Source organism: Collinsella sp. AM33-4BH (assembly GCF_003469205.1).
GTDB lineage: Bacteria > Actinomycetota > Coriobacteriia > Coriobacteriales > Coriobacteriaceae > Collinsella.
In genome coordinates, this window is the sequence record NZ_QSIN01000004.1 from 1 (window position 1) to 57,671 (window position 57,671).

Genomic DNA, 57,671 nt, shown 5'->3' on the forward strand with positions numbered 1-57,671 from the left:
CTTGTGGCGCCGAGCACGAGTATCGACGAGAGAAGGAAGGGAATGAAGGGAAGGAAAGACGGCGCCGCGGCAACGGCGTAAGGCAGGAAGGAAAGGAACGGCAGGTCGTTTGCGGAGGCCGGGATATCCGCGATGCCGGAGCTGCTCAGGGCACGGCAATATGCGAGCGCCGCGTCATTGGTCTCCTGGTCCCCCACGATGGACCCGGATTGGAAGCCCTCGTCCATGAGCGCGTAGTAGCTCTCGGCAGAATCGAGAAAGGCGGCGTCGGTTTGAGCGGCAAGGGCGGCGTTCGCGTATCTTGCAAGCTCCGCGTCATCTTGCTGCTCTGGAGATAGGTCTGTGCCGCTGGCCCGGGGCGCGCGCGTATTGAATGCGTCGACAAAGCCCTGCATGCCCTGCTTCATAAAGAAGGGGCCGTAGATGGGTGAATTGAACGCAATGGGGACGGAAAAGGCTGCAGCGAGAACGAGCGTACAAATCCATACGGCCCTGTCTCTTAGGATTAGTTTGAGAAGAAGTCGACAGTACATTTAGAAGCACCTACGTTCCTCAAAGCATCGTTAGATTAAAAGTAACAGACCGGATGAAGATGCGTGCGATGGGGGCAAGGCGAATGGCTGAGCGGTATCGATATGCGGGTTCAACGGTATCACATTGGCCACATAGATTTTTAACTTGCATTTCTACCCGCCCTTTTCGTAGAGTCGCCGATACGTGCTTAGCGCACCCTCGGCGCGTCCGGCAGGCTTTGCGAAATGGGATCCAGGAGACTTCGGCGCAGCATCATCTTGCGGAATGCTTCTAATGAGCCTCCCATCCTTCAAAAACAGAATCTCATCGCACAGCCTATCGACCGAATCCAAGATGTGGGATGACATGATGATGCACGTACCAGAATCGGCCAGCTTCCTGAGAATCTCGGAATGCAAGTCCACCCTGCTGGGGTCGAGCGCGTTCATGGGCTCATCTAATAGAAGGTACCGCGCGCCCGTCGCATACGCAATCGCCAGGGTAAGCTGCTGCTTCATGCCCTGGCTCAGAGTGCGGATCCTCATCTTCGCGAACTCGCCTATCTGCGTTTGTTCCACTATCTCTTCGATATCGCGAGCGTGCGGCCACATATCGCAAACCATCTTGAGGTGATCTTCCGCACGCAATCCGGGATACAGCAGCGTCCCCTCACCAGGTGCATAGAAGATCATAGAACGGACCTCTCTCGCACCCGTACCCTGCACCTCATCCAGAACGATGCTCCCGTCCACGCGAGGACCCGGCAAACCTGCCATCGCACGCAGCAACGTCGTCTTTCCATGCCCGTTCGGAGCGACGAGACCGTAGACCGTACCCGGGGCAAACTCAGCGTTCACCGAATCTACGAGCACCTTCTTTCCATAAGAGATCGTCAGCGTTTGAAGGTCAATCATCGAGATCATCCCCTTTCGATCTTTGGAACACTCAGGCGCACCATCAACGGAGATACGGCGCCCAAGACCACCAGCAGAGCGCCCGATGCGCCGACGACCTCTCCAAAAGGCATCGCGTTCGTCCCTCGCCCAAGGAACCCAATCGTCCCCACCTGGGAAGCGGGATCAAACGAGGCGAATGGAGCCAGCAGCGCGACGCCCATGCCCACGCTTTCAACATGAGCGCTCAACGAACCCAACACCAAGAGAACCGCGCAAACCATTCCGGTGACAACGGGGTTGCGGCTAATCGCTGCTGTCAACGCAGCGACGACGGAAATCACGCCGTATGCCATGACCAGCAACGGAATACTGCACAACACCGCCTCCCCCACCGTGGACGTTGTCGAAGCTCCCGCCCGAATGAGAGCGACGGGATACTCCGATCCACCCGCACCGTTCTTAATCACGGACACAACGACAGCGGGAACCATCGACACCAAAAGCAGCACCAAGCCAAGCAGGAGAGCCAGCGCAACAGCCGTCAGAAAACGCACATGCGCTGTTGCGGGGATCTGGAGAACCAGAAGGGAACGACACTGCAGGTGGGTGCACGCGAGCGATGTGACAACCACGGGCAACAGCAAAAATAAGGAGGGAAGCGCTGCCTGGAGATACGAAAGGAGGATTAATGGGGGCATCTTCGTACTTAACTCGTAAACCTTGGGGTCCGGCAAGCTCGCGATCGACTCAAGCAGAAGGGCGCGCGCCTCCGCACGAGAAGGAGTCTCCGGCTCGATTCCGATCGATTGCAGGAGAGTCGCATCTGCCGCGCCCAGCTCACCTCGAGCGCGCTCGTACGTCGCAAGGCTTCGAAACCCCTCCGCAGGCATAGGCGCGTACACGAAACCCGAAAGAGCATCCCGCATGTCTTCCAGGGCCGCTTTGCCCTCGACGTCCATATTCGCAGCGTTCTGCTCTAGATACCGATCTATTGAACGGAGCTCCCCATCCCTATACCGAACAGCGGAAACGTTATCAGCGTCAGGAAACATCTCGATCAGAGCCGGGGCCAGCATCGTCGTCGACATTGCAATCGCGCATACGGCGAGGGTAGGAGAACGCAGGAGCAGTTTCCCCATCGTTCTTACGTATGCAACGGCGGAGGCACAAGCGCTCGAACGAGTTGCCGTTCTCGATGCAGTGAAGGAACCTCTCTCAAGACAAATCGGGGATATCGGGCACGCGCAGCCGCTCTTTCCAGCAACGCAAAGCAGGCTAATTGCCAGCACCTCGATCCCGATTGCGCATACGAGGGCAATCGCGCCACGCTCGAAGCAAAGTCCAGGCAGATTCACTATCTGCGTTGTCGGGTACGGGCTATAGGCGCCGACGGTCAACTCAGTGTTCGCATACGTAAGGGGATTCAACAGGGCGAACTCACGTAAAGCGATGGATCTTCCGTAATACCCGGGAACCATCGTCACCCCCATCAGGGCACATACGAACACGATTCCAAGCGTAGGGTTATTGGCAATCTTCACGGCAAGGTGAACGACAAGCGAGATGAACGCTGCCACCAAGAATTGCAAGATGGCCGTCTGCGCGAACACCAGCCAAGCCGGTTTGATAACCGGAGTCGCATATTGAATGTAGCCTATCGGATAGAACGGCGAGCCCGGGCCATTCTTCACAAGCGCGGCGATTATCCCTGGAAGATTGATGGCGAGGACGGCAAGCATTGCAAAAACACTCGCCCATACGCTCGATGCAACAAGTCTACCCAGCTCGCCCATCGGTGCCTGGATGATGAGCTTTTCACGTTTGTTAAGACGCGCGGCAAGGAACGAGACGGCAACGGCCGTTGCGACCCATAGCAAGTACTCCTTCGATCCGTCATAATAGGTGTACTCTCCATCCGATATCTGCAGAAACGGAAGTAGGGGAGAGAGCGGTGCCAAGATAAGACGTCCCGCGGCAAGAGGGTACAGAAGCGCGGGCATGCTTGATGAAGAGGTATAGACACCGTCCTCCCCCGCATTCACAAGCGCATCCGCATAGGATGCTGACAATTCCTGCTCAACACGGGTTATTCCCGACTCGAGGTATTCGACCCGTCCGTCGATGCCAGCCGCGCTCCTGAAGACGGGCAGAGCACAAAGAACCATCAACGCAACAACGACAACACAGAGCGACCTGGAGGAGAGAAGCGACCTAAAGATCGCCTTCGAGATTTTGAGCATATTCATCGCCAACCTTAACCTCATCCAGTCGGAACAGAGGGGCCGAACAAAATGCTCGGCCCTTCCTCGCATCTAGTAGGTGCTATAGACAAATTGCCATTTATCAGTTGTGCCAAGAACACCACAGGAGCACATTGCAGCGAGGCGGGATTCCCTATGATGCGCGGATCGGCGATAGCCATTTCGGTAGGAGATCGTCTTGTAAGAGATGTTGAACATCGAGATGCTGTGCCCGCTTACGCCGCGAGGACAGCTGTAGCTCCAGTAGGTATCGACGACGTCGTCCGTATACCCGAGGGGCTCAACGAGGGCACACTGGCTGCTCTCCTGGGAAGGAGGCATCGGGGTATCCGCAAAAGCGGGGGCTCCCGGCAGCAACAGACAAAGAGCGAGGCCGAGGAAAACCAAGAGCTTACACGACTTAACAGTACTGAACATAATCCTCTCCAATCTAGAGGGATTTCGGTTGCAGCATGCTGTGATTACTTGCCGGCAAAGTCAATTTAACATAAACTGTTAAAAAGTAACCTGAGTTTTTTAAATTCTTCGGAGGTTATTATGAGTTCCGACAATCGCACTCCCCGGCTTCATTCCTTCCGCATCGCATGTGCGATAGCCTCTGCGGCCCTTTGCGCCACCGCCATCGCACAAGTGGCGTTCTCCTTAAAGCCAGCAATCGAAGTGCTCGACAACCCTGTAATTGCAGACTCCCCCGCGTATCCAGCCCTTGCGATCTCGACATTGGTCCCTGCCGTCATCGGTATCGCTACGACCATCCTCAGCGCCGTTCTCGTGTGGACGATCAAGAGCGGAGACCCCTTCAAGAAAGGGTCTGCGACATGCTTGAAGGTGCTCGGCATTCTCTTCGTTGTTCAAGCTGCCACCAGCCTCTACGCCGGCTCACTCAAAACCTCCGTTTCGATGTTTGGCGGCGAGGGGGCCGTCGGCGCCCAAGAGATCGCTTCATCATTCGATTGGACCTCTCTGGTTCTCGGCATCGTCCTGTTCATGCTTTCCCAGCTCTTCTTGTACGCCCGAGAGCTGTACCTCGACTCCGACGAGATTGCGTAAGGAAACGCCATGCCCGTAATTGTTCGCCTCGACAAGATCATGGCCGAGCGAAAGATTTCCTCGAACGAACTTGCCGAAAGGATTGGAACCACGCCCGTGAACCTGTCCCGTATTAAAAAAGGGCATATTCGCGGCATTCGCTTCAACACACTCGAGCAGCTATGCCTCGCCCTTCGTTGCCAACCCGGAGACCTTCTCGAAGTCATGAGCGAAGAGGATGCCCGAAAGGAGTTCGGACTCGATTGGTCCGCCGAGGATTAGAGGGCGGTCGTACTCGCCCTGCACACGGGGATGCGAATCGGCGAGGTCTGCGGCCTTCGGTGGTGCGATGTGGATTTCGAGACGGGCCTGATCTCGATCAGACACTCGGTGGCGTACGCGAAGGGAATGGGTTCGTTCATCAAGGACACCAAGACCCATGACGCCAGGGGTATCCCCATCGACCCGGTCGGCCTACTCCCCTTCCTGAAGGAGACCCACGAGATCGACTGCGGAAAGCTGCGCTTGCGCGGCCTTACCGGGGCGGTCGAGATCGGGGACTGCTACATCCTGTCGGAGCCGGGCGCGACCTTCGCGACGACAAGCTATATCCGCAGGGCGTTCAAGACGTTCTCGGAGACCAACGGCCTCATGGGTACCAACGACGAGCTGATCACGTTCCACGGCCTTCGCCACACGTTCGCAACGCAGTGGATCCGCCAAGGCGGCGATATCAAGGCGCTCCAATCGATCCTCGGCCACAAGGACGCCATGGCGACGCTCAACGTCTACGTCGACATCGAGCCCATCTCCAAAATCCATAACATGCTGCGCGCCACGCCGTGCCTTTGGCGCGGGCACCTCGAGCCGAGGGTCGATCCGGGTCCCATGTTCCAACAGAGGATCCAGGAGTCCATCGAGACGCTCCAGGCGTTCGGCTACGGCATCACCGAGCCGGACGACCGAAATATCGCCATACGCGACGTGAAGACGAACAGTTGGCTCTAGCTCACCGAGTACGCGGCAGTGCTGGGCCCATCCCAACTGAGGTCACGGTGGTCCGATAGGGGCACCGCCCGCGGCATGCGCCGCGGAGCGGTATCCCCTACCGAAGGGCGGGGATGCCCTCCGCTTCCAGTTCGGAATCAGCCGTCGGAGGCGTTCGGCTGACTGCGGGAACGGCCTGTCCGCTCAATGTGTTCGGCTGAGATCGGAAATCAACCCAACACGAGCCGGACACGCGCCAGACGGCTCTTCCCCGTACGGCCTTCCCCCTTACGCTCATGTTGCAGGCATGTAACGCCGCAGCGAGCGCGCCTTTTTTGCGCCAGACAGGTACAATGATGAACACTGTACCGTAGCGGAGCGCCCCGCGCGCGCCGCAACCACGCGAAAGGGTTTCCCATGGCCGAGATCTCGTCCTCCCGTATCGTCATCACCGTCCTTGGCAAGAACCGCCCCGGCATCGTCGCCGGCGTCACCCGTGTCCTGGGCGAGGCCAACGTCGACATCCGCGACATCACGCAGTCCATTATCGAGGACATCTTCACCATGACCATGCTGGCCGATACCGCCGAGTCCAAGCTCGACTTCGCTGAGCTGCAGAAGGCCCTGGCCGAGGCCGGTGAGCTTTCGGGCGTCAACGTGTCCATCCAGCGCGAGGACGTCTTTAACTTTATGTACCGCCTGTAGCGAACAGGCCGCTGGGGATAGCCTGACACGCGCATGCCCATGCAGGCCACCCCGATGCGGCCCGGAGAGGAGCGCGCATGGCCTACGACGCCAAGAAAATCTATTACCGCTTCGATGACCACTTGAGCCGACTGGTTCTGGATTACGAAGCAAGCCGCCAGATTTCGTCTGAGAGCGAAAGCCTCTACCACGGCCTGCCGACCGACCCTTATGACGAGGGCCTGTTTGTCGAGCACAATGTCAAGCGCGGCCTACGCAATGCCGACGGCTCGGGCGTGGTCGCGGGTCTCACTCGTATCTCGGATGTGCACGGCTACAACAAGGTCGACGGAAAGGTCGTGCCCGATCAGGGCAAGCTCACGCTTCGCGGCTACAGCATCGAGGATCTGGTCAACAATGCCCAGGCCGAGAATCGCTATGGCTACGAGGAAGTCGCCTATCTGCTTATCACGGGTTCGCTGCCCAACAAGGAAGAGCTCGACGGCTTTTGCGAGCGCCTGGGCGCCTTTAGACACCTGAGTGACGAGTACGTTAAAGAGTTCCCTATGACCACGGTGTCGTCGAGCATCATGAACGTGCTCCAGCGCGCCGTACTGTTGCTCTACGCCTTCGATGCCGAACCAGACGTGATCACGCCCGAGCACGAAATCGACGTCGCCATTTCCATGCTCGCACGTCTCCCGCGCATCGCCGCCTTCGCACACATGGCCTCGGTCGCCAAGCTTCGCGGCTCCGAGGTTCACGTGCCGCACCCCACGCCCGGTCTCTCCACCGCCGAGACCATCCTACAGGTCTTGCGCGGTGGCATGGCGTTCACCCGCGACGAAGCCATGCTGCTCGACGTGATGCTCATGCTGCATGCCGAGCACGGCGGCGGCAACAACTCCACGTTTGCCTGCCGCGTGCTGTCCTCCTCGGCCACCGACCCGTATTCCGCCTACGCCGCGGCTATCGGCTCGCTCAAGGGCCCGCGCCACGGCGGTGCCAACGCCAAGGTCGTGTCCATGCACGAGGACATCCGCGCGCATGTCTCCAACTGGGAGGACGAGGACGAGGTCGCAGCCTACCTGGGCAAGATCCTCGACAAGCAGGCCTTCGACGGCACGGGCCTCATCTACGGTATGGGCCACGCCGTCTATACGCTCAGCGACCCGCGCGCCGAGGTCTGCCGCCGTTACGCGCGCACGCTTGCCGCCAAGAAGGACCTGGGCGATGAGTTCGCGCTCATCGAGCGCATCGAGCGCTTGGCACCCCAGGTCATGCGCGACCACGGCATGACCAAGCCCATCTGCGCCAACATCGACCTGTACACGGGCTTTATCTACAAGATGCTCGGCGTGCCCGAGACGCTCTTTACGCCGCTGTTCGCCGTCGCCCGCATGGCCGGTTGGTCGGCGCACCGCATGGAAGAGCTCTTCTGCGCGCACCGCATCATCCGTCCCGCGTATCGCCCGGTTATCGAGCCGTTGGAGTACAAGCCGCTCGCTGACCGCTAGGACGCGGACCGTTATAGAACTCGAGCGTGGCCAGGGCATCGCCGCCCTCGGCCACGCTTTTTATGCCAGCAGAAAGGGCTGCATCAAATGATTGTGTTTTCCGATATGGATGGAACGCTGCTGACGAGTGATAAGCAGATGAGCGACGCCACCTGGGCGATGCTCGACGAGCTTGCGCGCCGCGATATTGAGTTTGTGCCCTGCACAGGCCGTCCACTGTCAGGCGTCTTTGAGCCCATCCTCGCCCATCCCGCCGTGCACTACGCGGTCTGCGCCAATGGTGCCAGCGTCTGGCAGCTCGGCGACGATACGCCCACCGATGCCTCACGTGCTACGCGCATTTTGAGCCGACCGCTCGACCGCGCCATCGCCCACCACGTCCATAGCATTGCCACCGGCCATGACGTCACCTTCGATATCTTCGCGGACGGGCAGTGTTTCCTCCCCCGCTCGCTCTACACGCGCCTGGACGAATTCTGCGGCGGCGATCCTCACATCGCGGCTTCGCTCAAGCGCACACGAACACCGATCGACATGGATATCGACAGCAAGATCGACGAGGTCGAGACGCTCGAACGCATCGCCATGTACTGGCACGACCCCACCGATCGCGACGCCATCGCGGCGGCGCTCGACACGCTCGGAGGCATTGAGGTCACGCGTTCGTACGCCATGAATATCGAGGTTATGGGCGAAGGCGCCACCAAGGGAACGGCCCTCACGTGGCTGTGTGAGCATCTGGGCGAGCGTCTCGCCGACGCCTGGGCGTTCGGCGACAACATCAACGACATCCCCATGCTGCAGGCAGCGGGCCATGGCATGGCCATGATCAACGCCGAGCCCGAAGATCGCGAGGCCGCCGACGCCATCACCGAATACGACAACGACCACGACGGCGTCGCCCGCACCATCATGGCCGCCCTCGCCTAGTCATTGGTCAGTCATTGGGGACGTTCTTAAACGACTAGTCACTGGGGACACTCTTCGCAAAAAGCTGCAAGGACTGTCCCCCACTGCCGGCAGAAAAGGAACGTCCCCATCTGCCGGATTAAGCGAGACTCTCCAGCACGCGACGGAGCTCCTGCTGGACGGCGTGGTCGCGATTACAACCCACCACGCGATCGGCCACCGCCTTGAGCGCGGGGCGCGCGTTTCCCATCGCACAGCCCGTACCGACAAAGCGAATGATCTCGTAGTCGTTCATCGAGTCGCCAAACGCCATGACCTCGTCGCGTTCGACGCCATAGTGCTCCATGAGCTGTGCGATGCCCGAGGCCTTCGACACACCGGGCTGCATGGCATCGATCCACGCGTTGCCCGAAGGCGCAAAAGTAAAGAGCTGACCGAGTTCACGCTGCAGTACGTAAGCGCTGTCCATAACGGCACCGTCATCGCAAAAGATACTCGCCTTGATGATATTTACGCTGGGATCGGGCAGCTCCCAAATACGCTCGGCATTGGGAAGGTCCTTATCGACCTCACGCACGAACTTGCACTCGTCATCGAGCAAGAAGGACTTGGTTCGGTCAAAAAGCGCAAGATGCAGATTGGGAAACGTCGCGACGGCTTGGGCGAGCCTTCGAATCGCCAGGTGCGAATACACCTCACGGTCTACCATCTTGCCGTCGGCGAAGACCTGGGCACCGTTAGCGGCGACAAAGTCCATCTTGTCGCGAACGGGCGCAAAGAACTCGCACAGGCGATCGTAGCGACGACCTGACGATGCGGCGAAATGCACGCCATGCTCGCGTAGCGCCAGAATCAGTTCGTAGGTCTCGGGAGGCACCTGGCCGTTTTCGTCAAGCAACGTGCCGTCCATATCGGATGCAATCAGTTTAAACATAGAAAAGCTCCCTTCGGGCTTGTTGGAATCGAACGTGTATCCGATTCCAACGTACCCAAAGGGAGCTCAAATAAGACTCCGCGGGCGTAAACGTTACAAGGACCTGGCAAATAGCTCACACATGCCAGAGGTCTCACGGTCGCGGCGTCAGGCGACACGCCAAAGAGTGTCCCCAACGACTAGTCGTTTAAGAACGTCCCCGATGACTAGTCGGCGTAGGTGAAGGTTGTAACGTCGAACATGCCCTCGGGGCGGATGCGGAGCGTCGGGATCACCGGCAGGGGCAGGAAAATGATGCCCATGATGGGGTCGAGCGGCGGCTCAATACCCATGGCGCGCGCCTTGACCATAAAGTCGTCGTGCTGCGCGGCAACGTCCTCGGCCGTACCCTCGCTCATAAGGCCACCGAGCGCCAGCGGAATGCGCGCCACGACCTCGCCGTTGCGCACCAGCACGTGGCCGCCCTGGCCCACGGCCTCAACGGCAGCCATCATATCCGCCGCATTGTCGCCCACCACGCACACGTTATGCGAATCGTGGCCGATCGTGGAGGCAATGGCACCACCGGTGATGGTGAAACCGCGCACCCAACCGCGACCGATATGCTTGCCGACCAAGCCCAGACCGGCGGGGCCGTCGCCGTCGACACCCTCGACCTGCAACGACACGCCACGGCCATGGCGCTCAATCAGCATAATGCGGCGCAAGTCCTCGTCAGTCTCGGGGCGAATCATGCCCGTGATAGCCATGCCCGGGATCACATCGATAACGGCCTCGCCCGGCTTAAAGGCATAGTCGAACACATCGAGCGAAAGCTTCGGCAGCTTAACGGAGGCACGCAGCTCATCGGCAAGGGCCGCAACCTCGGCCATCTCGGGTGCAATCTCGCCCACAAAGGTGCCGTCCTGCGCCACCAGGGCACCGGCGGCATATACGCGATGCGGAGCCGTGGCAAACGTCAGATCATTGAGCACCAGCAGGTCGGCACGCTTGCCCGGGGCAATCGCACCGCGTAGCTCGTACGGGTCGCGGCAGCCGTGATCCAGGCCAAACGCCTCGGCCGTGGAGAGGGACGCCATAGAGATGGCAACCACGGGGTCAATGCCGGCCTCGATAGCCACACGGCAGGCGTTGTCGATCATACCGGTCGAAAGCGCGTCGGAGGGAGCACGGTCGTCGGTCGCAAAGCAGCAGCGGCGGGCACGGGCGGGGTTTTCCAGCAGCATCGGCGACAAGTTGGCCAGGTCATGGCTGCACGTACCCTCGCGCAGCATCACATACATGCCGCGGGACAGCTTGTCGAGTGCCTCCTCGGGAATCGTCGACTCGTGGTCGGCGATAATGCCCGCCGCGGCATAGGCGTTGAGGTCCTTTCCGGCAACGAGCGGCGCGTGGCCGTCAACCTGCTTGGACGGCGTCTGGTTGGCAGCATCGATGCGAGCACAGGTCTCGGGGTCGCCCATAAAGACGCCCGGCAGGTTCATCATCTCACCCAGACCGAAGACATCGCCCGGATACTCGGCAAAAAACGCCTGCATATCGGCGGCGGTAATGACGGCACCGGCCTGCTCATCGGGCAGCGCGGGCACGCACGAGGGCATCATGTACTTGATGGAAATGGGCGCGCGACGGCCGTCCTCGATCATAAAGCGCAGGCCGTCCAGGCCGGAAACGTTGGCAATCTCGTGGCTGTCGGCAATGGCAGTGGTGGTGCCGCGCGTCGCCGCCATGCGCGCATACTCAGCAGGGCGGATGTTCGAAGATTCGATATGCAAGTGCCCGTCGATAAAACCGGGGGCAAGATAGCGGCCCTGGCAGTCGATGACTTCAGCCGCCTCGTAGGTGCCAGCAGCGTCATCGCGACCGTCGTAGAGCACGCCGACGATTACGCCATCCTTGACGGCAACGCTACCGGGCGCCACGCGCTGGCCATATACGTCGACAATCTGCGCATTGGTAAACAGCGTGTCGACGGGCACGCGACCCTCGGCAGCGTCGATCACAGACCTCATGACCTCAACGGACATACATACTCCTTTAACCGTAGAAAAAAGCTGCGGGGCGGACAGACCTTCACCGCAGCAAGTCAATAGCCATTGTATGCCCAAACGATGGGTCGGGAATACACCCCCTCCGCTTAACGGCACACGCCGCTTGGCGCAATGGGGACAGGTTGCTTTGTACCAATGACAAGGAGTGTCCCAAAGTGCCGGCACAAAAGGAACGTCCCCAAGTGCCGCAGAGTGGATAATCTCCCACTTTGAACCCCCAAGCAGGCCAAAAACGGAAGATTATCCACTCTCATTCTTTGGGCACTCATTTAAGTCTGTCCCCAATGAGTGCACCTAACTGCCACCTACAACAACGGAAGCGCCGATGTCTTGGCAACGACAGCGAAAACCCGCCAGAGCGAGCAAGGTGCCTTGAAACGAGGCGGCATTGACCTTCTGGTCATGCCGCCGAAGTTGAAAGGCAGATTGCCGCGCTGGCGGGTTTGCAGCGTCGACCGGTTACGCGGTTTGGTAAAACCGCGTAACTAAATAAGCTTGAAGCCCTTGCGCTTGCCCACGGAGAGGGTGTCGCCCAGCTTGAGCGCGCTGGGGTCGATGTTGTAGCTCTTGGGAGCCACGGCCTCGCCATTAATCTTGACGCCGCCGCCGTCGATATCGCGACGGGCCTGGCCGGCGCTGGCCGAAAGTCCCAGATCCTTGAGCAGGCCGGCGAGGTAGATCTGACCCTCGTCGTTGACGGTCAGCTCGACATGCTTCTCGGGGAAGTCGGCGAGCTGGCCTTCCTTGAACACGCGGTCGAACTCGGCCTGAGCCTCGTCGCCGGCACCGGCGCCGTGGTAGGTGTCGCACAGGTCGCGGCCCAGGGCACGCTTGAGCTCATAGGGGTCGGCAGAGCCATCGGCCAAAGCGGCGTCGATCTTGTCGACCTCGGCCGGGGTGAGCGAGCTGGCCAGACGATAGTACTTGCCGATCATCTCGTCGGGGATGGACATGGTCTTGCCGAACATATCCTTGGGGGCGTCGGTCAGGCCGATGTAGTTGCCATAGGACTTGGACATCTTACGAACGCCATCGGTGCCCTCGAGCAGCGGCATGGTGAGCGCGATCTGGGGCTCCATGCCCATCTTCTCCATGAGCTCGCGGCCGGCGAGCAGGTTGAAGAGCTGATCGGTGCCACCCATCTCCACGTCGGCCTTGATCTGCACAGAGTCGAAGGCCTGCATCACGGGATACAGGAACTCATGCAGGGCGATCGGCGTCTGAGACTGGTAGCGCTTGGTAAAGTCGTCGCGCTCAAGGATGCGGGCAACGGTGAACTTGGAGCACACCTGCAGCAGACCGGCCAGATCCATCGACAGAATCCAGTCACCGTTGTGCACGATGGTGGTCTTCTCGGGGTCCAGGATCTTCATGGCCTGGCTCACGTAGGTCTCGGCATTGGCCTCGATCTGCTCCTGCGAAAGCTGCGGGCGGGTGGAGTTCTTGCCCGAGGGGTCGCCGATCAGCGCGGTGCCGTTGCCGATGATAAGGGTGACGTTGTGGCCCAGGTCCTGGAACTGGCGCATCTTGCGCAGCGGCACGGCATGGCCCAGGTGCAGGTCGGGGCTGGTGGGGTCGACGCCGAGCTTGATGTTGAGGGGCTCGCCCTTCTCAAGCTTCTTACGAAGGTCGGCCTCGGGGACGATCTTCGCAGCGCCCGAGGTGATGATACGCATTTGCTCGTCAACAGACAGCATTGGGTATCCTCCTTTTGCTATAGCACCCTCACCGGATACGGCGGTGCTGGAAGTCCATAAACTCTCATATGATAACAAACTGACGCGACGCGGCACCTACGACAGGAAAATCCTCGTCCTGCCGCACGCGTCAACGGCGACCGGCAGACGTGTACCGTCACGCTCGACCAGATAGCGTACCCGCCGACGACGCAAGCAGTCGCGGCAACGGACCTGTCCCGTCGCATCGGTAGCGCAGACGCCCTCGGCGGTCAGCAGGCAGTGCTCGCACACCATAAGCTCGGGACGATCGGCGTCGACCGGACCCCAGACGCCGGGTTCAGCAGCCAGTTCGGCAATACGCTCCGCATCATTGCCGAGCAACTCGGCCGGCAAGTACACCCGCCCCGCACCGAGTTCGCGCAGCCAGGCAAGCGTGGCCCGATTCGCGCAGAACACCGGCGCCGCCACGTCAAACGTCACGCCCAGCTCGCGAGCGATCACCACCTGTCCTAGGTTGCGGCAGACGACGCGCCCGGCACGCTGTGTCAGTGAGCGGGTCCGGTCAGCGTCACCCGTGCGGCACACCTCGTCAAGCACCACAGCGGCGTCGGACAAATCGAGTTCTCCGCGCGGGTCGGCATCCATCAGCTGCCAAGCAAAAACCATGCGAGCGGGAGCCGTGCACTCCACCAACTCCGTCGACGCACCGCCATCCACCGCAACGTCCTCAAAGGGCAGTACCTCAACGGCACGTGCAACGGGCGCAATCGCATCTGCCTCGGCCCGCATGCGCTCCAACACCGTTGCCGTTTGCCCCAGCACGCCGGCACTGCGAATCAGGTACACCTCGCAGCCCGCGTCCACCTTACGCTTGCAATGCACGACGACGCGCTTCCCCGCTGCGGCATCCACCGGGCAGGGCACCTGCGGCCAGCGCTTGGGCACATCGGGACGCGCGTCGGCACCCGGATAGAACCGAATCTCGAGCGTGTCACCCGCCGCCACGGCGGCATCGAGCTCGACGGTCACTTCCTCGTGGCCAACGGCCACCAGGCGTCCCACGCGCACACCTTGGTTGATCGCACGCTCAAAGCTCATAAGCTCGGCGCCCGAACGCCCCCGCAGATACGCGTCGGTAAACCCGCGGTTGAACGACCGGCCCAGCTCGCGTTCAAGCTCTTCCACGGCACCGGGGTCCCACGCGCCGTCGCACAGCATATCGAGCGCCCGGCGCCACACCCGCACCACGTTAAAGACGTAGTCGGGATTCTTCATGCGCCCCTCGATCTTGAGCGACGCCACGCCGGCATCTACAAGCTCGGGCAGATGCGCAATACCCAGATAGTCGCGCGGGCACAGCAGGCGATCTCCCTCGACGGCGACAACGCTCTGTCCCGCCTCGTCCACCAGGTCGTACGCCAGACGGCACGGCTGTGTGCATTCCCCGCGCATCGCCGAGCGCCCGCGTCTCAGGGCTGAGAACTCACAAGCACCCGAGTAGCCAATGCAGATGGCCCCGTGGCAGAACACCTCGATAGGCACGCCCGTACCGCACAAGGAGGCAATCTCGTCGACCGTCAGCTCGCGTGCCGTCGTCACGCGTTCGACCCCCAGCTCATCGGCGGCAAGCCGCACGGCGCCTTCGCTATGAGCGCCCGCCTGCGTGGACAGGTGAATCTCGACCCCGGGAATCGCCGCGCGCAGCGCGCAGGCCAACCCGGCATCGGCGACAATCAGAGCATCGGCGCCCAGCTCTAGTGCATGAGCTCCCAACGCCACCGCGTCGGACAACTCGTCGTCAAATACGAACACGTTGAGCGTTACGTACACACGCACGCCATGGGCATGCGCCACGGCGCAGCCGCGTGCAAACTCGTCGTCGGTAAAACCGTGCGCACTCACACGGGCGTTAAAGCCGCCCAACCCCGCATAGATGGCATCGGCACCCGCGGCGATGGCCGCAAGCATCTGGTCGAGCCCGCCCGCCGGCGCCAGCAGCTCGGGCAGCGCCGCACCGGCAGCATCCAATCCAGTCTCGTATTGTCCGCTCGGCCCCATCGTCCGAATCGCCATCGACAAACTCCTTACCAAGGTATGCATTCACTCTGAAAAATGCCGTCTTCCAGCATACACGAGGCCTCGCGCGCCCCGTTTGGTTTATCGTGTAATAACTTATGTCCATCCTGCCCCGACGGCACATCCACCGTCCGGCACGACATACCTGGAGGTCAATATATGGGTCCTCGCCAACGACAGGGACGCAGCCGTTCAAAGACGCATGCTCTGCCCATAATCCTGCTCTCGTTTTTGGGCTTTTTGCTTATCGCGGGCGTGGCATTTGGCATCGGCATGGTCGGCAACGTCAACCGCTGGCTGTCCGATCTGCCCGACTACACCGACGCCAACGCGTATCTGGTGAGCGAGCCCACCGAGATCGTCGACTGCAACGGCAACAAGATTGCGAGCTTCTACACGCAAAACCGCAAGTCTATCACCAAGGACGAGGTCTCCCCCTACGTGCTGCAGGGCACCGTTGACGTCGAGGACGAGCGCTTCTACGAGCACGGCGGTATCGACCTGTGGGGTATCGCGCGCGCTGCGGTGGCAACCCTCGGCGGCGGTCACGAAGGCGCCTCGACTATCACCCAGCAGCTGGTGCGCAACACCATCCTGCAGGAGGAGCAGTTCGACTCGACCATCGAGCGTAAGGTGCGCGAGGCTTACATCGCCGTCAAGATGGAGGATATGTACTCCAAAGACGAGATCCTCATGATGTACCTCAACACCATCTATTACGGCCACGGCGCCTACGGTATCGAGGCCGCCGCCGAGACCTACCTATCCAAGAGCGCCGCCGACCTCACCCTGAGCGAAGCCGCGCTGTTGATCGGCCTTCCCAACTCGCCCTCGCAGTACGACCCCACGGTCAACCCCGACCTGGCGCTGTCCCGTCGCAACAAGGTCCTCGACAACATGTTGCGCCTGGGCCACATCACGCAGGAGGAGCACGATGCCGCACAGGCCGAGCCCATCACCCTCAACGTGACCGAGATTTCGGGCAGCGGCGTCGACGTATACTCGCAGCCCTACTTTGTCGCCTATGTTAAGCAGCTGCTGGAGCAGGAGTTCTCGACCGACGTGCTCTTTAAGGGCGGTCTGACCGTCAAGACCACCATCGATCCCACGATGCAGCAGGTGGCAGAGAATGCCGTTCGCGAGCAGCTCGACACGCTCTCGCTCGACGGCCTGGACATGGGCATGGTCGTCGTCGACCCCAAGACCGGCTACATCAAGTGCATGGTGGGCGGCTACGACTACAACGCCGACGAGAACCACGTAAACCATGCCACGGCCAAGCGTCCCGTCGGCTCCACCTTTAAGGCCTTTACGCTGGCAACTGCCATCCAAAACGGCATGAACCCCAACGTCACCCTCAACTGCAACTCGCCGCTCAAGGCCAAGGGCACCACGACCGAGGTCCAAAACTACGCCAACCATAGCTATGGCAACATCACGCTTAAGCAGGCGACGGCATACTCCTCCAACACCGGCTACATCCAGGTGGCGGAAGCCGTCGGCAACAGCAAGATCATCTCGCTCGTCAAAAAGCTCGGCATCGATCCCGCCAAGGACAACATCGAGGACGTTCCCGTCATGACGCTCGGCACCGGCTCGATCTCGCCGCTCGAGATGGCCGCCGCCTACGCAACGTTTGCCAATGGCGGCTACTATCGCCAGCCGATCGCCATCACCGAGATTGACTCTCGTACCGGCTCGGTGCTGTACCAGCACACTGACAATCCCTCACAGGTGCTTACCGAGGGCGAGGCCGCCGCGGTCACCGATGTTCTGTCCGGCGTCATGCAGGGCGGCGGTACGGGCGCTGCCGGTGCCCTAAGCGTCAACCAGCCCTATGCCGGCAAGACGGGCACCACCGACAATACCACCAACCTGTGGTTCTGCGGCTATACCCCGCAGCTGGCGTGCGCCCTGTGGACCGGCTATTCCGCGGGCGAGATCCCCATCCAAAAGTACGGCACGGACCTGCTGGGCGACAGCACCAACCTGCCTGTCTTTAAGCGGTTTATGAACACCGTTCTGACCGGTACCGAGCGCGAGGAGTTTGCGACCGGAACGGCGCCCACCTACAAGAACAACAGCGTCTGGAAGTTCTACGGCACCAACAACACCAAGAAGTCGGAGAACGACGACAAGGACAAGGACGAAGAGGAAGAGGAAACCACCACAACGACTACCACGACGACCACGACCACCGAGACCACGGGCGGCGACACCACCGGCGGCACCGGTACGACCGGTGGCTCGACGGGTGGCTCCACTGGTGGTTCGACCGGCGGCGATGGCGGCACGCCTACGCCTACGCCTACGCCTACGCCTACGCCTACGCCCACTCCCGACCCCTCGCCCACGCCTGACGATACGGTCGGCTAAGAAGTACGCGACTAAAGCCAACAAGGCCCCGAGCAGCTTATTGAACTGCTCGGGGCCTTTTAGTTTGAAGCGACCTGGTGGGCGGTCTTTATACCGGCAAACAAAAAGGGGTACCGACCAACGTCGATGCCCCTTACAAGCCACTATGTCAGCGCACACAATGCCGAGCGCACGACCCGCACACCTACTTGCGAGAATTGCTCAACTTATTGATCAGCGCCTCGAGACGCTCGCCGTCCTCGGCCGTCTGGGCAATAACCAAAATCGTATCGTTGCCGGCAAGCGAGCCAAGCACATCGGGTAACTCTGCCGCATCAACGGCGGCGGCGATGCCGGAAGCCGTGCCAGGCTGAGCCTTGATCATAACCAGATTATCAGTACGCAGAACGCCCGTTACGAGCTCGGAAACCATACGCTGCAGGTGCAGGTCCTCTGCCAGAACATAGATGCCCTCAGGGAGCTTACGCAGCCCCATATCGGCAATATCGCGAGAGACAGTCGCCTGCGTGCAATCAAAGCCCATAGCACGGAGCTCATCGACCAGCACGCGCTGCGTGCGGACATCCTTATTGCGCACAATATCTCTAATGGCATCCTGGCGCCCATTGCGTTTTTTAGCCATACAAACCCTCTCTCCAAAAGATGGCGGAGACAATCAATCAGTGATTGAATAGTTTAACGCTATTTGAAGGCTTTTGTGTATAAGAACGCATTTCGAAACAATTCTATGCAAGTTTGTTTCGTAATGAGCCGTTTAGGCGGTTTTTGCGCCCGTCCGGTTAAGAAAAGCTGCCAGATGCGTACACATCACGCAGCGCGCGGGCTTGGCGCTGGCGATCGGCCCAAACAACAGACCGAGTCCCCGATGGTTATCCTTGAGCGCGGCGACCATCTGACGGGTTCGAGGCGCCTCGAGCATATCACGCATGCGGGCGGAACGCTCGATTGACGACACCCCATGCGGGCTCAGACACAAATTCTCGATGCAGGCGACCAGTCCGGCAAAGTAGAACTTTTGGCTTGCCAGCTTGAGCCGACCACCGCTATCTGCTTCCGAGAGTGAGTCCGCAAGCTCGTCGAGCGCTCGAGTGTCATCGGATATCCTGGCATACATGGTGGGATCAAAGGCATCTGTAAGCTTAGGTGCCGCCGCGTGGAAACAAGCGTCGCCGCAGCCGGACACGAATCGTGCCTGCGAGAGCGCATAAGCCATAAACTCAACCGTACGGTACGCCTTGCCGCGCGACAGGCATGCCTCAAACAGCGGACGGCTATACATCACGCCAGAGGTCTGAGCGACTAGGCCGCCTAAAATCAACTGGGGCAGCCCGGCCACCATCGAAGACTTGTCTTCAATGACAATAGAGGCAGCATCCAAGACACGCGAATGGCGCTCTCGATGTGCATCATAGCGGTCGAGCGACACCGTGGGGAACACTATGTCTGCCGCAGTATCGCACGCGATATCGACCATCTTGGAAAGGGACTGCGGAGCAAACCACTCATCGGCGTTCATAGCGATGATTTGAGAGCCGCGCGAGGCAGCAAAACCGGCACGAAGACAAGCGCCGTGCTTCGCGTCCTCGACGTCAATCAAATCAATATGGATGTCCCTGTCGGCAGCAACTTGAAGCGAATGGCGCACACCGGGCGCAGCATCGCGGCAGACAACGACAATCTGCAAATCGTAGAGGTCTTGGTTCTGGATACTCTCGAGCGCACGCATCGCATAGCTGGGCGAGCCTTCTACCACAAGGATCACCGAAAGTCGCGGATGCGAGCCACGTCGAACCAAATTATCCGTCCTCTCGACAGCAATGAATCAAACCGTGGTTCATGGTACACCCCGGCAATAAAAGCAATGAGACACCGGTTGCATTGCACGCCAAGAACAGATGTTGCACACGCGCAGCCCACAGATGACAGGTGTCGACGCACGAGACGTCGAGCCCTCCCCTAGTCGAGCACGACAAGCTCGGCGGGATCGTAATCCACGCCCATAAACGTAAGGCCGCAGGCAGGAGCCGTGGGGCCCGCAGCGGTACGGTCGCAAGCATCGATAACCTCGCGCATCCACTCGGGTTCACGGCGATGCATGCCAATCTCGACAAGCGTGCCCACGATCGTACGGACCATCGAATGCAGAAACGCATTGCCCTCGATGGTGAACGTCAGGATGTCCTCGCCAAACGCAACCTCATGGCCAAATTCGGCACGCATCACGCAGCGATGCGTGGGCTTGCCAACGGCCGAGGCAACCTTGCAAAAGCTTTTAAAGTCCTGCTCGCCCAGCAGCGCGGGGCAGGCAGCAGACATCGCCTCAACATCCAAGGGATAGCGATGCCACCACACGGCACCGCGGGACAGCACGGGGCGCGCATCTCGATCGGCAATACGGTACGTATACGTACGTGAACGCGCGTCAAAACGCGCAGAAAAGCCTTTACGGGCCTTGTAGACCTCGTTTATGGCGATATCTTTGGGTAGCAGGGCATCCATGGCCCGCAGCCACCTACGGCGCGTACAAGCGAGCTCAGCGTCCGTTACGGGCACGCTGATGTACTGAGCCACGGCATGCACGCCGGCATCGGTACGCCCCGCACACGTCAGATCGATCGGGCGGCGAAGCAGCGTCTCGATGGCTCGACGTAGCTCACCCGCAACCGTCGTCTGTCCCGGCTGCTCGGCAAATCCGCTATACGACGAGCCATCATAGGCCACGCGAAATACGAGTGTGGCGTCAAGCTCGGAAATCGAATTGAAATCAGACGGCGCAGTCATGGACGCTCCCAACAAACAAGCAACGGTATCGCGACAAAAAAAGAGGGGTACGCGAACGTACCCCTCGAATATAGCCTATGCAGACGGAATGTCTACTCAGCGCTCTCCTCGGCAGCGGTCTCCTCGACAGCCTCGACCTTCTTGGGAGCAGCGGCCTTCTTGGGGGCCGGAGCAGCCTTCTTGGCCTTAGGCGTGCAAGGCTCGGTGACGAGCTCCATGATAACGATGGGAGCGTTGTCGCCCTTACGGTTACCGAGCTTCATGATGCGGGTGTAACCGCCGTTGCGGTCCTGCCACATGCCCTGAGCAGCCTTGTCAAAAATCTCGGCAACGAGCTGCTTATCGCCGAGCTTGGCGATAGCCAGACGACGAGAGTGCAGGTCGCCCTTCTTGGCCCAAGTGATGATCGGGTCGACGACCGAACGCAGCGCCTTAGCACGGGTCTCGGTGGTCTTGATGCGGTCGTTCTCGAAGAGGGCCTTAGCAAGGCTCTTCTTCATGGCCTTGGTGTGGCTCGCATCGGTGCCGAGCTTCAGGCCCTTCTTAACGTTGTGACGCATGGTCTAGTTTCTCCTCAAATATGCGAAGCATTAAGCCTTCAGGCTCAGGCCCATGGACTCAAGCTTGTCCTTCACTTCCTCGATCGACTTAACACCGAAGTTACGGATGTTGAGCAGATCGTTCTCCGAGAACTCAACGAGTTGACGGACCGAGTGAATGCTGGCGCGCTTAAGGCAGTTGTAGGAACGGACGGAAAGGTCCAGATCCTCGATCTGCTTGTCCAGCTCGGCGTTGTCGTTGGTGACCTCGGGAGCGAAGATCGAAGCCTCCTCCTCGACCTCGGGGGTCTCGGCAAGGTTCATAAAGGCAGCCATATGCTGGTTGATGATATTGGCAGCCTGGACCACGGCGTCGCGCGGAGCGATGGAGCCGTTGGTCTCGATCTCGAGGACAAGGCGGTCGTAGTCGGTGTGCTGACCGACACGGCAAGCCTCAACGAGCTTGGCGCAACGGGACACCGGCGAGTACAGCGAGTCGACGTGGATCACACCGATGGGATCGTTGTCGCGCTTGTTAGCCTCGCCAGAGACATAGCCGCGGCCATAGCCGATGCGCATGCTCATGGTGAGATGGCCACCCTCGGTGAGCGTAGCGATGTGCTGCTCGGGGTTGACCAGCTCAAACTCGGACGGAATAAAGAAGTCCGCACCGGTGACCTCGCAGGGGCCGTCAACAGAAATGGTGGCGGTCGCCTCGTCGGTCGTGCCGAGAGCCCTGAAGACAAGACCCTTGACATTCAGGACGATGTCGGTGACATCCTCGACCATGTTAGGGATGGTCATGAACTCGTGCTGCGCACCATCGATCTGAATAGCCTCGACGGCGGCACCCTCGAGCGAGGACAGAAGAACGCGACGAAGGGAGTTACCCAGCGTATCGCCGTAGCCACGCTCGAGCGGCTCGACGGAGACACGAGCAGACGTCTCGTTGATCTCTTCGACCTGAACCTGAGGCCTAATGAATTCTGACATGTATTACCTCCAGCCTCAGCAGCCCGGATGGACTACTTAGAGTAGAGCTCGACGATGAGCTGCTCGTTGATATCACCGCTGATCTGCTCACGCGTCGGCAGAGCGAGCACGTTACCAGACAGCTTCTCGATATCGACCTCGAGCCAGCCAGGGACCTCAAAGCGCTCGGAGGAAATCAGGGCCTCCTTGATGGGGAGGAGGTCACGGAACTTCTCGCCGACAGCGACGACGTCGCCGGCCTTGACGCGGTAGGACGGGATGTCCACGCGCTTGCCGTTCACGGTGAAGTGACCGTGACGGACGGACTGACGAGCCTCTTTGCGGGTGCGGGCGAAGCCAAGACGGAAGACGACGTTGTCGAGGCGAGACTCAAGGATGATCATGAGGTTCTCACCGGTGACGCCGTTCATCTTGCGGGCCTTGTTGAAGTAGCCGTGGAACTGCTTCTCCAGAACGCCATAGATGAACTTGACCTTCTGCTTCTCGCGCAGCTGCATGCCGTACTCAGATTCCTTGCGACGGCGCTTGGGCTGACGGATAGATTCCTTCTTGCTGCTGTAACCGAGCTCAGCGGGATCGATCCCGAGCTGACGGCAGCGCTTAAGAACAGGAGTCCTGTCGATTGCCATATTGATACGATCCTTTCAGTTACACGCGGCGACGCTTCTTGGGGCGGCAGCCGTTGTGCGGGATGGGGGTCTTGTCCTGGATGCTCGAGACCTCGAGGCCAGCAGCCTGGAGGGAGCGAATGGCGGTCTCACGACCGGAGCCGGGGCCCTTGACGAAGACGGAAACCTTCTTCATACCGTGCTCCATGGCCTGCTTGGCAGCAGCCTCGGCAGCCATCTGGGCAGCGAACGGCGTGGACTTACGGGAGCCCTTGAAGCCCACCTGGCCAGCCGACTTCCAGGAAATGACGTTGCCCTGGGGATCGGTGATCGAAACGATCGTGTTGTTGAACGTAGAACGAATGTGAGCCTGGCCCACGGAAATGTTCTTACGGTCCGCGCGCTTCAGACGGGCAGCGCGAACGTTCTTCTTAGCAGTAGCCATCTATCTAGCGCTCCTTATTTCTTCTTCTTAGCACCGATCTGACGCTTCGGGCCCTTGCGGGTACGAGCGTTAGTGTGGGTGCGCTGGCCGCGGACCGGGAGGCCCTTGCGGTGACGAAGGCCGCGGTTGCAGCCGATGTCCATAAGGCGCTTGACGTTCTGGTTGCGCTCACGGCGGAGGTCGCCCTCAACCATGATCTGGTTCTTATCGATATAATCGCGGATGGCGTTAACCTCATCCTCGGTGAGGTCCTTAACGCGCGTATCCACGTTAACGTTGCACTCGACGCAGATCTTCGTCGCAGTGGTGCGGCCGATGCCGTAAATGTAGGTCAGACCGATCTCAACGCGCTTCTCACGCGGGAGGTCGACACCATTAATACGGGCCAACGTAGTCTCCTCTCTTAACCCTGACGCTGCTTATGACGGGGGTTCTCGCAAATGACGAGGACCTTGCCATGGCGCCTAATGATTTTGCACTTATCGCACATCTTCTTGACCGAAGGACGTACCTTCATCGTTCTTCCTTTCGGTAGCGCTCAAACTACTTCCCTACTATCTACTCGCCCAGCCGCAGGCGTTTAAAACTATGGCTGGTCTTCACACACAATCCGACCGTAGGTTGAGCTAAGCCTGCAGCCGGAAATGGAGTGCGTGTATGCGTGCCGCTATTTGTAGCGATAGGTGATGCGGCCGCGGGTCAGGTCGTACGGGGAAAGCTCCACGACAACCCTGTCACCGGGGAGAATACGGATGTAATTCATTCGGATCTTGCCAGAAATGTTGCACAGAACCGAATGACCGTTCTCGAGCTCAACCTTAAACATGGCATTGGGCAACGGTTCCTTTACCGTACCCTCGAGCTCAATTGCGTCTTCCTTCTTCACAAGCAATCATCTTTCTCTAGAAAACGACAGCGATTGAGTATTCTACAATACGCATGCACGTATCGTAATATCTTCGTAATGGCTCCACAACTAAGCGGAACTTGTTACTTTTCAGAAATGTAAATGCCGACGTGTTTGAACGCGGCCCCTACATTTCACCGCCCTGCAAGGAACACCAAGCACCTTGCGCGTCGGTGGTGAGAATCACCGGACCGTCATTGGTAATGGCGACGGTGTTCTCGTAGTGCGCGGCGGGCAGGTGGTCGTTGGTCGTAACAATCCAACCGTCGGAGCCCGTGCTCACATGGTTGGAACCCATCGTAACCATCGGCTCGATGGCAATGACCATGCCGGCCTGGAGGCGAACGCCCCTCCCCTTCTTTCCATAGTTAGGAACGTTGGGGTCCTCGTGCATCACGCGGCCAATGCCATGACCCACATAGTCGCGAAGCACGCCGTAACCGTGAGACTCGGCGAGGGACTGAACGGCATAACCGACGTCCCCGATATGGTTACCGGGAACAGCCTGCTCGATGGCAGCCTTAAGGCAATCGCGCGTGACCTCGCACAAAGCCTTGGCTTCGGGCGTGGGGGTGCCGACGAAAAACGTCCATGCGTTATCGCCGACCCAACCGTCGACAACGGCTCCCGTATCGATGGAGATGATATCGCCATCGCGCAGGATCATGTCGGGGTTGGGAATACCGTGGACCACGGCATCGTTGATCGATGCGCAAATGGTCCCCGGGAACCCGCCGTAACCCTTAAAGGCAGGGGTGCCGCCATGCATGCGGATAATCTGCTCCGCGAGCTGATCGAGCTCAAAAGTCGAAACGCCGGGGCGCACCATGGCTCCAACGTGGCGGAGCGCCATCTTAGATAGCGCTCCTGCCTTCTTCATCTGCTCGATTTGCGTTGCAGACTTAATCTTGATCATAGACCGAGAGCCTCTTTGACATCCCCGTACACGGTCTCGCGAGCCTGGTCACCGTTGACCGACTTGAGCAGACCCTGGCCACGATAGTAGTCGACGAGCGGGCTCGTGGACTTCTCGTAGACGTCGAGACGGTTCTTGATGGTCTCGGGCTTGTCGTCGTCGCGCTGATACATCTCGCCACCGCACTTGGGACAGGTGGCATCGGCAGCAGTGCCGGTGTAACCGCAGGCGCGGCAGGTGCGACGCGAAGACAGACGATCGATAATGACCTCAGGGGCCACATCGACCAGAAGGGCGCAATCGATCTCGCGACCCATGGCGGAGAGCTCGGAATCGAGCGTCACAGCCTGGGCGGTGTTGCGCGGGAAGCCGTCGAGAATAAAGCCCTGCTGGGCATCGTCGGCGGCAAGGCGCTCCTTGACAAGGTCGATCACGAGCTGGTCGGGAACGAGCTCGCCAGCGTCCATGTACTTCTTAGCCTGAATACCAAGCTCGGTGCCACCCTTGACGGCAGCACGCAGCAGGTCACCCGTGGAAATGTGAGCGACGCCAAACTCGGCGACGAGCTCCTGTGCGACGGTACCCTTACCGGCACCCGGAGCTCCGAGCAATACGAGGTTCATGAGCAATCCTCCTCTAGCCTATTTAAAGAATCCATCGTAATCATACATCTTGATCTGGCCTTCGAGCTTATCGACCGTGTCGAGCACGACGCCGACCATGATGAGGATGGACGTGCCACCAAATGCCTGGATCAGATGGTTACCCGTGAAGGAGAAGATGATCGAAGGCACGATGGCGATGAGCGCCAAAAAGACAGCGCTGGGAAGCGTGATCTTGTTGAGCGCGTTCTTGATGTAGGCCGCGGTAGCCCTACCCGGACGCACGCCCGGAATAAAGCCGCCCTGCTTCTTAAGGTTGTCGGCCGTGTCATCGGGGTTGAACACCATGGAGGTGTAGAAGTACGCGAAGAACACGATGAGGACAACGTTAAGCACCCAGTTGAGCCAACCGGTCGAAAGCGCGGAGGCAACTGCCTGAATCCAACCGATGCCGGGGAAGAACACGGCAATCTGAGCCGGGAAGTACAGCAGCGCCGAAGCGAAGATGATCGGCACGACACCCGCGGTGTTGACCTTGATGGGCAGGTAGGTGGTCTGGCCACCCATCATGCGACGGCCCACGACGCGCTTAGCGTAGGAGACCGGGATGCGGCGTTGGCCGCGCTCAAGGAAAACAATCAGCGGGATAACCAGCAGGATGATGGCGCAGATGATCACCATGGTGATGATGCCACCGGCATTGCCCTCGGTGCTGGAGAAGATAGCCTGCGGCAGGCCGGCCATGATGTTCGCAAAGATGATCAGCGACATGCCATTGCCGATACCGCGCTGGGTGATGAGCTCACCAATCCACATGATCAGCATGGCGCCCGCAGTGAGCGTGCCGACAATCATGAGGTCGAAGATGATCTCGGGAGCGCCGGCGCCATTGAAGCTGATGCCGAAGCTCTTAAAGAGGAAGAGGTAACCCACGGAGTTGAGGATTGCCAGAGCCAGGGTGAGGTAACGCGAATACTGCGTGATCTTGGTCTGACCGACCTCGCCCTCGCGGGCAAGCTCATGCAGGGAAGGCACAACGGCCTGGAGCATCTGGAGGATGATCGAGCTGGTGATGTAAGGCATGATGCCCAGCGAAAACACCGACACATAGCTCAACGCGCCGCCAGAGAAAAGATTCAGGAGGGCCATAGCACCTGCGGCGACCGAATTGTTATCGGTCGAGAAAAGGCCCAGCATCCCCTGGAAGGGAATGCCGGGCACAGGAACGTGCGCACCAATGCGGTACACGACGAGCATAGCTATGGTAAAAAGAATCTTTTCGCGCAATTCTTTGATGCGGAAAGCATTCTTAAGACCATTTAGCACGGCAGCTCGACCTTTCCGCCGGCGGCCTCGATCTTGGCCTGCGCAGAAGCGCTGACCTTGTCGACCTTGACCGTGAACTTCTTGGTGAGCTCACCATTGCCGAGCACCTTGACGGGCTCGAACTCGCTCTTGGTGATGCGAGCGGCCTTAAGAGCGGCACCGTCGATCACAGCGCCGTCCTCGAACTTACGCTCGAGACGCTCAACGTTAACGGCGGTGTACTCGATACGACGGGGGTTGCGGAAGCCCGGAAGCTTGGGCAGGCGCATAGCCAGCGGAGTCTGGCCACCCTCAAAGCCGGCACCCTTGGTGCCGCCAGAGCGGGAACCCTGGCCCTTCTGGCCGCGGCCAGAAGTGGTGCCGTGACCCGAAGAATTGCCACGGCCGACGCGCTTGCGGTTCTTGGTGGAACCGGGCGCGGGAGTAAGATCGTGAAGCTGCATTTGCTACTCCTCTACAATCTCGACAAGGTGCTTGACCTTGAAGATCATGCCGCGGACGGACTCGTTGTCAGCAATCTCGCGAACCTCGCGGATCCTGTGGAGACCGAGGGCACGGACAGTACGGACCTGGTCCTGCTTGCAACCGTTGGTGCTGCGGACCTGCTTGATCTTGATGGTGTCAGCCATGCTTAGTTCTCCTTACCGACGAACATCTCGGAGACCGTCAGGCCACGGCGAGCCGCGACGTCCTCAGGGCTGGAGAGCTCCTTGAGGCCCTCGACGGCAGCCTTGATGATGTTGAGGCCGTTGTCGGTACCGAGGGACTTGGACAGGACGTTCTTGATGCCAGCAAGCTCAAAGAGGGGACGCACAGCGCCGCCGGCGATAACGCCGGTACCCTCGACAGCGGGCTTGATGATGATGCGGCCGGCACCAAAGTGGCCGAGAACCTCGTGCGGGATGGTGCCCTGCTCGGTCACCGGCACGTGGAACATGTTCTTCTTGGCATCGAGAGACGCCTTGGAGATGGCCAGGGGCACCTCAGCGGACTTGCCCATGCCAACGCCGACGTTGCCCTTGCCGTCGCCAACGACGACGAGAGCGACGAGGCTCATGCGACGACCACCCTTGACGGTCTTCGACACGCGGTTGATGTAAACGACGCGCTCCTCGAACTCGGAGGCCTCGCGCTGCTGCTTCTGATTACGAGCCATGTGCTACATACCTCCTAGAACTCGAGACCGGCGGCACGAGCACCGTCGGCGAGGGCCTTGACGCGGCCATGGTAGATACGGCCACCGCGATCGAAGGCGACCTTGGTGATGCCGGCCTCGATGGCGCGCTTGCCAACGAGCTGACCGACCTTCTCCGCAGCCTCCTTGTTCGAGGTGTGGGTGCCCTTGAACTCGGCCTCGAGGGTCGAGGCAGAGACGAGCGTCAGGCTGGAGCCCTTGCTGTCGTCGATGATCTGGGCATAGATGTTGGCGTTAGTACGGGTCACGCGAAGACGCGGACGCTCGGAGGTACCCGAGACCTTGCCGCGAACACGACGCTGACGACGCTTGAGGCCTTCCAGCTTCGCCTTATGCTTGTTCATACGTAAACTCCTAAAAAGGTTGATCTTGCCAGCACCTGACGGGGTGCTGGTCTTATGCGAGTGAGTCGGTTACGACTACTTGGCGGCCTTACCCAGCTTGCGGCGGATGTGCTCGCCAACGTAGTGGATACCCTTGCCCTTGTAAGGCTCGGGAGGACGATGGCCGCGGATCTCAGCGGCGATCTGACCGACCTGCTGCTTGTTGATACCCTTGACGTTCACGTGGGTGTTGTCGGGAACCTCGAAGGTGATGCCCTCGGGAGCCTCGACGATCACGGGGTGCGAGAAGCCCAGGGAGAACTCGAGGTTCTTGCCCTTCTGCTGCACGCGGTAACCGACGCCGGCGAGCTCGAGCTTCTTCTCGAAGCCCTCGGAAACGCCAACAACCATGTTGTGGATGAGGGCGCGGGTGAGGCCGTGGCGGGCACGGGTCTCACGCTCGTCGTCGGGACGGGAAACGGTGAGGACATTGTCCTCGACGTTGATAGCGAGCTTCTCAAAGACATCGAGCTCGAGCTGGCCCTTGGGGCCCTTGACGATAACGTTGTTGCCGTTGACTGCCACTTCGACTCCGGCGGGAATCTGGACAGGCTTATTACCGATACGAGACACGGTGATCTCCTTTCCTTCTACCTACCGAGCGAATTACCAGACGTAAGCGATGATCTCGCCGCCGACGTTGTGCTTGCGAGCATCGCGGTCGGTCATGACGCCATGGCTGGTGGAAATAATGGCGGTACCAAGGCCACCGCGGACGCGGGGCATGTCGGCAACGCCGGTGTACTTACGCAGGCCCGGCTTGGAAATGCGGCGGATGCCGTTGATGACCTTAGCCTTCTTGGGACCATACTTAAGCGTGATGTGCAGAGTCTTCTGGGGAACGGTGTCCTCGACATCGTAGCCCTCGATGTAGCCCTCCTCGTGCAGAACACGAGCGATCTCGACGAGCTTCTTGCTGCTCGGCATGGAGACCGTGGCCTTGTTCACAGAGTTAGCGTTACGGATGCGCGTAAGCATATCTGCGATCGGGTCTGTAAGGTTCATACAGATTCTCCTTCGTTCTTGATGAACACGTGCTCTTGGTTCTTCACCGCCCTTAACGGCAAAGCCTTTTTAGCGCGTTTTCCCTGTTCCAAACTGATGCTTGAAACGCTGGTAGTGACTTACCAGCTGGCCTTCTTAACGCCGGGAAGCTCGCCCTTGAGTGCAAGCTCACGGAAGCAGACACGGCACAGGCCGAACTTGCGGTACACAGAGTGCGGACGGCCGCAGCGCTGGCAGCGCGTGTACTCACGAGTAGAGAACTTCTGCTTGCGATTGCACTTGACGATCATCGATGTCTTAGCCACTTATATCCTCCTCACATAGAGTATTGTTCGCCCCAAGCGCCGCCCCCTTGTGGGAACGGCGCTTATAGGGCAGGTGAACCTATTTCTTGAACGGGAAACCGAAGGCGTCCAGAAGGGCCTTGGCCTCCTCATCGGTGTTGGCGGTGGTCACGAAAGTGATGTCCATACCACGCTGGTGATCGACGGAGTCGAAGTCAATCTCGGGGAAGATGAGCTGCTCGGTGACGCCCATGGAGAAGTTACCACGGCCGTCGAAGCTCTTGGCGGAGATGCCGCGGAAGTCGCGGATACGGGGGATCGCGACGGAGGTCAGACGATCGAAGAACTCCCACATACGGTCGCCACGCAGGGTAACCTTGCAGCCGATCGGCATACCGGCGCGCAGGCGGAAGGTAGCGATGGACTTGCGGGCACGGGTGATCATCGGCTGCTGGCCGGTGATGGCGCGCAGGTCGCGCACGGCACCGTCGATGGCCTTGGAATCGGTAGCGGCCTCGCCGACACCCATGTTCACGACGATCTTCTCAAACTTGGGGATCATCATGACGTTCTCGTACTGGAACTTGTCCTGAAGCTGCTGCTTGACCTCGTTGTTGTACTTGGTCTTCAGACGCGGCACATACTTCTCTTCTGCCATTGTTCACTCCTTCTTGGGGTTTTAAGCACGGGGCGTGGCCACGATGGGTTGTCCTCGTGCCTCCTGGCTGCATCCGCGCCGCTCATGGCATTTCGCGGTTTGGACTCGACGCAGCAGGAGCCGACAAAACAATCGGTACTATACGCGCATCGGGAGCGTATTTCCAGAAAAACCTCGTCTGCCTGCACAACTCCACAACTCCCCCGCACAAATGGGTCCCAACAAGCAGTTGCGGTGAAATAGGGACTGTTGGGCGGCCTAACAGGCTTAAACAATCCGTATTTCACCGCAACTTATTGGTGGGGATGCGATTAGCGCTTGCGGGGGACGAGCTTGGTGCGGCGCAGGTGGATCATCTCGGCGGCAATGGAGATAGCGATCTCCTCGGGATCCTCGGCCTCGATGGCAACGCCGATCGGCAGGTGCAGCTCGTCGATCTGGTCCTGCGTAAAGCCCTCCTGCTCCAGGCGGGCACGCACAAAGGCCGTCTTGCGACGCGAGCCCAAGCAGCCCAGATAGGCGGGTTTGGCACGCATGGCCTGAATCACCACGTCGATATCGGACTTGTGACCCGCCGTGGCGACGACCACCAGGTCGCGCGGGCCGATGGGGCACTGCTTGCTCAGGCTCTTGTAGTCGACCAGACGACGGTCGTAGACACCGGGCACCCAATCGGGGGTCAGCGTGCCGGGGCGGTCGTCGCACGCCACGACGGCAAAGCCCGCCGCCGTAAGCACCCGCGCCGTCGCGGCGCCCACGTGGCCGCAGCCAAAGATATAGGTCAGGCCCTCGGGGCAGAGCGTCTCGATGTGCGCCGCGGGAATCTCAGAGGCCGCGTTGGTGTAGGTGACCTTACTCCCCTCCTCCACCAGCGAAAGCCCGGGGCAGCCCGCAATGGTGCGGCGCGATTCCTCGCCATGGTACTCGGCCACATCGCCCTCGAGCGCGCTCGCGATAAACGGTTCAAAGTCGATGACGAAGTCGCCGATGCGCCGATAGGCCAAGACGTCGGCAACCGACTGGAGCAACGGTACCTTGGTCGCGTCCAGGTGCAGATAGCACAGGCAGATGGCTCCGCCGCAGATCATGCCGGTATCGGAGTTCTCGCCGCCCATGGTGTAGCGGACCAGACGCGATTGACCCCCGGCCAGCAGCTCGCGCGCCTCATCGAGCGCAAAGAGCTCGATTTTGCCGCCGCCGATGGTGCCCGCTTGGCTACCGTCGGCAAAGACGGCCATCCAGGCGCCCACGCCGCGCGGCGATGACCCTGCCGTGCCGGCCACTACCACCAGCTCGCACGTCTTACCAGCCTTCAAAGCGCCAAGCGCAGCATTCACCACATCGAGCTTTTCCATCGTCGCTTCCTATCCCCTAAAAACGTCGGTGAGCATGGCGAGCGCCTCGAGCACGCCGCCGCCGACCGATGTCGCCTTGTCCGAAATATAGTTGATGTAGCTGGTGTCGCCGCGCGGGTCGACATCGGCGCACTTAAAGCCCTCGGTAACTCGAACGCCGTCTGCCAAAAGGCCGCGCAGGCAGCCGTCAATCTGCGTGACCATGGGCGTATCGCCCGCGTAGCCAATCACGTCTCCGGCGCTCACGATATCGCCGATCGCATGGTCGGACCGAAACACGCCGGCGGCGGGGCTGTGGATAACGCGCTCCTTGCCATAGCCGGCGATGACACCCGGCACGCCCGTATTGGGCTGGGGCGAGCCCTGGGTGATGACGCGGCCGAGGAAATGACCGCGCATGGTCTCGACCACGGCGTCGCAATCGACCGGCGCGGTAAAGCCCGGCCCCACGGCGATAACGACAGGCGCCATATCGCGCGTGGTGCCCAGGTTGCGCTTAGCCAGAATTGCGTCGACCACGGCAGCGGGTTTCAGTTCGTCGAGCATCTTGGCCTGGGGGTCCACCACCACGGCGACATCCCCCGCTTGGGAAATCTCGAGCGCCTCTGCCGGCGTCTGCGCCAAGCGAGCGCGAATGCCCTCGACCTCGACCTCGCCCAAGCGAATAGCCTCGCAAAAACTGATTGTGCGGCGGATGCACGTGGGAACCGCGATATCGGCCATAACGACCGACACGCCGGCGCGCACCAAGCGAGCGGCGACGCCCGTGGCGATATCGCCGGCGCCGCGAACATAAACGAGCATTCCCGGGACACCTCCCTGTGCTACGGTTTGAGCAGAGCAAATGCGGTTCGACCGCTACTCTGATGATTATTTATTATCACAGTATTATACGGCGGTGAACAGATGGAAACGACGAGCGGAAACCTTGCCTCCGCGCTCAAGATCGAGCCGGGCATTACTGCAATTATCGGCAGTGGAGGCAAGTCGACCTTGCTGAAGACGCTCGGCCTTGAGCTTATGCGCGCTGGCGGCCGCGTGCTCCTCTGCACCACCACGCGCATGTTCCCCGTCGCCGGCGTGCCGTGGGACGGGTCGAGCCGTCGCCTGGACGCCGCGCCCTGGAAGCCAGGTGCCCCACACGCCCCAGGCTGCACCTGCGAGGCCTGCGCGGGGCTTGTGCGGGGAAGCATCTGCCAGACAGGTGTCTTGGACCCCCAGACAGGCAAGTTCTCCTCCCCTGCCGAGCCGCTCGACCAGCTGGCGCAGCGCTTTGACTACGTCCTGGCCGAGGCGGACGGCAGCAAGCGGCTCCCGCTCAAGGCGCACGCCGCCTGGGAGCCGGTGATTCCCTCTGGCACGGCCAACATCGTCTGGATCGTCGGCGCCTCGGGGTTCGGCAAGCCCATCAACGAAGCCGTCCACCGCCCCGAGCTCTTTTGCGAGCGTTGCGGCTGCGAGCTCACTGACATCGCCACGCCCGAGCGCGTCGCCATGGTGCTCAATGCCGAGATGCAGGCGCTGAAACTCAGCACCGCACGCGTCATGCTCAACCAAGTCGACACGCTCAGCGACCCCACGATGGCCGACCGCTTCGAGGCAGCTCTCGACCGCCCCGTCGTCGCCAGCAGCCTCAAGTAGCCGGCCCCATCTCCTCAGTTGCGGTGAAATACGGACTGTTTGGCCGCCCGACGGCCGCAAACAGTCCGTATTTCACCGCAACTGAGGAGGGGACACGGCATCTTTGCTGCTAGCGGGGCACGTAGCGACCGGGCTGGGCTCCGGTGGGCTCGCCGTCGCGTGCCGCCAGCACGCCGTTCACAAACACGGCCTTGGCGCGGCCATGTGCCTCAAAACCCTCGAGCGGCGTGTAGTCCACAGCCTGATGCTGTGTCGCCGCGCGAATGGTCCAGCGCGCCTGGGGATCCCACACGCACACATCGGCATCGGAGCCCTCGGCAAGACAGCCCTTGCGCGGGTACATGCCAAACACGCGCGCCGGGCTCTCGCTCATCAGGCGGCAAAGGTCCTCGGGGCCCAGCTGTCCCTCAAAGCTCGTGGCAATCGCGACGGGACGATGCTCCACGCCGGGCCCGCCGTTGGGAATCGCGCGGAAATCGTCGCGCCCGCGGTCCTTTTGCCCGTGCAGGTTAAAGCTGCAGTGGTCGGTGGCGATAGTATCGATCTCGCCGGCCACAAGCGCCTCGCGCAGCGCGGCACGGTCACCGGCATGGCGCAGCGGCGGGCTCATCACATACTTGGCGCCCGCAAAGCCGTCCTCGCCCTGCTCCAGATAACAGGTGTCGTCGAGCATCAGATACTGGGGGCAGGTCTCGACATAGATATTCTTCTGCCCGCGCGCTTTGGCAGCACGGATGGCCTCGAGCCCCAGCTTGGTCGAAAGGTGCACCACGTTGACCGGAGCGTCCCCGGCCAGGTGCGCCAGATACAGCAGGCGGCTCACGGCCTCACCCTCGCACGCGTCCGGACGGCTGAGCGCATGCCCCTCGGGCCCATGAATCCCCTGCTCGTACACGCGCTTCTGCAGCTCATTCACCAACGTACCGTTCTCGCAATGCACGCACAGTATGCCGCCAATACGCTTGAGCTCCTCGAGCACCTCGAGCGTCTCGGCATCGTCCAGGCGCAAATGATCGTAGGCAAAGTAGGTCTTAAACGACGATACGCCCGCCTCGCGCATAGCCGAAAGATCGGCGCGGTTGCGCTCATTCCACTCGGCGAGTGCCATATGAAAGGCGTAGTTGGCCGTGCAGGTTCCGTCGGCACGGCGATGCCACTCGGCCAAGGCATCGGGCATGGTCACGCCGCGATCGGCCGTCGCGTAGTCCACGATGGTCGTCGTACCGCCGCAGGCAGCCGCACGCGTGCCGGTTTCAAAGCTATCGGCTGTCCAATCCATGCCAGTCCAGCACTGCATGTGCGTGTGGCCGTCGATAAAGCCGGGGAACACCCAACAGCCCACGGCATCCTCGACGGTATCGCCCTCGACCGGCTCAATCGCCGCGGCAATCCGCACAATCTTGTCGCCCTCCATGGCAAGATCGGCGCGGCGAAGCCCCTGGGGCGTCACGAGCGCGCCGTTTTTGATGATGATCATGTTGCTCCTTATTGATTAATACAGTTGGCCACGCGATCAAAATACGAGCAGGCGGCAATATGCTCCGTTATGCGTCGCTGTCCCTTGACGGTATCGACGTCCCACAGCTCGTAGGCACGCGCCTCGACCAGCACCACGTCGGTGCGACCTTTGAGAATCGAGCCCCCGCCGTCCTTGCCCTCAAGACACATAAGTGCATCGAACAGTTCCGCCGGAAAGAGCACCGGGCTCGAAGGCTCACCGTTACACGCAAGACGCACCGGATGTTTGCGGCCACGCTCGTCAAATGCACGAACCATAGCCTCAAAAGAATCCGAACTCACGAGCGGCTGGTCGCCCGGCAAAAAGAGGCAACCTTTCCAGTTGCGTTCGACTCCCCACGAAAGGCCCGCACGGACGCTTTCGCTGCGCAGCTCGCCATCGTGCAGCACGCACGGGCAATGCTTGTCCTCGCAAATCTGGGCGACCTCGGGCCAACGCGTCGAAACCACGACGTCAAAGCCCCGGGGAACCGAATCGATGGTCCGGGCAATCAGCGGCTCGCCATAGATATCGGCAAGCATCTTGTTGGAGCCAAACCGCTTGCCCTCGCCCGAAGCCATAATGACGCCTCCAAGTTTCATGGTGATACCTCCCCTGAAACCATCGTACCCATAACTCGCGCCGCGGGCATCCACATCGAAAGCGCTTATCCCGCACGCCCACGATGCAAAAAGGGGGCACCCAGCCGGTTGGCAGAGCGCCCCCTTTACATGGCTTACCTCAGCCCGGCTTTAGGCCTGGAGCCAACGGGCGGTGTTACGCTCGTCGAGGGCCTTGAGGGTAGCGGCGGGATCGGCAACCTTCTGCAGGAACATCATGGCAGCGATGGCGTACGGCTTGTAGCTGGCCTCCTTGTACATGCCCACGCGGTGCATGTCGAAGACGTCGGCGTTAACCTCGCCGTGCTCGCAGGAGACACCGGAGATGTCGGCGGGCAGCGGGTGCATAAAGATGGTGTCCTGGCTGTTGGCGGTCTTCTCCATGAGTTCGGTCGTGGAGCACCAGTCCTGATGGGTGGCGTTCTGGGCGAGCAGCTCCTTCTCGAGCGCTGCGATGCCGGCGTCATCGCCCTCGGCGTACAGGTTGGTACGCTTCTCCATGGCGGCAAACGGAGCCCAGCTCTTGGGGATCACGATGTCGGCGCCCTCGAAGGCCTCGGCCATGGTGTTGACCTGCTTAAAGGTGGTGCCGGACTCGGCGGCGTAGCCCTTAGCGCGCTCGACGACCTCGGGCATGAGGTCGTAGCCCTCGGGGTGAGCCAGGGTGACGTCCATACCAAAGCGGGGCAGCAGGCTGATCAGCGACTGCGGGCAGGACAGCGGCTTGCCGTAAGAGGGCGAATAGGCCCAGGTGACGGCAACCTTCTTGCCCTTGAGGTTCTCGAGGCCGCCAAACTCGTTGATGAGGTAGAGCATGTCGGCAGAGGACTGCGTGGGATGATCGGAGTCGGACTGCAGGGAGATGAGCGTGGGACGGTGATCCAGAACGCCGTCCTCGTAGGCCTGCTGGACAGACTCAGAGACCTCGGCCATGTAGGCGTCGCCCTTGCCGATGTACATGTCGTCGCGGATGCCGATGACGTCGGCCATAAAGGAGATCATGGTAGCGGTCTCGCGGACGGTCTCGCCGTGAGCGATCTGGGACTTCTTCTCGTCCAGGTCCTGCAGCTCAAGACCGAGCAGGTTGGCAGCCTTAGAGAAGGAGAAGCGCGTACGGGTGGAGTTGTCGCGGAACAGGGAGACAGCCAGGCCCGAGTCGAAGATCTTGGACGAGACGTTGTTCTCGCGCAGCTCGCGCAGGGCGTCGGCGACGATGTAGAGAGCCTTGAGCTCATCGGTGGTCTTGTCCCAAGTGTGCAGGAAATCGCTGCCGTACATACCCTTAAAATCGAGGCCGTTCAGCTGCTCGACGAGCTCGGTAAACTTAGCGTCCATGGAAATGTCCTTTCTAAAGATGAAACGATCGCAATGAGTAGATGTGCTCCGGCATGCGCGTGTGGCTAGAACATGCAGAGCACCATGACGAGGACCCGCCACCGTTGAGGAAGCATGGGAGATAACGACCGCGGGCCCCAAGTCAACAGGGGGTGCCGGGGATGATGAGCGGCCCCCGGCTCAACAAAATCGAGGAATGGGACTAATCGATCTTGTTGTTGGTCAGACCGGCGCGGAATACGGTGGCATCGCCATCGGCCTGGCTCGGATCGTAGAGGTTCAGGGCAGCCACGTACATGGCGGCAGCGGTGACCAGGTCGTCCTTGTAGGTGACCTCGTTGGGAGCGTGAGCCTGAGACTCGGCACCCGGGCCAAAGCCCACGCAGGGGATGCCGTAGCGGCCCTGGATGGAAACGCAGTTCGTGGAGAAGGTCCACTTGTCGCACAGCGGGCGACCGGTGCGCTTGTCCATGCTGGGCTCGCAGCCGATGCGCTCGTCACCAAACATGGCCTTGTGGGCGTCGACGAGGGCCTTGACGTGCGGAGCGGTCTCCTTGTTGATCCACGTGGGGAAGTAAGCCTCGGTCTCGTAGACCTCGCCGGTCCAGGACGGACGGTCATACATGTACATGGAGACCTTCACGTCGTCGCCGTACTTCTTGGCGGCCGGCAGGTTGCGAATCTCGTCCAGACAGGACTCCCAGGTCTCACCGGCGGTCATGCGACGGTCGATGGAGATGGCGCAGGAGTCGGCCACGGCGCAACGGCTGGGGCTGGTGTAGAAGATCTGGCTGACGGTGCAGGTGCCGCGGCCCAGGAAGCGGGCATCTTCGTAGTGCTCGGGGTTGTACTTGGGGTCGAGCATCTTGACGAGGCCCTTGATGTCGGTCGACTCGTCGCAACCGTTGTTGTTGAGGGCGCGGACGTCGGCGATGATGTCGGCCATCTTGTAGATGGCGTTGTCGCCGCGGTCGGGAGCGGAGCCGTGGCAGGAGGTGCCGTGAACGTCGACGCGGATCTCCATGCGGCCGCGGTGACCGCGATAGATGCCGCCGTCGGTGGGCTCGGTGGAAATGACGAACTCGGGCTTAATGCCGTCCTTGTTGTAGATGTACTGCCAGCACATGCCGTCGCAGTCCTCTTCCTGGACGGTGCCGACGACCATGATTTTGTAGCCCTCGGGGATGAGGCCCATGTCCTTCATCATCTTGGCAGCGTAGGTAGCAGAAGCCATGCCACCCTCCTGGTCGGAGCCGCCGCGGCCGTAGATGATCTCGTCGGTCTCGTAGCCCTCATAGGGATCGGCGTCCCAGTTATCGATGTTGCCGATGCCGACGGTGTCGATGTGGGAGTCGATAGCGATGATCTTGTCGCCTTCGCCCATAAAGCCCATAACGTTGCCCAGGCCGTCGACCTTGACCTCGTCATAGCCAAGGCTCTCCATCTCGGCCTTGATGCAAGCGACAACCTCGCCCTCCTCGCAGGACTCAGAGGGGTGGGAGATCATAGCGCGCAGGAAGCGAGTCATATCAGCACGATGAGACTCAGCCGCAGCCTTGATAGCGTCGAAATCGAGTTCTTTAGCCATTGTTCATAACCTTTCAAACGAAGGAATCTACCTGTGAGGTGGCGGAGCGATACCTATTTACTCCGCCCAGTATTAGCAAGTGGGGTATTCGCCTTCCCAGACGATGCGACGGTACTGATCCGGATCGGTGTCGCCCTCGGTGGAGAAGCAGAGCACGGAGCTCGTCTTGTCCAGGCCGATGAGCTCCTTGAGCTCGGCGTACTCGGGATCGAGCATGATGGTCTCGACCAGGCCGGTGGTCACTGCGCCGGACTCGCCGGAGATGACGCGCGGGTCGCCCTTCTCGGGGGCGCCCAGGGTACGCATGCCGCGAGCGGTGACCCAGTCGGGGCAAGACACGAAGGCGGTGGTGTGGTTGCGCAGGATATCCCAGCCCAGGATGTTGGGCTCGCCGCAGCACAGGCCGGCCATGATGGAAGGCATGTCGCCGTCCACGATACGCGGATCGCCATCGCCGGCGGCAGCACCCTTGTACAGGCAGGCGGCAGGCGCGCACTCGACCACAACAAAGGTCGGCGGGTTATCGGGATACAGGTTGGTGAAGTAGCCCACCACGGCGCCGGCCAGCGAGCCCACGCCGGCCTGGACAAAGACGTGCGTCGGGCGGTTGATGGCCATCTCGCGCAGCTGCTCGGCAGCCTCGGAAGCCATGGTGCCGTAGCCCTCCATGATCCAAGACGGGATCTTCTCGTAGCCCTCCCAGGCGGTGTCCTGAACGATAACGCCGCGCTCGCAGGCGTCGGCCTCGGCGGCCGCCATGCGCACGCACTCGTCGTAGTTGACCTCTTCGATGGTCACCGTGGCGCCCTCGGCGGCGATGTTATCGAAGCGGGGCTTGGTGGAACCCTTGGGCATGTGCACGACAGCCTTCTGGCCCAGCTTGTTGGCAGCCCATGCCACGCCGCGGCCATGGTTGCCGTCGGTGGCGGTAAAGAAGGTAGCCTGGCCAAAGTCCTTGGCAAGCTGATCGGAAGTCAGGTAATCGAAGGTGCACTCGGCAACGTCCTTGCCGGTCTCGTCGGCAATGTAGTTGGCCATGGCAAACGAGCCGCCCAGGACCTTAAAGGCGTTGAGGCCAAAGCGATAGCTCTCGTCCTTAACGCACAGGTTGGACAGGCCCAGGCGCGCAGCCTGACCGTCCAGACGGGCAAGCGGAGTGACGGTATATTGAGGGAACGACTGGTGGAAGGCGCGGGCCTTCTTCACGTGGTCGAGACTCATGATTCCCAAGTGCTTGTCATCGCTCTTGGGCATCGTGTTGCCCGCCCACTGGATCTTATCGGCCATACGGTGAACTCCTTAAGTCCTCTCTTGCCGGCCCCCGCATACGCGTTTCAGCCCATTCCCATTCATGCGACTGAACTTTTATGTGGATGCCAAACAAAAAGTTTGTTAGCACTGTTCTATCACACTTTTTGCTTGGCAAACCTAACAAATTGTTTGTTGCCGTAATCGGTACCTTTTCGCCGACGAACGGTCACATAACGCAGTGACACTTTCGCTATTTGCGAACAGGTGTGGTTTATGGCAAAGTGTGCCCAAACTAATTTTTAGGAAGGTACCTATGACCCCCGCACAGATTGAGTTCTATAAGCGCCTTGCACACGGCCTGGCACTCCAATTTGGCCCCAACTGTGAAGTCGTCGTCCACGACCTGGAGACCGAGGACGTGGACCACTCCATCGTAGTGATCGAAAACGGCCACGTCAGCGGGCGCAAACTGGGTGACGGCCCCAGCCATATTGTGTTTGAGTCCATGCACGATGGCACCACCGACGTGCACGACCGCGAGCCATACCTCACCAAAACCACCGATGGCAAGCTGCTCAAGTCCTCGACCATCTTTATCCGCAACGACGAGGGCAAACCCGTCGGCATTTTGGGCATTAACTTTGACATTACGCTCATGAAGGCTTTTGAGCGCTCGCTCGATGCCTTTACCGGCACCGGCGCTACGGGCTACACCGAGCCCGAGCCCATTACCAAAAACATCGGCGACCTGCTCGAAGATCTGCTGCGCGAGTGCGAGCAGTTTGTGGGCAAGCCCGCGGCACTCATGACCAAAGACGAGCGCATTCGTGCCATTGGCTACCTCGACCGTCGCGGAGCCTTTCTCATTTCCAAGTCGAGCGAGCGCGCCTGCGAGTTCTTTGGCATCTCCAAGTACAGCTTCTATAGCTACCTCAATGAGGCCAAGGCGGCGGCCGGCGACAAGTAGGTACTCGCCTGGATTGCCCCTCCCCTTTTGGGCGCGAGTTCTGGAAAGCGCGAATCCAAGACCGAGCCGCTTGGGAAGTTCCATATAATCGATGTCATTAGTATTTCGAAAGGATGGAACAGAATGGCGTTGAGCAAGGCATCATGCACCGGTCGCGGATTGATTCCGGCAATTGGTGGACATGTGCACCGCATGTTCGATGAGGGTGAAGACGACCTGTTTTCGCTGAGCCTTGACGATGTGATGGATGATCGCCCGTGGACCGCCGACGAACTCATGGGCGGCGGCGGGGCTCGCCCGTCAAGCCCCAATCCCGCACTTGCGCCTAAAACCGCATCTGCGCCGACTCCTGCGCAGTCGCCTGTTTCGACGCCCGCGCCTACGCCCGCACCCACTTCGGCGCCCACGCCCGCTCCCCGCCCCGCAAGCGACCCGTCCGAGACGGCGGCATTTCTCGCTGCAGCGACGCAGGGCAAATCGGCCGACAGCACCGTTATGTACAGCGCCCAGCAGTTGCCTGTTCCTGCGGCACGCAAGCCTCCGGTCGCAAGGCTCGATGAGCCCGTTGCCCATCAGGTTGCCTACGATTCCTGGGCTGCAACCGATCTGGATGAGACCTCTACCGGCATGCCGGCGCTCGATGTTCCAGTTAACCCGCTTTTTGCCGCCAACACGAGCGCCGCGGACTATGAGGGCGGTGCGGCATATTCCGATTATTCCGATGGCTATGCTGGCACCGGCCGCATCGAGACCGAAGATTATGGCACCGCATCGAGCAATTATCTCAACGATCCGTACGCTGCCACGCCTGCACCGGAATATGACCCGGAGGCCGCGTCCGCGCCGGCGTATACCAAAAGCACGGGCGAAGAGCGCTTCGCCGATTATTACGCCGAGGAAAAGGCACTGCGTTTCTCGGAATTTCCGCAGGCAGTCAAGGTTGCCTTTATCGCCATTGTCGTTGTCCTGCTCGGCGCCATTGCGTTTGAGGGATTCCAGCTGTTCCGCGGCCCCACCCAAGCGGAGTCGGAGACCCAGCAAAAAGAGGACGATAACCAGTACCTGGACATCAACACCCTCAAGGGCGACCCCAACGACGGAGACGACGAGTAACAGATGCCGAAAACTGAGGGCCGTAAACCAAATCAAGCGACTCGCGGGATTGTGGGGGCGTAGACGGGCGAATGGGCCATCGACGATTTTGAGCTGGCAAGGGACGGGAATTAGATTCCCGGCCTTCAACCTAGCACTGCTTTATGAGATCGAGCACCGCAGGAATGTCATCGGCGTTCCGAAGCGCAACGTAAGTGGGTAAGCCCGGGCCAAATCCGCCCTGTGCGCGTTTGTCCTGACACATGTCCTCTGGATCAATTAGGTCGTCCACGCTCTTTGCCAGGCCAACGGCGATCCAACCACCGTTGCTGGTCCTGCCTTCTAACACGGCATGCAGTTTTCGCTTGCCCGACCTGAAGCCCACGTAGTACTTGGCTATATAGGACTCCCACGAAGAGTTGCCACTCAGAACGGACTCGCACACCTCATCGAAAAGCTTCTGGTTGAGTCCGCCTTCGGCAAAGGTGGGGTGGTTCTCCTGCAGAGTCCAGACAGGAGCCTCGTCAGACTCACCGCGAGAGGGACGATACTTGTCGACGACATCTGCCGGAAGGTCGGGATATTTCCATATCTCGCACGCCTCTTTCGCCAGCTCGTCCGCGCGCTGCCCAATCTCTTCCTCACCCCATTTTTCATGCGAGGCGATTGACTTGTTCAGGTGGAGCGGACTGCACCTAAGCCCCACGCCAGGAAGATTGAGCTTGTCCGAGAACGACCGGTTTGAGTACTCCTGGTTGTAGCCCGTCAGCGTTAGATTTCCCAAGTTGTTGCACAGCCTGTCGTGGATGTCTTCCCAGTTCTCGCCAAGCGATTCCTTCCAGCCGTGCACATCATCGATCGTTTGGGGCATGACATGCTCGATCTGGTAATTATCAGCCGAGATGGGCTCCTTCGGGTGGTGCCAGTTCTCCATGCGCTCCAAGTAATAGCGCTTTTTGGAGAAGCGGTTGTAACAGTCACGCGTCTTAAACTCCTCGACAAAATACTCGTCTGTCGGGAAGTACGCGGTCATACCGCCGCTATGGATAAGGAGCATAGCCGTAACGTACTCCTCTATATCGTCCTGTTGCTCGAGATTGCGATACATGCCGGCAAAGAAATTATTTAGGCCCGTGGTAAGCCTGCCGCAAACCGCCCGCCTGAACAGGAACGACTCGATAGTCTCGCAGATACGCAGAAACGCATTGCGGTCTAGCCCATTCCCCTCGTAAACCGAGTAAAGCAACATTAAGAGGGGCCTTATCTGCTTCACGTCGAGGCTTACGATTCTGCCGAACACTCGGCGTAGTCCGTCGTCCTTCTCCTTACCAAGGAACAGGCTGGCGTATCTATGTGCATACCCACGCAGCTCCTTAAGCAGACCCTCGGTGTCACCATCGTAGTCGTCGGCGAAATAGCGCTTAAACTCGTAGTAGGCCTCGTTCTCCTTCGGCATCCTATTGGGAACTTTAAGCCACAGCCAGTACCAGATAAATGCATTGAACTCGTCCTCGCCGCCTTTTCCGAACAAGCACTCGAGTGGATGCCAATAACCCTCATAAAGCTTGGTCTGTTCGTCGTTGGGAAGCGACATTAGAACGTAGTTACGGATGAGGTCAATGGGCGTGAGCGGCTTGCCCTTGGAGTTCATGGACTCAAATATGAGCTGTGCATTATCAACGCCAGCGGTGAGCTTAGTGTCGATGACCTGCACGCGGTTTAGCCCCGCCCAAAGCCTTGCAGGGTCGAATGATTTCCCGTGCATCTTTTCACAGAAGAACGCATGGTTCTCGACAATGCGATCCGATTTTTCATCTGGCACGGGAGCCCCAGACACGATGGAGAACAGCGTCTCTTTATCGTCCTGCGAGAGCACCAGCTTATAGCGCGCCAGACCGTTGTAGTCGTCATCGTTAAAGAGGTAGTTCTTCCGCAGCGCTGAGATCTTGAGATCGCCAAGGAAGTCGGCCTTGTCGGGATTACCCTCCAGATAGTCAGCCAAAGCAGCGATCATCAACGAAAACGTCGTCATGCGCTGCTGCCCGTCAATCAGGAGCACGCGCGAAATACTCGTGGCAGAGCTCTCGGACTCGGGGATATAGAGCATCGACCCCACGAAGTGCGATACGCCATCACGACCCGCTCGCATAACGTCATCCCAAAGCACCTCGCACTCTTTTACACTCCACGAGTAAACTCGCTGGTACACGGGAATGACGAATTGCATCTTCGCCACGCCCATAAGGTCGAGTAGATTTGCCTCGGTTGCTTTCATTTGTGGTTGTCCCCTTTCTTGTTTACGCCGCTTGCGGTCAGTCCTCCACTGAACGAAAGGCGCTAAAGACCAGAGTATCGAAGCACTGGAGCAACCGGGGTGCTCATATCGTTAGATTCTACAACGAAAGCAAACACTTACGCCGTCATGGTGGCGCGCGATCGCTGCACGCCACTCCCCAAAATCATACGATGTCAAAAGACTGACACTTGTGTATGCCTTTTGACATTGCCACAGACTTACGGGTTTCTTGTCTCATATGCCAAGAGCGGATATCTAGATCGCTGCCCCTCCCGCCCAAAGGAGCTCGACAAGAACTGATCGAAGGGCAAATCAGACATCGAGCAAGTCGCCGACATGCTCATCGCGCCTCGCAAAAAGATGGGCAAACACGGGACCATCTTAAGCGGTGGCGATGATGACACGGAATTGCAGCCGAATCGCCCCGACCTATTCGCCACCCGATGCCGGCAAGCTGTTGAGCGGCTCGCTCTCACCGGCGGCACCAAGGCGCTTCTGCATCTTCTCGATCTGCTTAAGGGTCGAAGTCAAATACCCAAGACCCTTCTTCAACTGCTTAAGCAACCTGCCATTCCTACGGTCCCCCTTTCCATTCTCCTTCTCGACATCCTCCTCAACACCAGCGATGCTGCGCTGCACGGCCTCGGCCGCCTTCTGCACCAAAATGGCTCCCTCATGCGGGCAGCGGTCAGTTGCCACATCAAGAAATGCGAGAAGCCTTGAGCATTCAACGAGCACGAACTGCGCATAGTCCTCCCCCATCGACGCCGCCAGGGCAACGCCGCTAGAACCCAAAAGGCCAAACGCAGCGCCGCCGCCAGCAATTAAAGCGGTGCCACCGGCCATGCCCATGCCGCCGGCGGCCAAGGCGCCGCCGCCAGCAGCAGCAAGACTCGCATTGACGAGCGCAGCCCCGTGAAGGCCGACAAACGAGCCTCCAAAGATACCGACAGCAATATCCGGAGCCAATGCCGCGGCCACTCCTCCTGTGCCCAGGGCCGCCGCCACGGCAATGGCGCCGCCTACCAAGACCTTTGGCAATGTACCTGAGAGCTCACGGATATGCGCCCCGCATTGCTTCTCTAGGGAACGTACGGCGTCCAAATCAACCGCGTCTTGTCTCCTGGGAAATTCGCGTTTAACCCAAGATCCACTCTCCTTCAAACCTTTGTATTCCTTCTTCTCTTCATCTCCCATCTGGGAATAGAGGCGAAACTCAACCAGCTCCTGTGCAACAAGTAAGGCGCGAACTTTACCGCCTCGCCGCCGCGAAACTGTCTCAAGGGCTCCGTACGCATCTTCCTCGCTCAAAAAGTAGCCGTCTGCATCAATGCCTAGGCCATCCGCGACCGAATCCTGCCACGCGCGGGCCCAGCTCCTCTTTTGCCCTTTGCGCACTTCGTTCTTCTCGTTCCCGCAGTCGTAGTTGATGGCGGCAAGCTTCAGCGAGAAGGCAATCCTCGTCGTTTCTCTATCTAGGCTATAAAAGTGAAATCCATCGAAGATATCCTGGCGGCGCCTGGCGCGCTCAGTCCAAGCCTCGGACATTTCCTCCGCCATATAGCCCCAGTCGGCATGGAGGGCAAACGCAAGGCGTCCAACTCCAACGTAGTTTATTCGCAAGAAGAGCTTCTGGGCGAACACGACCTTGTTCCCCTCGCATTCGATACCCGCCCTGACCGCCGCCGTCGCTAGATTCGCCAAAACGAACGAAGTGCTCGAAACCGTGACCATGCGAGTGAGGACCCTGCTGTTATAGGGCATAAAATACGAAGCCTTGAGCTTGTGCAAGCCGGAAACCTTGCTCACTTCGCAACGTTCTAGCTCGGCCTTGAGCCTTGAAAGCATATAGAGACAACGAACGATAACCTCGTTGGCCACGACTGCTGGCACCTGGCTTAAAGCTTGGTCGAGAAGGCCGACTTCCGTCCGAAGGTCGAAACGAATGGGCTTGCCGTCCTCGGTTTTGAACGCCGTTCCGTTAAACAGCTTTGAGATCCATTGCTGAATGCGAATATCCTCGCCCTTATAGGCAATCTGCATGTCTTGAAAAACAGGCAGGGAGGAGAGCTCCTTTAGCAGGGACAGCACGACGCCGGGAATGCCCGTCCCCTTACCGGGGTTTGAACTAGACCCCGCCATGTCGCTCACGAGATGCATCGCCCAGAACAGAGTGCCAAACGCGATCTTCTCTGAAACGTTCCTGCCTATAAGAGGGCAGTCGGGATCGAAGGCGGTGGCAGGCAGGTCAAAGGCGACAAACCGGCCGGCTGTATCGGTACCATAGCCTTTGCCCGTGAATTGCGAGAGGATCGAACACGCAAGGCCAACCAAACTCGGGTGGTGCGAGAAATCCCGCAGATGATGTTGGAGCCCGCCGCCAAACTCGGCAGTCAGCTTGTCCGCGGCAAGAGGAAACTCTTTCTCTAGAAAGCGAATAGCGTCTTCTAGAGTTGCATCCGCCTTTGCCATACCCGCAGACTTGGCAATCGTAAGAACAAATTTACCAACCTTCTCGTCGCCCCACTCTTTGGCACCCTCTAGGTTGAAGTCTTTCTGCCAAAGGATATTCAACGCGCCCGTGAGGAGCCCGCTAACGGCTGCAAGTTCATAGTCGAGCTTCGTAGCCTTTTCAGCCCGAGGGTCAAAATCAAAGAGGACCTCCTCCCCATCGGGAGCGTCCTTAAAACCGACCAGTACGGCACTACCGTTCAGCGGCGCAGATGTAACTTTGGGCAGTTGAGACATGGTGTAGACTATCTCGCCACCACTAAAAACAAGTTCGTCTGCCATACCGGCTTCCTCCTGCAAACGCGTAAAATCAGATTGCTCTACGCCGCCAAATCCCTCTTCGTAGAAGTATTCGAAAATCTCGGTGATGCAGTTGCTCAGAACCTCGTCGGGATAGTTCGCCACTGGCAGCCTATACACCTCATTGTGTACGATAACGCACACAGCGTCACGGGTCTCTGCCTATCCGTCCAGCGAATCATGTTAGCAAGCCGCTCTCCGACAATGGATGCCATCTCGATGTCCATACTCTTGACCTGCTTGGTCTCGGCGAGTGTCAGCGTGTCCTTAAATAGCATCTCAAGCACAGCCCTCTGATGCTGATTCCGGAATCCCTCGCGCAACCATTCCGTCCGCTTGTCGCCAAATGAGCCCCCTACCTCCCCTCCGTCTTCAGCTTTAGCAGCAGGTCGCCCAGCTCGGGGCACTTGCTGGAAAGACGCGTCTGAGCTCGCTCGCCCATCCCCCACCGCTGACGGATCTCCTGGGCGCGCGGACTCACGTGATAGTCCCCGTCCATCACCTGCCTGAGCAGCTTGGCGGTCACGCGCGCATCGGCCAGAGCGCTGTGGGCGTGCCCCGTCGACTCGTCGAACTCGATGCCAAACCACGTTGCCGCGTCGCCCAGCGAGACACGCCCGTGGCTGCCCACGTCCATGATCGAGGTGTAAAACGCCTGCAGGTCGGCCCAGTCCGTAGGAAATGCGGAAAGGTCGATGTGCTTTGCCTGGCACTCGGTCAAAAGCTGTCGACGGTCCGTCCCGCTCCAGCAAACTATCTGGGCGGAGTAGCGACCGATCCAATCGCCGAGCCTTTTGATCACCACATAGAGCGGATCGGCCATCGCGGTGTCCACGGCCGATATCCCTGTGAGCTCGCGGGCGGGAAACGCAACGCCTTCGGCAAATTCCGTCTGCACAAACTGCGAGAACTCGCCCATAACGTTGCCGTGGTAATCGAGCTTGACGGCGCTGACCTCGATAATCTCGTTGCGCAGCCCACGGCGCTGGCGCTGCTTTGGCACCGGCGCAAACTCAAAGTCCAGCACAATCTGGCGCGCAAAGTTCGTCGTATCGATAGCCGAGATACCCGGCGTCTTTTTGTCTGGCACGGTCAGGGCCTTTCTCCGTCAACTGCCGCTCGTTACATAGGCGGCTACATTGCCGTAAGGATAGGCGCCCGCGCGGACATGAAATCGCACAGCACGGCTTTCCGGCATCCTTGCGTAAAGCCACACTTTGAGAGAATCACGTCACTGTTATTATCGAACATATATTCGTATTTATAGCAGTACTTTGATAGAATTGCAGTTGTTGACGGCAGTTCCATGTGCCGGGCAGCGCCCTCCATGCGACGGGAGGTGATGCCCATGACCGATCTGATTGATTTCGTGAAGCTCCTGACCGCTTTGGTCTCGCTCCTCACGGCGCTTATCGGACTTTCCGAGGCACTTAAGCAGCGTACGAAGCAAAAGAAGAGGGATCGACGCCGTTAAGGCATTGACCCCTTGAACTAAGTAACGGCGCTGCCCAGCTATCACCCTTGGGCTGCCGTCGACTTTATTCTACCTACGGTTGCCAGGTTTAACAAATGAATTTTCAGTAATGGAGCCTCGGAGCCCGCTCGCTCAACCACCTGGCCATCGGATTAGCCGGATTCTGGGACACGCCTTCCGTCCCAGGCCTCTGCCGGAAAATGCGTCCCACCCTGAGGCTCGATTCCGGGACACGGTTTCCGTTTGAAGCCCCGATGGGAAAGCGTGTCCCGTTCCGAGAGCTCATTCCGGGATGCAGTTTCCGCTAGAGATGCCACCGGGAAAGCGTATCCCGTTTTGGAGCCGAATTCCGGGTCGTAGTTTCCGCCTGAGGGCCGATCCGGAAACGGCATCCCATTCTGAAGCCGAAATCTGGAACGCACTTTCCGCCAAAGGTCGCAAAAGGAAAGCACATCCCATTCCCAGCATCAAATCAGGACGCGCTTCATTATCCCCGCCCTCACATCTCGGCAAACGAGATCAGCTTGACGTCTCCCCTACTCTCCGCGGCATCCCGACATCCCTGCGTAAAGCCACTTTTTGAGAAAAGCGCATAGCTTTTTCGTTGCCGCCTAAAGAGCTCGCTTCGGTACACGAGCTTTTGCAGCACGTCTTCGCCCACCGGTTCATTGCGCCATTTGCACTCCGCAAACAGCGCAGCGCCCTCGCCATCGTCAACAATCAAGTCGATTTCTTCCTGCGTATGCGTGCGATTATCCGTCCCCCACCAGCGCCCAACGCTTGCCGGAACCACATCGATCTGGCCCGCGCGTGCGAGTTCGTACACGTATTGCCTGCATATAAGCTCAAAGACCGTGCCCATGTAATCCGATACGTGCGGCTCAATGCGCTCATACGCCATCTCGGCCATATCGTTTTGAATCAGCCCGATGTTCTGCGGAACAAACTTGTACCAGAACCTAAACATCTGATCGCTCAGCAGATACACGGCTCGCTTATTGCTCGTCTCGTTTAGGGGCAGCTCGCGCTCGACAATCCCAAGCGACGCCAGCTTATCCACATAGCTCTTTACGTTGCTCGCAGGGATTCCCGTAGAGCTCGCAATCTCCGAGTTCTTCGAGCGTCCCTGGGCAATTGCCTGTACGATCGCATCATATTGCTCGGGATTGCGGCACTCTTGCAATAGCAGGTTACTCGGCTCCTCAAAGAGATAGCCCGTAGGAGTAAGAAAAAGACGTTTGATGTTGTCCTTGAGCGGTGCGGCAGGATCGACTTTCTCGATATATGCAGGAATGCCACCCGTCATGCCATAGCAAACTGCAGCGTCTTCGCGACCCATGCTCTGCCACAACCCGAGGGTCGTCGTAAAATCGAGCGGCATGATCTTAAACTGGGCCGTACGCCTACCGTATAGTGGGCTCTCGTAGCCCAACACCTGTTCCTCCATAAACGAAAGAGACGAGCCGCATAGGATCAGCATGAGCCTGGTCTCTTTGTATAAGTGGTCGATCTTGTCTTGCAGCAACGAGCTGATTTCGGGATTCGATTGGGCGAGATAGGGATACTCGTCAATCACGACAACCAAACGTTCCGTGCGAGCCATGGTGGCCAATGCATCGAACGCCTCGTCAAAACTACGAAACGACACGCCCGCAGCACCAACCGAGCTTGCAAGTATTGCCTGGCTAAAGCCGTGCAGGTTTGCCTCTGCATTGGTACGACGAGCTTGAAAGTAAATAGCCTTCTTGCCTTGGATGAACTCTGTGATAAGGCGCGTTTTGCCCACACGACGACGGCCGTAAATCACAGGCATCTCAAAGGAGCCCGTGCCATACAGTCGATTGAGCTCGGACATTTCCACTGTTCTTCCGATAAACATAGGGCCATCCTTCCTTTACGTTATAGCTAGCTATATTATACCTTCCTATAATATAGCTAGCTATAACGTAATTCGACAAGCGGCGCACGCAAAAGGGGCGGTACACCACCGCACGTGGACCGTTCCGGAAAATGTATCCCGTTCTGGAGCCAAAAACTGGGCCGTAGTTTCCGCCAAGCATGCCATCCGGAAAGCGCGTCCCGTTCTGAGTGGCAATTCCGGGACGCAGTTTCCGCTCCAAACAAAAGGCCCCGGCTCGCGATGGAGCCGGGGCCAAAGGCGCAGCGTATGCAGTTGATGCTGAGCATGGACAGCCCGTCAGTAATGGCCGTCCGCGCTCTACTCTACCCGCGGTGACGAGCGCGGCTGTACGGCGTATCCACCATGGGCAGATCCGGACGCAGCTTGCCGTCAAATGCGCGGTAGGCGTTCTGCACGGCGGGCGCCGTGGGGATCGTTGCGATCTCGCCGATGCCCTTGCCGCCGTATGCCACGGGCAGCAGCTCGTCCTTCTCCACGTAGATGGCGTGGATATCCGGAATCTCGGGCGCACGGAACAGCCCGAGCGTGCCGTACCTTGCCTGGGGCACGCAGTCCTTGAGCGGCCAGTCCTCGGTCAGCGCATAGCCCATACCCATGAGCACGCCGCCTTCGATCTGACCCTGGATGGAGATGGGGTTGACCACCTTGCCGGAATCGTGCGCGGCATAGACCTCGCTTACACGACCGTCATCGTCCAGAATGACCACATGTGTGGCAAAGCCGTAGCAGATGTGGCTCTTGGGGTTGGGAACATCGGCGCCCAGCTTGTCGGTCGGCTCCAGATACACGTAGCCAAACTCGCGTCCCTCGAGCGCCTTGATGGTGGCCGCAGGGTCCTGAGGATGCATACCCTGGCCGGCGACGAGTTCCTGTGTGCGCAGCTGGTAGGCGCGACCGTCGTCATACTCGATCTTGACGCCGTCGCCGTGCGCGCTCACCGGGGCGGTAGGCGCAGGCTTGCCGGCCTCGATGCCAACCATGGCGTCGCGCAGCAGGAAGGCGGCGCCGCGCACGGCCTCGCCGGTCACGACCGTCTGGCGCGAACCAGACGTGGTGCCGGAGTCGGGAGCGTTCTCGGTGGAACACTCGCCGTTGGCGATGCAGCTCAGCGGCAGACCGCATGCCTCGGCAACGTCCTGCAAAAAGACCGTGTTGCAGCCCTGGCCGATGTCGGACGTGGCGGCGTAGACCACGGCGCGGCCACCCTCGACGCGAATCTTGCAGCGGCCGGCATCGGGCAGGCCCACGCCCACGCCGGCGTTCTTCATGGCGCAGGCGATACCGGCGTGTCCGGGATGCGCGTAATAGGCATCCTTGACCTCGAGCAGCGTCTCCTTAAGCGCCGTGGAGCAGTCGGCAATCTGGCCGTTGGGCAAAACCTCACCCGGCTCGATGGCGTTGCGGTAGCGAATCTCCCACGGATCCAAACCGACCTTCTCGGCCAGCAGGTCGATCAGGCTCTCGAGTGCAAACTCGGACTGGCAGACGCCAAAGCCACGGTACGCACCGGCGGGCGGATTGTTGGTGTAGTAGCCAAAGCCGCGAATGTCGGTGTTCTGGTACTTGTAGGGGCCGACGGCGTGCGTGCAGGCGCGCTCGAGCACCGGGCCGCACAGCGAAGCGTAGGCGCCGGTATCAAAGTTGATCTCGCAGTCCAGGCCGGTAAAGTTGCCCTCGGCGTCGCAGCCCAGCGTAAAGGTGCCGTCCATGGCATGGCGCTTGGGGTGGAAGGCAAGCGACTCAGCGCGCGTGAGCTTGCACTTCACAGGACGCTGGAACTTATATGCGGCGAGCGCGGCCAGGTGCTGGATCGAAACGTCCTCCTTACCGCCAAAGCCGCCGCCCACAAGCATGGTCTCGACGACCACGCGCTCGGGCTCGTTGTCCCAGCCAAACATGTGGGCACACTCTTTGCGCGTGTCGTAGGCACCCTGGTCGGTCGACTGCACCTTGACGCCGTTCTTGTACGGGAAGGCGACGGCGCACTCGGGCTCCAAGAAGGCATGCTCGGTAAAGGGCGTGGTAAAGCGCTGCGTCACGGTAAACGCGCTCTCCGCCAGCGCCTTGGCGGCGTCGCCGCGCGTCACGTGACGGCTCTGGCACACGTTGTCCTTGAGCTCCACCGTGTTGCCAAAGGCAAAGAAGCTGTCGTGAAGGCGCGGGGCGTCGGCGGCCCTGGCCTCGACAATGTTGCGCACGGGCTCCAGCGGCTCGTAGTCAATCTTTACGAGCTTCTTGGCCTTCTCGAGCGTCGCCTCGTCCTCGGCAACCACCAGCACGATGGCATCGCCCACGCAGCGGGTGATATCGCCCTGGGCGATCATGACGTCCCAGTCCTGAATAAGGTGGCCGACCTGGTTGACCGGCACGTCCTCGGCGCGCAGGATGCCCACCACACCGGGCAGGGCCTCGGCCTTGGAGGTATCGATGGAGAGCACGCGGGCGCGCGGATACTTGGAGCGCACGGCGCTGGCATAGGTCAGGCCCGGCTGATCGAGCTCGTCGATGTCGTCGGGATACTTGCCCTCGCCGAGCACCTTCTTGCGCACGTCGATACGGAAGGCGCGCTTGCCCACGCCGTAGTCGTCGCCGCGCTCCAGGCCCTCGTCAATCTGCTTTTCGCCGCGGAGCACCGCAGCGGCCAGCGCAATGCCCTCGATGATCTTCTTGTAGCCGGTGCAGCGGCAGACGTTACCGCGAATGGCGTACTTGATCTGCTCCTCGGTGGGCTCGGGATCCTCGGCGATGAGCGCTGCACCCGCCATGACCATACCGGGGATGCAAAAACCGCACTGCACGGCGCCCACGGCGCCAAAGGCGTACACAAAGGCCTCGCGCACGTCCTGGGGCAGGCCCTCGACGGTCACGATGTTGCGGCCGGCGGCAAGAGCGGTGGTCAGTACGCATGCCTTGACGGCCGCGCCGTCTACATGGATGGTGCAGGTACCGCAGGCACCCTCGGAGCAGCCGTCCTTAGCGGAATGGATGTGCAGGTCGTCGCGCAAGTAGCGGAGCAGCGGCTTGTTCTGAGTCGTCGTGCGCTCGACGCCGTTAACGGTAAAAGTGAATTCCTGTGCCATGGTGATTCCCTTCTACACGCCGGCGGCGATGCCGGTGCGGTCGTGGATGGCGCCATGCGGGCAGACGACAGCGCACATGCCACACGACAGGCAGTCCGCGCCGTCGATATGGGCGCAGTTGTCCTCGATGCGGATAGCGCCGGCAGGGCACTTTTTGACGCACATGCCGCAACCGATGCAGCTCGTGTCGCAGATCTTGCGCGCAATGGCGCCCTTGTCGGTGTTGTTGCAGCGCACCAGGATGTTCTGGTAGCCGGGAACGAAGGCAATCACGCGCTGCGGGCACGCCATGCCGCACAGGCCACAGCCCGTGCACCTGGAGCGGTCCACGCGGGCGATGCCATCGACCAGCGCAATGGCACCGTGGGGGCAGGCCGCGACACAGGCGCCACAGCCAATGCAGCCTTCGCTGCAGCGGGCGTCGCCGCCTGCGGAGGCGCAACCGCTTCCGCAGGCAACGTAGGCCACGTTATGTTGAATGGATTTGGCCATAAGAGACTCGCCTATTTCTTAAGAAGGTACGAATAGTTGTCGCGCACGGCCCTGATGGTCAGGCGGACGGCCTCGGGAAGACCGGTGTTGACGGCATCGACCGAGACGGTGCGGACCGTGCCGGCGACGCGGACTTTAAAGTGGTCCTCGTCCACAGCCAGGAAGCCCTCGTTCTCGGAGTTCTCCATGTCCTGCTCGCTCCAGAACAGGGTGAGCTTGTCCTTATAGGGACGACCCTCCTGGTAGGGGCAGAACACGGCGCAGTTGCCGCACTCGTTGCACATGCCGTCGACATGTACCACCTGATGCTTGGCCAGGCCCGGCACCTTAATTGCCACGTTGGCGCGGTTGGGGCACACGTCGCAGCAGACCTCGCACACCGAGCCGCAGCCCAGGCAGCGGGTCTTGGTGCAGTTGTGCTTGTCGCGGCACAGCGACCCCTTGCGCTCGTAGCAGGTGTCCTCGCGACCGGCCTGCTCGTTGCAGTCGGCGTACTTGTTAAAGTCGACACCGGCAATGGCACGAGCGACCTCGGCGGCGTCGGCAATAGCCTCGACCACGGTGGCAGGACCGCGGCGGCAGTCACCAGCAGCCCAGACGCCCTCGACGCCGGTGGAGGTGGCGGCAAGACGGCCGCGACGGTCGTGCTCGACGCCCGCGGCATCGTACAGGCTGGCATCGATGCCCTCGCCCACGGCGCAGATCACCGTGGTGGCGGAAAGCTCGACGGTCTCGCCCGTGGCGACGGGGCTGCGACGGCCACTTGCATCCGGCTCGCCAAGTTCCATAACGTCGCAGGTCAGCACTGCGCCGTTGAGTGCCTTGGGCGCCAGCAGCTCGCAGAACTCAACGCCGTCGGCAAGAGCAAGATCGAGCTCTTCCTCGTCGGCGGGCATCTGCTTCTTGGTGCGGCGATACACCAGGCGCACGTTCTTCACGCCAGCCAGACGCTTGGCCACGCGAGCCGCGTCCATGGCGGTGTTGCCGGCGCCGATGACCACGACGTCCTCGCCCAGCTCGAGCTTCTCGCCCTTCTTGGCGGCCTCGAGGAACTCCAGCACGTCGAGCTCGGCACCCTCGCCCAAGCCTGCAGAGCCGGGCATCCAGGCACCGGTGGCCACGACCACGTCGGTAAAGCCCTGAGCCTTGAGCTCGTCAATGGACTCCACGCGGGCGTTGAGCTGCACCTTAGCGCCAAAGGCCAGGCAGAGCTCGGCATCGTGGGAGATATCGTCGCTCGCGATACGGAACTCGGGGATCACGTGACGGACCACGCCGCCGAGAGAGTCGCGGGCCTCGAAGATAGTGACGGGCACGCCGGCGCGCGTCAGGAAGAACGCCGTCGCCAGACCGGCCGGGCCGCCGCCGATAACGGCAACGTTGCGCTCGGCGTCGTTGGCAATGGCCTGGGTGCGCAGCTTGGGCAGCACGGCGGTCATGGCCTCGCGGGCGGCCTTGAGCTTGCTGGCGCGAATCTGGGCGCCCTCGGGCTCGTAGAATGCGCGCTCGCAGGCACGGCCGCAGGGATGCGGGCAGATGGTGCCGGTAATGAACGGCAGGGCGTTGCGCTCGATGATATTGTTGAGCGCGTCCTCGTAGCGGCCCTCGTCAACAGCCGCCAGATAGGCAGGGATATCCTGCTGGATGGGGCAGCTCGTACGGCAAGGCGTGGTAAAGCAGTCGGAAAGCGGGCTCTTGCCGGCGACCTTGCGGTCGGGCAGCGGGCGCAGCGGCTTCTTGTAGAGCGGGTTGGTGAGCGAGTCGGTCTGGATCGCAGTCACGGCCTCGAGAGAGACGCCCGCGAACGGCTTGCCATCCAGGTCGGTAAACTCGCCGGCCATCTGGCTAAAGCGCTCGTAGCCACCGGGCTTGAGTACGTCGGTCGCCAGGGTAACGGGCCAAATGCCGGCGTCATACAGGGCGCGAATGTTGTAGACCGTAGCACCGCCGGAGTAGCTGATGCGCAGCTTGCCATCGAACTGCTCGGTAATGCGGCGGGCGGCCTCGATAGTCAGCGAGAACAGCGAACGACCGGACATGTACATCTCGGTGGAGGGCAGCTCGTTCCTCGTCACGTCGACGGGGAACGTGTTGGTCAGCTTGACGCCAAACTCCAGGCCGCGCTCGGCGCACAGGGCAATCAGGCGCTCGAACATGGGCACGGCGTCGACCCACTGCAGGTCCTCGCGGAAGTGCGTGTCATCGAAGACGATGTAGTCAAAGCCCAGCTCGTTGAGGCGCTGGCGGGCAAACTCATAGCCCAACAGCGTGGGGTTACACTTGATGTAGGTGTTAAGGCCCTTCTCGGTGATGAGGTAGGTCGCGATGCGCTCGATCTCGGCAGGCGGGCAGCCGTGCAGGGTAGACTCGGTGATGGAGTTGGAGACGCGCGCCGGGATGGACTCGACAAACGCAGCGTCGACATGCTCAAACTTGTCCAGGTTGGCGAGTGCCCATGCGCGGCACTCGTTCCAGACGTCGGAGCCGCTGGCGTCCTTCATGCCCTCGATGTAGGCGTCGACCTTGGGGCTCTTGATGCCCTCGAGGTCATAGCCCACGGACATGTTGAAGACAAAGCCGTCCGGGCTACCCAGGCCGTACTCGCGAGCGATCAGGTGGCAGGCGAACCATGCCTTCACGTACTCGGCAAAGGCCTGCGGAACCTCGAGCTCGGTCGACCATTCGCAGTTGTAGCACTCGTCCTGCGCCACGATGCAGGGCTTGTTCACACACTTGGAGAGCTCCTCGCCGTCCATAACCTGGACGGTCTTGAGCTCAAAGAAGCGGGAACCAGCAACGTAGGAGGCCACGATGTTCTGGGCCAGCTGCGTATTGGGACCGGCGGCCGGGCCAAACGGAGTCTCGATGCGCTCGTCAAAAATGGGAAGCGCACCCTCCTGGTTGGTCGTGACCATCTTGCGCACGCCAAAGATGGCGTCCTGGGTCTTATGCTCCTCGATGATCCAGTTCATCAGCTGCGAAAACGGGATCGGCCTCATGATGTCGCTCATAGTGAGCTCCTCTCTGTAACGCCCGGCGAGACCGCGCGGCGGGCGCAAATACGGTGTAGCGCTAGCACAGCGCCGGCGACCCCGCGGAGGCCGCCTATGCGCGCGTCGGATGCGGCGAAACATCCGACGCGCGCGAAACTACTTGTGAATTAGTAGGCGCGATCGTTGAGCGTGCTCCAGAGCTTCTTGGACTCAGCCATGGTCCACGCGTTGATCTTGTCCTCATCAATGCCAACGAACTCGCGATCCTTGTACAGGACGCGGCCGTTGATGATGGTAGTGCGGCAGTTTTTGCCCATCATGCCAAAGAGCATATGGCCGTCGATATTCTCCTCGCTCAGCGGCGTAAAGGGCTTGTAGTCCATGACGATGACGTCGGCGGCGGCGCCGGGCTCAAGCACGCCGAGCTTGCGATCGAAGTACTTGCTCGCCATCTTGGCGTTGTTCTCGAACAGCATCGTCATGGCCTCGCACCAGCCCACGTTGGGCATAGCGGCGTTGTGGCGCTGAATGATCAGGAAAACCTTAAGGCTCTCGAGCATATCGTGGGTGTAGGCGTCGGTGCCCATGCACACGGGGATGCCGCGGCGGAAGAATTCGAGCACGGGGGCGCAGCCCACGGCGTTGCCCATATTGGATTCGGGGTTGTTGACGAGCCAGGTGCCAGACTCCTTGACGATATCCA

54 protein-coding genes (1 of these 54 running past the window's edge) are annotated in these 57,671 nt (G+C 60.1%); 11 read left to right on the top strand and 43 right to left on the bottom strand.

All coding sequences use genetic code 11. From position 1 onward, the window contains the following. From DW821_RS03960 to DW821_RS03970, 3 genes are all read right to left on the bottom strand, one after another. On the bottom strand, positions 1-407 hold a 407-nt coding region (locus tag DW821_RS03960; protein ID WP_147487027.1), incomplete at its 3' end, for a hypothetical protein. Positions 408-686: 279 nt separating this feature from the next. Continuing rightward, positions 687-1,427 carry an ATP-binding cassette domain-containing protein gene (locus DW821_RS03965; protein ID WP_117769450.1) on the bottom strand — a complete coding sequence of 247 codons (741 nt, stop codon included), beginning with the start codon at positions 1,425-1,427 and terminating at the stop codon, positions 687-689. Between the two features lie 5 nt (positions 1,428-1,432). Next, the gene (locus DW821_RS03970) at positions 1,433-3,655 is read right to left on the bottom strand and encodes a hypothetical protein (protein ID WP_147487029.1); all 2,223 of its coding nucleotides are present in this window, start codon (positions 3,653-3,655) and stop codon (positions 1,433-1,435) included. Between the two features lie 552 nt (positions 3,656-4,207). Between DW821_RS03970 and DW821_RS03980 the strand changes: the two genes are divergently transcribed. The 6 genes from DW821_RS03980 to DW821_RS04005 all read left to right on the top strand — a co-directional run bounded on the left by DW821_RS03980 (position 4,208) and on the right by DW821_RS04005 (position 8,817). Further along, positions 4,208-4,720: a hypothetical protein gene (locus tag DW821_RS03980; protein WP_118065732.1), complete on the top strand. Its 513-nt coding sequence runs from the start codon at positions 4,208-4,210 to the stop codon at positions 4,718-4,720. Positions 4,721-4,729: 9 nt separating this feature from the next. After that, on the top strand, positions 4,730-4,981 hold the full coding sequence (locus DW821_RS03985) for a helix-turn-helix transcriptional regulator (RefSeq protein ID WP_006235292.1): 252 nt from the start codon (positions 4,730-4,732) through the stop codon (positions 4,979-4,981). 18 nt (positions 4,982-4,999) lie between these two features. Beyond that, positions 5,000-5,707, top strand: a complete 708-nt coding sequence (locus DW821_RS03990) for a site-specific integrase (protein WP_255415103.1) — start codon at positions 5,000-5,002, stop codon at positions 5,705-5,707. 396 nt (positions 5,708-6,103) lie between these two features. Further along, a complete protein-coding gene (locus DW821_RS03995) occupies positions 6,104-6,391 on the top strand; it encodes an ACT domain-containing protein (protein ID WP_006235289.1) in 288 nt (95 codons plus the stop codon). Positions 6,392-6,468: 77 nt separating this feature from the next. Then, the gene (locus tag DW821_RS04000; RefSeq protein ID WP_099432030.1) at positions 6,469-7,887 is read left to right on the top strand and encodes a citrate synthase; all 1,419 of its coding nucleotides are present in this window, start codon (positions 6,469-6,471) and stop codon (positions 7,885-7,887) included. An 87-nt stretch (positions 7,888-7,974) separates the two neighbouring features. Further along, positions 7,975-8,817 carry a Cof-type HAD-IIB family hydrolase gene (locus DW821_RS04005; protein WP_118065736.1) on the top strand — a complete coding sequence of 281 codons (843 nt, stop codon included), beginning with the start codon at positions 7,975-7,977 and terminating at the stop codon, positions 8,815-8,817. A gap of 118 nt (positions 8,818-8,935) precedes the next feature. On the opposite strand, the gene DW821_RS04010 is transcribed toward DW821_RS04005, so the two are convergent. From DW821_RS04010 to DW821_RS04025, 4 genes are all read right to left on the bottom strand, one after another. Further along, complete coding sequence (locus DW821_RS04010) at positions 8,936-9,730, bottom strand: Cof-type HAD-IIB family hydrolase (RefSeq protein ID WP_117630077.1); 795 nt, start codon at positions 9,728-9,730, stop codon at positions 8,936-8,938. A gap of 206 nt (positions 9,731-9,936) precedes the next feature. Next, entirely contained in the window at positions 9,937-11,757 is a 1,821-nt protein-coding gene (locus tag DW821_RS04015) for an adenine deaminase (RefSeq protein WP_117630078.1), read from the bottom strand. Positions 11,758-12,266: 509 nt separating this feature from the next. Further along, positions 12,267-13,478 carry a tyrosine--tRNA ligase gene (gene tyrS / locus DW821_RS04020; RefSeq protein WP_117758837.1) on the bottom strand — a complete coding sequence of 404 codons (1,212 nt, stop codon included), beginning with the start codon at positions 13,476-13,478 and terminating at the stop codon, positions 12,267-12,269. 96 nt (positions 13,479-13,574) lie between these two features. Further along, a complete protein-coding gene (locus DW821_RS04025; protein ID WP_158567540.1) occupies positions 13,575-15,533 on the bottom strand; it encodes a U32 family peptidase in 1,959 nt (652 codons plus the stop codon). 162 nt (positions 15,534-15,695) lie between these two features. On the opposite strand from DW821_RS04025, the gene DW821_RS04030 reads away from it, so the two are divergent. Beyond that, on the top strand, positions 15,696-17,912 hold the full coding sequence (locus tag DW821_RS04030) for a transglycosylase domain-containing protein (protein WP_118065740.1): 2,217 nt from the start codon (positions 15,696-15,698) through the stop codon (positions 17,910-17,912). A 184-nt stretch (positions 17,913-18,096) separates the two neighbouring features. On the opposite strand, the gene DW821_RS04035 is transcribed toward DW821_RS04030, so the two are convergent. The 23 genes from DW821_RS04035 to yqeB all read right to left on the bottom strand — a co-directional run bounded on the left by DW821_RS04035 (position 18,097) and on the right by yqeB (position 32,713). Then, entirely contained in the window at positions 18,097-18,534 is a 438-nt protein-coding gene (locus tag DW821_RS04035; RefSeq protein WP_006235280.1) for an arginine repressor, read from the bottom strand. A gap of 132 nt (positions 18,535-18,666) precedes the next feature. After that, positions 18,667-19,665 (bottom strand): glycosyltransferase, encoded by a 999-nt coding sequence (locus DW821_RS04040; protein WP_158567541.1) that lies wholly within the window; start codon positions 19,663-19,665, stop codon positions 18,667-18,669. A 203-nt stretch (positions 19,666-19,868) separates the two neighbouring features. After that, the gene (gene truA / locus DW821_RS04045; protein WP_089573565.1) at positions 19,869-20,693 is read right to left on the bottom strand and encodes a tRNA pseudouridine(38-40) synthase TruA; all 825 of its coding nucleotides are present in this window, start codon (positions 20,691-20,693) and stop codon (positions 19,869-19,871) included. Between the two features lie 92 nt (positions 20,694-20,785). Further along, on the bottom strand, positions 20,786-21,253 hold the full coding sequence (rplQ, locus tag DW821_RS04050) for a 50S ribosomal protein L17 (RefSeq protein ID WP_099432038.1): 468 nt from the start codon (positions 21,251-21,253) through the stop codon (positions 20,786-20,788). A gap of 30 nt (positions 21,254-21,283) precedes the next feature. After that, positions 21,284-22,225, bottom strand: a complete 942-nt coding sequence (locus DW821_RS04055; RefSeq protein ID WP_006235276.1) for a DNA-directed RNA polymerase subunit alpha — start codon at positions 22,223-22,225, stop codon at positions 21,284-21,286. 32 nt (positions 22,226-22,257) lie between these two features. After that, complete coding sequence (gene rpsD / locus DW821_RS04060) at positions 22,258-22,854, bottom strand: 30S ribosomal protein S4 (protein WP_006235275.1); 597 nt, start codon at positions 22,852-22,854, stop codon at positions 22,258-22,260. 19 nt (positions 22,855-22,873) lie between these two features. Next, positions 22,874-23,278, bottom strand: coding sequence for a 30S ribosomal protein S11 (rpsK, locus tag DW821_RS04065; RefSeq protein ID WP_006235274.1), 405 nt, complete (start codon positions 23,276-23,278; stop codon positions 22,874-22,876). A gap of 14 nt (positions 23,279-23,292) precedes the next feature. Then, complete coding sequence (gene rpsM / locus DW821_RS04070; protein WP_022094275.1) at positions 23,293-23,667, bottom strand: 30S ribosomal protein S13; 375 nt, start codon at positions 23,665-23,667, stop codon at positions 23,293-23,295. 14 nt (positions 23,668-23,681) lie between these two features. Next, positions 23,682-23,795, bottom strand: a complete 114-nt coding sequence (gene rpmJ, locus DW821_RS04075) for a 50S ribosomal protein L36 (protein ID WP_006363204.1) — start codon at positions 23,793-23,795, stop codon at positions 23,682-23,684. 150 nt (positions 23,796-23,945) lie between these two features. After that, positions 23,946-24,164: a translation initiation factor IF-1 gene (gene infA / locus DW821_RS04080; protein ID WP_035137443.1), complete on the bottom strand. Its 219-nt coding sequence runs from the start codon at positions 24,162-24,164 to the stop codon at positions 23,946-23,948. A gap of 148 nt (positions 24,165-24,312) precedes the next feature. Next, positions 24,313-25,101, bottom strand: a complete 789-nt coding sequence (map, locus tag DW821_RS04085) for a type I methionyl aminopeptidase (protein WP_006235270.1) — start codon at positions 25,099-25,101, stop codon at positions 24,313-24,315. Beyond that, complete coding sequence (locus tag DW821_RS04090; RefSeq protein ID WP_006235269.1) at positions 25,098-25,724, bottom strand: adenylate kinase; 627 nt, start codon at positions 25,722-25,724, stop codon at positions 25,098-25,100. Before DW821_RS04090 ends, map begins: the two co-directional genes overlap by 4 nt. Before the next feature lie 18 nt (positions 25,725-25,742). After that, positions 25,743-27,029: a preprotein translocase subunit SecY gene (gene secY, locus DW821_RS04095; RefSeq protein ID WP_035137447.1), complete on the bottom strand. Its 1,287-nt coding sequence runs from the start codon at positions 27,027-27,029 to the stop codon at positions 25,743-25,745. After that, complete coding sequence (gene rplO / locus DW821_RS04100) at positions 27,023-27,472, bottom strand: 50S ribosomal protein L15 (protein ID WP_006235267.1); 450 nt, start codon at positions 27,470-27,472, stop codon at positions 27,023-27,025. Before rplO ends, secY begins: the two co-directional genes overlap by 7 nt. Before the next feature lie 3 nt (positions 27,473-27,475). Then, the gene (gene rpmD, locus DW821_RS04105) at positions 27,476-27,658 is read right to left on the bottom strand and encodes a 50S ribosomal protein L30 (protein ID WP_006235266.1); all 183 of its coding nucleotides are present in this window, start codon (positions 27,656-27,658) and stop codon (positions 27,476-27,478) included. A 2-nt stretch (positions 27,659-27,660) separates the two neighbouring features. Then, a complete protein-coding gene (rpsE, locus tag DW821_RS04110; RefSeq protein ID WP_055252236.1) occupies positions 27,661-28,185 on the bottom strand; it encodes a 30S ribosomal protein S5 in 525 nt (174 codons plus the stop codon). Between the two features lie 14 nt (positions 28,186-28,199). Further along, positions 28,200-28,568, bottom strand: a complete 369-nt coding sequence (gene rplR / locus DW821_RS04115; protein WP_006235264.1) for a 50S ribosomal protein L18 — start codon at positions 28,566-28,568, stop codon at positions 28,200-28,202. A gap of 75 nt (positions 28,569-28,643) precedes the next feature. After that, positions 28,644-29,180 carry a 50S ribosomal protein L6 gene (gene rplF / locus DW821_RS04120; protein ID WP_118065744.1) on the bottom strand — a complete coding sequence of 179 codons (537 nt, stop codon included), beginning with the start codon at positions 29,178-29,180 and terminating at the stop codon, positions 28,644-28,646. A gap of 33 nt (positions 29,181-29,213) precedes the next feature. Beyond that, entirely contained in the window at positions 29,214-29,612 is a 399-nt protein-coding gene (gene rpsH / locus DW821_RS04125) for a 30S ribosomal protein S8 (protein ID WP_006235262.1), read from the bottom strand. A 119-nt stretch (positions 29,613-29,731) separates the two neighbouring features. Then, positions 29,732-29,917 (bottom strand): type Z 30S ribosomal protein S14, encoded by a 186-nt coding sequence (locus DW821_RS04130; protein ID WP_022094280.1) that lies wholly within the window; start codon positions 29,915-29,917, stop codon positions 29,732-29,734. Positions 29,918-29,996: 79 nt separating this feature from the next. Continuing rightward, positions 29,997-30,554 (bottom strand): 50S ribosomal protein L5, encoded by a 558-nt coding sequence (gene rplE / locus DW821_RS04135; protein WP_006235260.1) that lies wholly within the window; start codon positions 30,552-30,554, stop codon positions 29,997-29,999. A gap of 311 nt (positions 30,555-30,865) precedes the next feature. Then, on the bottom strand, positions 30,866-31,909 hold the full coding sequence (locus DW821_RS04140) for an XdhC family protein (protein ID WP_118065746.1): 1,044 nt from the start codon (positions 31,907-31,909) through the stop codon (positions 30,866-30,868). Between the two features lie 9 nt (positions 31,910-31,918). Beyond that, the gene (gene yqeB / locus DW821_RS04145; RefSeq protein ID WP_118065748.1) at positions 31,919-32,713 is read right to left on the bottom strand and encodes a selenium-dependent molybdenum cofactor biosynthesis protein YqeB; all 795 of its coding nucleotides are present in this window, start codon (positions 32,711-32,713) and stop codon (positions 31,919-31,921) included. A gap of 102 nt (positions 32,714-32,815) precedes the next feature. Between yqeB and yqeC the strand changes: the two genes are divergently transcribed. Then, positions 32,816-33,550: a selenium cofactor biosynthesis protein YqeC gene (gene yqeC, locus DW821_RS04150; protein WP_118065750.1), complete on the top strand. Its 735-nt coding sequence runs from the start codon at positions 32,816-32,818 to the stop codon at positions 33,548-33,550. 109 nt (positions 33,551-33,659) lie between these two features. On the opposite strand, the gene hydA is transcribed toward yqeC, so the two are convergent. From hydA to dpaL, 5 genes are all read right to left on the bottom strand, one after another. Then, entirely contained in the window at positions 33,660-35,027 is a 1,368-nt protein-coding gene (gene hydA / locus DW821_RS04155; protein WP_118065752.1) for a dihydropyrimidinase, read from the bottom strand. Positions 35,028-35,035: 8 nt separating this feature from the next. Beyond that, positions 35,036-35,650: a nucleotidyltransferase family protein gene (locus tag DW821_RS04160; RefSeq protein ID WP_118065754.1), complete on the bottom strand. Its 615-nt coding sequence runs from the start codon at positions 35,648-35,650 to the stop codon at positions 35,036-35,038. A 150-nt stretch (positions 35,651-35,800) separates the two neighbouring features. After that, positions 35,801-37,003, bottom strand: coding sequence for a knotted carbamoyltransferase YgeW (ygeW, locus tag DW821_RS04165; protein WP_118065756.1), 1,203 nt, complete (start codon positions 37,001-37,003; stop codon positions 35,801-35,803). 202 nt (positions 37,004-37,205) lie between these two features. Continuing rightward, the gene (locus DW821_RS04170; protein ID WP_118065758.1) at positions 37,206-38,591 is read right to left on the bottom strand and encodes a YgeY family selenium metabolism-linked hydrolase; all 1,386 of its coding nucleotides are present in this window, start codon (positions 38,589-38,591) and stop codon (positions 37,206-37,208) included. 72 nt (positions 38,592-38,663) lie between these two features. Beyond that, positions 38,664-39,878: a diaminopropionate ammonia-lyase gene (gene dpaL / locus DW821_RS04175; RefSeq protein ID WP_118065760.1), complete on the bottom strand. Its 1,215-nt coding sequence runs from the start codon at positions 39,876-39,878 to the stop codon at positions 38,664-38,666. Positions 39,879-40,155: 277 nt separating this feature from the next. Here dpaL and DW821_RS04180 point away from each other — a divergent pair, with 277 nt between their 5' ends. Together DW821_RS04180 and DW821_RS10190 are read left to right on the top strand one after the other, a co-directional pair. Further along, positions 40,156-40,809, top strand: a complete 654-nt coding sequence (locus tag DW821_RS04180; RefSeq protein WP_118065762.1) for a transcriptional regulator — start codon at positions 40,156-40,158, stop codon at positions 40,807-40,809. 123 nt (positions 40,810-40,932) lie between these two features. Then, positions 40,933-41,922 carry a hypothetical protein gene (locus DW821_RS10190; RefSeq protein ID WP_158567542.1) on the top strand — a complete coding sequence of 330 codons (990 nt, stop codon included), beginning with the start codon at positions 40,933-40,935 and terminating at the stop codon, positions 41,920-41,922. A gap of 130 nt (positions 41,923-42,052) precedes the next feature. Here the strand turns inward: DW821_RS10190 and DW821_RS04195 are convergent, their stop codons facing one another. The 3 genes from DW821_RS04195 to DW821_RS04210 form a co-directional block, all read right to left on the bottom strand. Next, positions 42,053-44,176: a DUF262 domain-containing protein gene (locus DW821_RS04195; protein WP_118065768.1), complete on the bottom strand. Its 2,124-nt coding sequence runs from the start codon at positions 44,174-44,176 to the stop codon at positions 42,053-42,055. A 450-nt stretch (positions 44,177-44,626) separates the two neighbouring features. Beyond that, positions 44,627-47,113, bottom strand: a complete 2,487-nt coding sequence (locus DW821_RS04200; protein WP_118065770.1) for a hypothetical protein — start codon at positions 47,111-47,113, stop codon at positions 44,627-44,629. 250 nt (positions 47,114-47,363) lie between these two features. After that, a complete protein-coding gene (locus tag DW821_RS04210; protein WP_158567543.1) occupies positions 47,364-48,098 on the bottom strand; it encodes a 3'-5' exonuclease in 735 nt (244 codons plus the stop codon). A gap of 258 nt (positions 48,099-48,356) precedes the next feature. Between DW821_RS04210 and DW821_RS10375 the strand changes: the two genes are divergently transcribed. After that, positions 48,357-48,482 carry a hypothetical protein gene (locus DW821_RS10375; RefSeq protein WP_255415100.1) on the top strand — a complete coding sequence of 42 codons (126 nt, stop codon included), beginning with the start codon at positions 48,357-48,359 and terminating at the stop codon, positions 48,480-48,482. A 499-nt stretch (positions 48,483-48,981) separates the two neighbouring features. On the opposite strand, the gene DW821_RS04220 is transcribed toward DW821_RS10375, so the two are convergent. From DW821_RS04220 to ssnA, 5 genes are all read right to left on the bottom strand, one after another. Next, complete coding sequence (locus DW821_RS04220; RefSeq protein WP_118065778.1) at positions 48,982-50,361, bottom strand: ATP-binding protein; 1,380 nt, start codon at positions 50,359-50,361, stop codon at positions 48,982-48,984. A 344-nt stretch (positions 50,362-50,705) separates the two neighbouring features. Further along, positions 50,706-53,483: a selenium-dependent xanthine dehydrogenase gene (gene xdh, locus DW821_RS04225; protein WP_118065780.1), complete on the bottom strand. Its 2,778-nt coding sequence runs from the start codon at positions 53,481-53,483 to the stop codon at positions 50,706-50,708. A gap of 12 nt (positions 53,484-53,495) precedes the next feature. Next, a complete protein-coding gene (locus tag DW821_RS04230; RefSeq protein WP_117629213.1) occupies positions 53,496-53,975 on the bottom strand; it encodes a 4Fe-4S binding protein in 480 nt (159 codons plus the stop codon). A gap of 11 nt (positions 53,976-53,986) precedes the next feature. Continuing rightward, positions 53,987-56,986, bottom strand: a complete 3,000-nt coding sequence (ygfK, locus tag DW821_RS04235; RefSeq protein ID WP_118065782.1) for a putative selenate reductase subunit YgfK — start codon at positions 56,984-56,986, stop codon at positions 53,987-53,989. A 149-nt stretch (positions 56,987-57,135) separates the two neighbouring features. Continuing rightward, positions 57,136-57,671, bottom strand: partial view of a putative aminohydrolase SsnA gene (ssnA, locus tag DW821_RS04240; RefSeq protein ID WP_118065784.1) — the 3' portion only. Its footprint extends 820 nt past the window's final position; the window shows 536 of its 1,356 coding nt (coding positions 821-1,356); its start codon lies beyond the right edge, outside the window; the stop codon is at positions 57,136-57,138.

What these genes read in the sequence shown, in the direction of transcription:
- yqeB (WP_118065748.1), bottom strand. Translation starts at nt 32,713, where the DNA reads ATGCTCGTTTATGTTCGCGGCGCCGGCGATATCGCCACGGGCGTCGCC.
- DW821_RS04170 (WP_118065758.1), bottom strand. Translation starts at nt 38,591, where the DNA reads ATGGCTAAAGAACTCGATTTCGACGCTATCAAGGCTGCGGCTGAGTCT.
- DW821_RS03985 (WP_006235292.1), top strand. Translation starts at nt 4,730, where the DNA reads ATGCCCGTAATTGTTCGCCTCGACAAGATCATGGCCGAGCGAAAGATT.
- tyrS (WP_117758837.1), bottom strand. Translation starts at nt 13,478, where the DNA reads ATGCTGTCTGTTGACGAGCAAATGCGTATCATCACCTCGGGCGCTGCG.
- rpmD (WP_006235266.1), bottom strand. Translation starts at nt 27,658, where the DNA reads ATGGCTGACACCATCAAGATCAAGCAGGTCCGCAGCACCAACGGTTGC.
- DW821_RS04090 (WP_006235269.1), bottom strand. Translation starts at nt 25,724, where the DNA reads ATGAACCTCGTATTGCTCGGAGCTCCGGGTGCCGGTAAGGGTACCGTC.
- rpsD (WP_006235275.1), bottom strand. Translation starts at nt 22,854, where the DNA reads ATGGCAATCGACAGGACTCCTGTTCTTAAGCGCTGCCGTCAGCTCGGG.
- ygeW (WP_118065756.1), bottom strand. Translation starts at nt 37,003, where the DNA reads ATGGACGCTAAGTTTACCGAGCTCGTCGAGCAGCTGAACGGCCTCGAT.
- DW821_RS03970 (WP_147487029.1), bottom strand. Translation starts at nt 3,655, where the DNA reads ATGAATATGCTCAAAATCTCGAAGGCGATCTTTAGGTCGCTTCTCTCC.
- rpsE (WP_055252236.1), bottom strand. Translation starts at nt 28,185, where the DNA reads ATGGCTCGTAATCAGAAGCAGCAGCGCGAGGCCTCCGAGTTCGAGGAG.
- DW821_RS04030 (WP_118065740.1), top strand. Translation starts at nt 15,696, where the DNA reads ATGGGTCCTCGCCAACGACAGGGACGCAGCCGTTCAAAGACGCATGCT.
- DW821_RS04230 (WP_117629213.1), bottom strand. Translation starts at nt 53,975, where the DNA reads ATGGCCAAATCCATTCAACATAACGTGGCCTACGTTGCCTGCGGAAGC.
- DW821_RS04015 (WP_117630078.1), bottom strand. Translation starts at nt 11,757, where the DNA reads ATGTCCGTTGAGGTCATGAGGTCTGTGATCGACGCTGCCGAGGGTCGC.
- DW821_RS04160 (WP_118065754.1), bottom strand. Translation starts at nt 35,650, where the DNA reads ATGAAACTTGGAGGCGTCATTATGGCTTCGGGCGAGGGCAAGCGGTTT.
- yqeC (WP_118065750.1), top strand. Translation starts at nt 32,816, where the DNA reads ATGGAAACGACGAGCGGAAACCTTGCCTCCGCGCTCAAGATCGAGCCG.
- rplQ (WP_099432038.1), bottom strand. Translation starts at nt 21,253, where the DNA reads ATGCGTCACAACGTTAAGAAGGGCCTGAAGCTCGGCACCGATGCGAGC.
- DW821_RS03980 (WP_118065732.1), top strand. Translation starts at nt 4,208, where the DNA reads ATGAGTTCCGACAATCGCACTCCCCGGCTTCATTCCTTCCGCATCGCA.
- ygfK (WP_118065782.1), bottom strand. Translation starts at nt 56,986, where the DNA reads ATGAGCGACATCATGAGGCCGATCCCGTTTTCGCAGCTGATGAACTGG.
- DW821_RS04180 (WP_118065762.1), top strand. Translation starts at nt 40,156, where the DNA reads ATGACCCCCGCACAGATTGAGTTCTATAAGCGCCTTGCACACGGCCTG.
- xdh (WP_118065780.1), bottom strand. Translation starts at nt 53,483, where the DNA reads ATGGCACAGGAATTCACTTTTACCGTTAACGGCGTCGAGCGCACGACG.
- DW821_RS04005 (WP_118065736.1), top strand. Translation starts at nt 7,975, where the DNA reads ATGATTGTGTTTTCCGATATGGATGGAACGCTGCTGACGAGTGATAAG.
- DW821_RS03965 (WP_117769450.1), bottom strand. Translation starts at nt 1,427, where the DNA reads ATGATTGACCTTCAAACGCTGACGATCTCTTATGGAAAGAAGGTGCTC.
- map (WP_006235270.1), bottom strand. Translation starts at nt 25,101, where the DNA reads ATGATCAAGATTAAGTCTGCAACGCAAATCGAGCAGATGAAGAAGGCA.
- truA (WP_089573565.1), bottom strand. Translation starts at nt 20,693, where the DNA reads ATGACTGCGCCGTCTGATTTCAATTCGATTTCCGAGCTTGACGCCACA.
- DW821_RS10190 (WP_158567542.1), top strand. Translation starts at nt 40,933, where the DNA reads ATGGCGTTGAGCAAGGCATCATGCACCGGTCGCGGATTGATTCCGGCA.
- DW821_RS04025 (WP_158567540.1), bottom strand. Translation starts at nt 15,533, where the DNA reads ATGGCGATTCGGACGATGGGGCCGAGCGGACAATACGAGACTGGATTG.
- rplE (WP_006235260.1), bottom strand. Translation starts at nt 30,554, where the DNA reads ATGGCAGAAGAGAAGTATGTGCCGCGTCTGAAGACCAAGTACAACAAC.
- DW821_RS10375 (WP_255415100.1), top strand. Translation starts at nt 48,357, where the DNA reads ATGACCGATCTGATTGATTTCGTGAAGCTCCTGACCGCTTTGGTCTCG.
- rplR (WP_006235264.1), bottom strand. Translation starts at nt 28,568, where the DNA reads ATGAACAAGCATAAGGCGAAGCTGGAAGGCCTCAAGCGTCGTCAGCGT.
- dpaL (WP_118065760.1), bottom strand. Translation starts at nt 39,878, where the DNA reads ATGGCCGATAAGATCCAGTGGGCGGGCAACACGATGCCCAAGAGCGAT.
- DW821_RS04195 (WP_118065768.1), bottom strand. Translation starts at nt 44,176, where the DNA reads ATGAAAGCAACCGAGGCAAATCTACTCGACCTTATGGGCGTGGCGAAG.
- rpsK (WP_006235274.1), bottom strand. Translation starts at nt 23,278, where the DNA reads ATGGCTACTGCTAAGAAGAACGTTCGCGCTGCCCGTCTGAAGCGCGCG.
- rpmJ (WP_006363204.1), bottom strand. Translation starts at nt 23,795, where the DNA reads ATGAAGGTACGTCCTTCGGTCAAGAAGATGTGCGATAAGTGCAAAATC.
- DW821_RS03995 (WP_006235289.1), top strand. Translation starts at nt 6,104, where the DNA reads ATGGCCGAGATCTCGTCCTCCCGTATCGTCATCACCGTCCTTGGCAAG.
- rpsH (WP_006235262.1), bottom strand. Translation starts at nt 29,612, where the DNA reads ATGAACCTTACAGACCCGATCGCAGATATGCTTACGCGCATCCGTAAC.
- hydA (WP_118065752.1), bottom strand. Translation starts at nt 35,027, where the DNA reads ATGATCATCATCAAAAACGGCGCGCTCGTGACGCCCCAGGGGCTTCGC.
- DW821_RS04000 (WP_099432030.1), top strand. Translation starts at nt 6,469, where the DNA reads ATGGCCTACGACGCCAAGAAAATCTATTACCGCTTCGATGACCACTTG.
- DW821_RS04055 (WP_006235276.1), bottom strand. Translation starts at nt 22,225, where the DNA reads ATGTCAGAATTCATTAGGCCTCAGGTTCAGGTCGAAGAGATCAACGAG.
- DW821_RS04035 (WP_006235280.1), bottom strand. Translation starts at nt 18,534, where the DNA reads ATGGCTAAAAAACGCAATGGGCGCCAGGATGCCATTAGAGATATTGTG.
- DW821_RS04010 (WP_117630077.1), bottom strand. Translation starts at nt 9,730, where the DNA reads ATGTTTAAACTGATTGCATCCGATATGGACGGCACGTTGCTTGACGAA.
- rplO (WP_006235267.1), bottom strand. Translation starts at nt 27,472, where the DNA reads ATGCAGCTTCACGATCTTACTCCCGCGCCCGGTTCCACCAAGAACCGC.
- DW821_RS04140 (WP_118065746.1), bottom strand. Translation starts at nt 31,909, where the DNA reads ATGGAAAAGCTCGATGTGGTGAATGCTGCGCTTGGCGCTTTGAAGGCT.
- DW821_RS04220 (WP_118065778.1), bottom strand. Translation starts at nt 50,361, where the DNA reads ATGTTTATCGGAAGAACAGTGGAAATGTCCGAGCTCAATCGACTGTAT.